Source organism: Streptomyces sp. NPDC058145 (genome assembly GCF_042884245.1).
GTDB lineage: Bacteria > Actinomycetota > Actinomycetes > Streptomycetales > Streptomycetaceae > Streptomyces.
On record NZ_JBHVUH010000010.1, the window covers coordinates 170121 to 226469 of the forward strand.

At 72.8% G+C, this 56349-nt stretch carries 52 protein-coding genes and 2 pseudogenes (2 of these 54 running past the window's edge); 31 read left to right on the forward strand and 23 right to left on the reverse strand.

Going from position 1 to position 56349, the window contains the following annotated elements; all coding sequences use genetic code 11:
• Both ACFVVO_RS23530 and ACFVVO_RS23535 read left to right on the forward strand, forming a co-directional pair.
• Positions 1–1307 carry the 3' portion of a PA14 domain-containing protein gene (locus ACFVVO_RS23530; RefSeq protein ID WP_390057550.1) on the forward strand. Its footprint begins 1297 nt before the window's first position, so the window shows 1307 of its 2604 coding nt (coding positions 1298–2604); the start codon falls outside the window, past its left edge; it ends in the stop codon at positions 1305–1307.
• Positions 1308–1525: 218 nt separating this feature from the next.
• Positions 1526–1693 (forward strand): hypothetical protein, encoded by a 168-nt coding sequence (locus tag ACFVVO_RS23535; RefSeq protein ID WP_390057551.1) that lies wholly within the window; start codon positions 1526–1528, stop codon positions 1691–1693.
• A gap of 54 nt (positions 1694–1747) precedes the next feature.
• On the opposite strand, the gene ACFVVO_RS23540 is transcribed toward ACFVVO_RS23535, so the two are convergent.
• Positions 1748–2563, reverse strand: coding sequence for a class I SAM-dependent methyltransferase (locus ACFVVO_RS23540; protein WP_390057552.1), 816 nt, complete (start codon positions 2561–2563; stop codon positions 1748–1750).
• A gap of 455 nt (positions 2564–3018) precedes the next feature.
• Between ACFVVO_RS23540 and msrA the strand changes: the two genes are divergently transcribed.
• A complete protein-coding gene (gene msrA / locus ACFVVO_RS23545) occupies positions 3019–3540 on the forward strand; it encodes a peptide-methionine (S)-S-oxide reductase MsrA (RefSeq protein WP_390057553.1) in 522 nt (173 codons plus the stop codon).
• A gap of 84 nt (positions 3541–3624) precedes the next feature.
• Here the strand turns inward: msrA and ACFVVO_RS23550 are convergent, their stop codons facing one another.
• Both ACFVVO_RS23550 and ACFVVO_RS23555 read right to left on the reverse strand, forming a co-directional pair.
• Complete coding sequence (locus tag ACFVVO_RS23550) at positions 3625–4626, reverse strand: asparaginase (protein WP_390057554.1); 1002 nt, start codon at positions 4624–4626, stop codon at positions 3625–3627.
• Between the two features lie 218 nt (positions 4627–4844).
• A complete protein-coding gene (locus tag ACFVVO_RS23555; protein WP_390057555.1) occupies positions 4845–5432 on the reverse strand; it encodes a TetR/AcrR family transcriptional regulator in 588 nt (195 codons plus the stop codon).
• A 276-nt stretch (positions 5433–5708) separates the two neighbouring features.
• Here ACFVVO_RS23555 and ACFVVO_RS23560 point away from each other — a divergent pair, with 276 nt between their 5' ends.
• Genes ACFVVO_RS23560 through ACFVVO_RS23575 form a run of 4 tightly spaced genes read left to right on the forward strand, consistent with a single transcriptional unit; the run spans position 5709 to position 10564 of the window.
• Positions 5709–6305 carry a (2Fe-2S)-binding protein gene (locus tag ACFVVO_RS23560; protein WP_390057746.1) on the forward strand — a complete coding sequence of 199 codons (597 nt, stop codon included), beginning with the start codon at positions 5709–5711 and terminating at the stop codon, positions 6303–6305.
• Positions 6302–7294, forward strand: a complete 993-nt coding sequence (locus tag ACFVVO_RS23565; RefSeq protein ID WP_390057556.1) for an FAD binding domain-containing protein — start codon at positions 6302–6304, stop codon at positions 7292–7294. The genes ACFVVO_RS23560 and ACFVVO_RS23565 overlap by 4 nt, the downstream gene beginning before the upstream one ends.
• Positions 7291–9429 carry a xanthine dehydrogenase family protein molybdopterin-binding subunit gene (locus ACFVVO_RS23570; protein ID WP_390057557.1) on the forward strand — a complete coding sequence of 713 codons (2139 nt, stop codon included), beginning with the start codon at positions 7291–7293 and terminating at the stop codon, positions 9427–9429. Before ACFVVO_RS23565 ends, ACFVVO_RS23570 begins: the two co-directional genes overlap by 4 nt.
• Positions 9422–10564, forward strand: a complete 1143-nt coding sequence (locus ACFVVO_RS23575) for an XdhC family protein (protein ID WP_390057558.1) — start codon at positions 9422–9424, stop codon at positions 10562–10564. The genes ACFVVO_RS23570 and ACFVVO_RS23575 overlap by 8 nt, the downstream gene beginning before the upstream one ends.
• Positions 10565–10582: 18 nt before the next feature.
• On the opposite strand, the gene ACFVVO_RS23580 is transcribed toward ACFVVO_RS23575, so the two are convergent.
• Together ACFVVO_RS23580 and ACFVVO_RS23585 are read right to left on the reverse strand one after the other, a co-directional pair.
• The gene (locus ACFVVO_RS23580; RefSeq protein ID WP_390057559.1) at positions 10583–11269 is read right to left on the reverse strand and encodes an HAD family hydrolase; all 687 of its coding nucleotides are present in this window, start codon (positions 11267–11269) and stop codon (positions 10583–10585) included.
• Between the two features lie 67 nt (positions 11270–11336).
• Entirely contained in the window at positions 11337–12209 is an 873-nt protein-coding gene (locus tag ACFVVO_RS23585; protein ID WP_390057560.1) for a trypsin-like serine protease, read from the reverse strand.
• A 253-nt stretch (positions 12210–12462) separates the two neighbouring features.
• On the opposite strand from ACFVVO_RS23585, the gene ACFVVO_RS23590 reads away from it, so the two are divergent.
• Entirely contained in the window at positions 12463–13278 is an 816-nt protein-coding gene (locus tag ACFVVO_RS23590; protein WP_390057561.1) for a hypothetical protein, read from the forward strand.
• 19 nt (positions 13279–13297) lie between these two features.
• Here ACFVVO_RS23590 and ACFVVO_RS23595 read toward each other — a convergent pair whose 3' ends face one another.
• Positions 13298–15364, reverse strand: coding sequence for a discoidin domain-containing protein (locus ACFVVO_RS23595; RefSeq protein WP_390057562.1), 2067 nt, complete (start codon positions 15362–15364; stop codon positions 13298–13300).
• A gap of 171 nt (positions 15365–15535) precedes the next feature.
• On the opposite strand from ACFVVO_RS23595, the gene ACFVVO_RS23600 reads away from it, so the two are divergent.
• Positions 15536–16666 carry a sulfite oxidase gene (locus ACFVVO_RS23600; protein ID WP_390057563.1) on the forward strand — a complete coding sequence of 377 codons (1131 nt, stop codon included), beginning with the start codon at positions 15536–15538 and terminating at the stop codon, positions 16664–16666.
• A 50-nt stretch (positions 16667–16716) separates the two neighbouring features.
• On the opposite strand, the gene ACFVVO_RS23605 is transcribed toward ACFVVO_RS23600, so the two are convergent.
• A complete protein-coding gene (locus ACFVVO_RS23605) occupies positions 16717–17496 on the reverse strand; it encodes an alpha/beta hydrolase (protein ID WP_390057564.1) in 780 nt (259 codons plus the stop codon).
• A gap of 308 nt (positions 17497–17804) precedes the next feature.
• Here ACFVVO_RS23605 and ACFVVO_RS23610 point away from each other — a divergent pair.
• Positions 17805–17942: pseudogene (locus ACFVVO_RS23610) on the forward strand (trehalase-like domain-containing protein); the annotation flags it as partial.
• Between the two features lie 92 nt (positions 17943–18034).
• Here the strand turns inward: ACFVVO_RS23610 and ACFVVO_RS23615 are convergent.
• Positions 18035–18925: a DMT family transporter gene (locus ACFVVO_RS23615; protein ID WP_390057565.1), complete on the reverse strand. Its 891-nt coding sequence runs from the start codon at positions 18923–18925 to the stop codon at positions 18035–18037.
• Between the two features lie 392 nt (positions 18926–19317).
• Here ACFVVO_RS23615 and ACFVVO_RS23620 point away from each other — a divergent pair, with 392 nt between their 5' ends.
• Together ACFVVO_RS23620 and ACFVVO_RS23625 are read left to right on the forward strand one after the other, a co-directional pair.
• A complete protein-coding gene (locus ACFVVO_RS23620) occupies positions 19318–20124 on the forward strand; it encodes an SDR family NAD(P)-dependent oxidoreductase (protein WP_390057566.1) in 807 nt (268 codons plus the stop codon).
• Between the two features lie 66 nt (positions 20125–20190).
• Positions 20191–20964, forward strand: a complete 774-nt coding sequence (locus ACFVVO_RS23625) for a polysaccharide deacetylase family protein (RefSeq protein WP_390057567.1) — start codon at positions 20191–20193, stop codon at positions 20962–20964.
• A gap of 119 nt (positions 20965–21083) precedes the next feature.
• Here ACFVVO_RS23625 and ACFVVO_RS23630 read toward each other — a convergent pair whose 3' ends face one another.
• A complete protein-coding gene (locus tag ACFVVO_RS23630) occupies positions 21084–22133 on the reverse strand; it encodes a galactosyldiacylglycerol synthase (RefSeq protein WP_390057747.1) in 1050 nt (349 codons plus the stop codon).
• A 358-nt stretch (positions 22134–22491) separates the two neighbouring features.
• Between ACFVVO_RS23630 and ACFVVO_RS23635 the strand changes: the two genes are divergently transcribed.
• From ACFVVO_RS23635 to ACFVVO_RS23645, 3 genes are all read left to right on the forward strand, one after another.
• A complete protein-coding gene (locus tag ACFVVO_RS23635; protein WP_390057568.1) occupies positions 22492–23403 on the forward strand; it encodes a DMT family transporter in 912 nt (303 codons plus the stop codon).
• 311 nt (positions 23404–23714) lie between these two features.
• Entirely contained in the window at positions 23715–24062 is a 348-nt protein-coding gene (locus ACFVVO_RS23640) for a hypothetical protein (protein ID WP_390057569.1), read from the forward strand.
• Positions 24063–24225: 163 nt separating this feature from the next.
• On the forward strand, positions 24226–25593 hold the full coding sequence (locus ACFVVO_RS23645; protein WP_390057570.1) for an alkaline phosphatase PhoX: 1368 nt from the start codon (positions 24226–24228) through the stop codon (positions 25591–25593).
• Positions 25594–25674: 81 nt separating this feature from the next.
• Here ACFVVO_RS23645 and ACFVVO_RS23650 read toward each other — a convergent pair whose 3' ends face one another.
• Together ACFVVO_RS23650 and ACFVVO_RS23655 are read right to left on the reverse strand one after the other, a co-directional pair.
• Positions 25675–25848 carry a hypothetical protein gene (locus tag ACFVVO_RS23650; RefSeq protein ID WP_390057571.1) on the reverse strand — a complete coding sequence of 58 codons (174 nt, stop codon included), beginning with the start codon at positions 25846–25848 and terminating at the stop codon, positions 25675–25677.
• A gap of 68 nt (positions 25849–25916) precedes the next feature.
• Positions 25917–26273 carry a PRC-barrel domain-containing protein gene (locus ACFVVO_RS23655; protein ID WP_390057748.1) on the reverse strand — a complete coding sequence of 119 codons (357 nt, stop codon included), beginning with the start codon at positions 26271–26273 and terminating at the stop codon, positions 25917–25919.
• A 107-nt stretch (positions 26274–26380) separates the two neighbouring features.
• Here ACFVVO_RS23655 and ACFVVO_RS23660 point away from each other — a divergent pair, with 107 nt between their 5' ends.
• Entirely contained in the window at positions 26381–26782 is a 402-nt protein-coding gene (locus ACFVVO_RS23660; RefSeq protein ID WP_390057572.1) for a PPOX class F420-dependent oxidoreductase, read from the forward strand.
• 95 nt (positions 26783–26877) lie between these two features.
• Positions 26878–27201, forward strand: coding sequence for a hypothetical protein (locus tag ACFVVO_RS23665; protein WP_390057573.1), 324 nt, complete (start codon positions 26878–26880; stop codon positions 27199–27201).
• Between the two features lie 5 nt (positions 27202–27206).
• Here ACFVVO_RS23665 and ACFVVO_RS23670 read toward each other — a convergent pair whose 3' ends face one another.
• Positions 27207–27749, reverse strand: coding sequence for a L,D-transpeptidase family protein (locus tag ACFVVO_RS23670; RefSeq protein ID WP_390057574.1), 543 nt, complete (start codon positions 27747–27749; stop codon positions 27207–27209).
• 508 nt (positions 27750–28257) lie between these two features.
• On the opposite strand from ACFVVO_RS23670, the gene ACFVVO_RS23675 reads away from it, so the two are divergent.
• The 3 genes from ACFVVO_RS23675 (at position 28258) to ACFVVO_RS23685 (ending at position 33775) form a co-directional block, all read left to right on the forward strand.
• Positions 28258–29451: a YbdK family carboxylate-amine ligase gene (locus ACFVVO_RS23675; RefSeq protein ID WP_390057575.1), complete on the forward strand. Its 1194-nt coding sequence runs from the start codon at positions 28258–28260 to the stop codon at positions 29449–29451.
• Positions 29452–29702: 251 nt separating this feature from the next.
• Positions 29703–31487, forward strand: coding sequence for an N-acetylglutaminylglutamine amidotransferase (locus ACFVVO_RS23680; RefSeq protein WP_390057576.1), 1785 nt, complete (start codon positions 29703–29705; stop codon positions 31485–31487).
• Positions 31460–33775: a S9 family peptidase gene (locus ACFVVO_RS23685; protein WP_390057577.1), complete on the forward strand. Its 2316-nt coding sequence runs from the start codon at positions 31460–31462 to the stop codon at positions 33773–33775. The genes ACFVVO_RS23680 and ACFVVO_RS23685 overlap by 28 nt, the downstream gene beginning before the upstream one ends.
• 40 nt (positions 33776–33815) lie before the next feature.
• Here the strand turns inward: ACFVVO_RS23685 and ACFVVO_RS23690 are convergent, their stop codons facing one another.
• The 5 genes from ACFVVO_RS23690 to ACFVVO_RS23710 form a co-directional block, all read right to left on the reverse strand.
• Positions 33816–34904 carry a hypothetical protein gene (locus ACFVVO_RS23690; protein ID WP_390057578.1) on the reverse strand — a complete coding sequence of 363 codons (1089 nt, stop codon included), beginning with the start codon at positions 34902–34904 and terminating at the stop codon, positions 33816–33818.
• Positions 34905–35058: 154 nt separating this feature from the next.
• On the reverse strand, positions 35059–36405 hold the full coding sequence (locus ACFVVO_RS23695) for an MFS transporter (protein WP_390057579.1): 1347 nt from the start codon (positions 36403–36405) through the stop codon (positions 35059–35061).
• Between the two features lie 8 nt (positions 36406–36413).
• On the reverse strand, positions 36414–38426 hold the full coding sequence (locus ACFVVO_RS23700; protein ID WP_390057580.1) for a PEP/pyruvate-binding domain-containing protein: 2013 nt from the start codon (positions 38424–38426) through the stop codon (positions 36414–36416).
• Positions 38423–39796 (reverse strand): acetyl-CoA carboxylase biotin carboxylase subunit family protein, encoded by a 1374-nt coding sequence (locus ACFVVO_RS23705; protein WP_390057581.1) that lies wholly within the window; start codon positions 39794–39796, stop codon positions 38423–38425. The genes ACFVVO_RS23700 and ACFVVO_RS23705 overlap by 4 nt, the downstream gene beginning before the upstream one ends.
• Before the next feature lie 219 nt (positions 39797–40015).
• Positions 40016–40615: a transposase gene (locus ACFVVO_RS23710; protein ID WP_390057582.1), complete on the reverse strand. Its 600-nt coding sequence runs from the start codon at positions 40613–40615 to the stop codon at positions 40016–40018.
• A gap of 250 nt (positions 40616–40865) precedes the next feature.
• Here ACFVVO_RS23710 and ACFVVO_RS23715 point away from each other — a divergent pair, with 250 nt between their 5' ends.
• Positions 40866–41978, forward strand: a complete 1113-nt coding sequence (locus ACFVVO_RS23715; RefSeq protein ID WP_390057583.1) for a catalase family protein — start codon at positions 40866–40868, stop codon at positions 41976–41978.
• 703 nt (positions 41979–42681) lie between these two features.
• On the opposite strand, the gene ACFVVO_RS23720 is transcribed toward ACFVVO_RS23715, so the two are convergent.
• Both ACFVVO_RS23720 and ACFVVO_RS23725 read right to left on the reverse strand, forming a co-directional pair.
• Entirely contained in the window at positions 42682–43734 is a 1053-nt protein-coding gene (locus tag ACFVVO_RS23720; RefSeq protein ID WP_190016516.1) for an alcohol dehydrogenase catalytic domain-containing protein, read from the reverse strand.
• Positions 43735–43748: 14 nt separating this feature from the next.
• Positions 43749–43907 (reverse strand): hypothetical protein, encoded by a 159-nt coding sequence (locus tag ACFVVO_RS23725; protein ID WP_390057584.1) that lies wholly within the window; start codon positions 43905–43907, stop codon positions 43749–43751.
• 237 nt (positions 43908–44144) lie between these two features.
• Here ACFVVO_RS23725 and ACFVVO_RS23730 point away from each other — a divergent pair.
• A pseudogene (locus ACFVVO_RS23730) lies at positions 44145–45026 on the forward strand (IS5 family transposase).
• 64 nt (positions 45027–45090) lie between these two features.
• On the opposite strand, the gene ACFVVO_RS23735 reads toward ACFVVO_RS23730, so the two are convergent.
• A complete protein-coding gene (locus tag ACFVVO_RS23735) occupies positions 45091–45831 on the reverse strand; it encodes a class I SAM-dependent methyltransferase (protein WP_390057585.1) in 741 nt (246 codons plus the stop codon).
• 225 nt (positions 45832–46056) lie between these two features.
• Here ACFVVO_RS23735 and ACFVVO_RS23740 point away from each other — a divergent pair, with 225 nt between their 5' ends.
• Both ACFVVO_RS23740 and ACFVVO_RS23745 read left to right on the forward strand, forming a co-directional pair.
• Positions 46057–47343, forward strand: coding sequence for a helix-turn-helix transcriptional regulator (locus tag ACFVVO_RS23740; protein WP_390057586.1), 1287 nt, complete (start codon positions 46057–46059; stop codon positions 47341–47343).
• A gap of 124 nt (positions 47344–47467) precedes the next feature.
• Entirely contained in the window at positions 47468–48109 is a 642-nt protein-coding gene (locus tag ACFVVO_RS23745) for an NADPH-dependent F420 reductase (RefSeq protein WP_390057587.1), read from the forward strand.
• Positions 48110–48207: 98 nt separating this feature from the next.
• Here ACFVVO_RS23745 and ACFVVO_RS23750 read toward each other — a convergent pair whose 3' ends face one another.
• Positions 48208–49167 carry a GlxA family transcriptional regulator gene (locus ACFVVO_RS23750; protein WP_390057588.1) on the reverse strand — a complete coding sequence of 320 codons (960 nt, stop codon included), beginning with the start codon at positions 49165–49167 and terminating at the stop codon, positions 48208–48210.
• A gap of 529 nt (positions 49168–49696) precedes the next feature.
• On the opposite strand from ACFVVO_RS23750, the gene ACFVVO_RS23755 reads away from it, so the two are divergent.
• The 4 genes from ACFVVO_RS23755 to ACFVVO_RS23770 all read left to right on the forward strand — a co-directional run bounded on the left by ACFVVO_RS23755 (position 49697) and on the right by ACFVVO_RS23770 (position 52110).
• Positions 49697–49996, forward strand: coding sequence for a putative quinol monooxygenase (locus ACFVVO_RS23755; RefSeq protein WP_390057589.1), 300 nt, complete (start codon positions 49697–49699; stop codon positions 49994–49996).
• 56 nt (positions 49997–50052) lie between these two features.
• On the forward strand, positions 50053–50610 hold the full coding sequence (locus ACFVVO_RS23760; RefSeq protein WP_390057590.1) for a PaaI family thioesterase: 558 nt from the start codon (positions 50053–50055) through the stop codon (positions 50608–50610).
• A gap of 95 nt (positions 50611–50705) precedes the next feature.
• Entirely contained in the window at positions 50706–51506 is an 801-nt protein-coding gene (locus tag ACFVVO_RS23765) for a thioesterase family protein (RefSeq protein WP_390057591.1), read from the forward strand.
• A 199-nt stretch (positions 51507–51705) separates the two neighbouring features.
• Positions 51706–52110: a hypothetical protein gene (locus ACFVVO_RS23770; RefSeq protein WP_390057592.1), complete on the forward strand. Its 405-nt coding sequence runs from the start codon at positions 51706–51708 to the stop codon at positions 52108–52110.
• A gap of 82 nt (positions 52111–52192) precedes the next feature.
• Here the strand turns inward: ACFVVO_RS23770 and ACFVVO_RS23775 are convergent, their stop codons facing one another.
• Complete coding sequence (locus tag ACFVVO_RS23775; protein ID WP_390057593.1) at positions 52193–52669, reverse strand: glutaredoxin domain-containing protein; 477 nt, start codon at positions 52667–52669, stop codon at positions 52193–52195.
• A gap of 169 nt (positions 52670–52838) precedes the next feature.
• Between ACFVVO_RS23775 and ACFVVO_RS23780 the strand changes: the two genes are divergently transcribed.
• Positions 52839–54119: an ATP-binding protein gene (locus tag ACFVVO_RS23780; protein ID WP_390057594.1), complete on the forward strand. Its 1281-nt coding sequence runs from the start codon at positions 52839–52841 to the stop codon at positions 54117–54119.
• Positions 54120–54182: 63 nt separating this feature from the next.
• On the opposite strand, the gene ACFVVO_RS23785 is transcribed toward ACFVVO_RS23780, so the two are convergent.
• On the reverse strand, positions 54183–55022 hold the full coding sequence (locus ACFVVO_RS23785) for an SDR family NAD(P)-dependent oxidoreductase (RefSeq protein ID WP_390057595.1): 840 nt from the start codon (positions 55020–55022) through the stop codon (positions 54183–54185).
• A gap of 232 nt (positions 55023–55254) precedes the next feature.
• On the opposite strand from ACFVVO_RS23785, the gene ACFVVO_RS23790 reads away from it, so the two are divergent.
• Both ACFVVO_RS23790 and ACFVVO_RS23795 read left to right on the forward strand, forming a co-directional pair.
• Complete coding sequence (locus ACFVVO_RS23790; RefSeq protein ID WP_390057596.1) at positions 55255–55860, forward strand: TetR/AcrR family transcriptional regulator; 606 nt, start codon at positions 55255–55257, stop codon at positions 55858–55860.
• Positions 55857–56349, forward strand: partial view of a DMT family transporter gene (locus tag ACFVVO_RS23795; protein ID WP_390057597.1) — the beginning only. 500 nt of this gene lie beyond the right edge of the window; only the first 493 of its 993 coding nucleotides appear in the window; its start codon is at positions 55857–55859; the stop codon falls past the right edge of the window. The genes ACFVVO_RS23790 and ACFVVO_RS23795 overlap by 4 nt, the downstream gene beginning before the upstream one ends.

Consider the following 56349-nt stretch of genomic DNA (forward strand, 5'->3'; position numbering starts at 1 on the left):
TCAAGCCCGGCCGCACCCAGGAACTGATCGTCGGCGTCTACGACCCGACGGACGCCTCGGGCGGCGAGAACCCGCCGATGGGCAAGCAGCGCCTGGACCCGAGCGGCATCTGGTACACCCCGTCCTCCGGTATCTGGCAGACCGTGTGGCTGGAACCCGTCGCCGCCGACCACGTCGACCAGCTGAAGCTGACCCCGCACGTCGACACCGGCACGCTCACCGTGGAGCCGCAGGGTGTGCGCGACGGCGTACCGGTCACCGCGACCGCCTACGACGGCAAGCGCCGGGTGGCCACGGTCACCGGCAGCACCGGCGGGCCCCTCACCCTGAAGATCCCGAAGGCCCGTCTGTGGTCGCCGGACGATCCGTTCCTCTACGACCTCAAGGTGAAGGCCGGCGACGACCGCGTGGGCAGCTACTTCGGGATGCGCTCCATCGCCGTGGAGAAGGTCAACGGCGTGCCGCGCACGGTCCTCAACGGCAAGCCGGTCTTCATGATGGCCACCCTCGACCAGGGCTTCTGGCCCGACGGCCTGCACACGGCGCCCAGCGACGAGGCACTGGCCTACGACCTGAAGATGCACAAGCGGATGGGCTTCAACTCCGTCCGCAAGCACATCAAGGTCGAACCCGACCGCTGGTTCTACTGGGCCGACCGGCTCGGCCTGCTGGTGTGGCAGGACATGCCGGCCATGACGGCCGGGGTGAACCCGTCGACCGCTGCCCGCGCCGAGTACGAGCGGGAGATGAAGCAGATGATCGACGAGCACATCAGCAGCCCGTCGGTCGTCATGTGGGTGGTCTTCAACGAGGGCTGGGGCCAGTACGACATCGGCCGCGTCGCCTCCCAGGCCAAGGCCTGGGACCCCACCCGCCTGGTGAACAACATGTCCGGCCTCAACCTGGGCGCGGACGGCGGAGCCGGCGACATCATGGACGAGCACGGCTATCCGAGCCCGGCCCTGCCACCGCATCCGGACGGCGAACGCGCCCTCGTCGCGGGCGAGTACGGCGGTCTCGGCCTCGCGGTGCCGGGCCACGCCTGGTCGGTGCAGCAGTCGTACGTCGACGTCGATCCCAGCACCTACACCGACGACTACCTGAAGAAGCTCGGCGAGGTGCACGCGCTGGCCTGCAAGGGCGGCAACGGCGCCGTGTACACGCAGATCTCGGACGTCGAGGGCGAGCTCAACGGCCTGATGACGTACGACCGCAAGGTGACCAAGCCCGACGTGCGGCGACTGAAGGCGGCCCAGGACGCGCTGATCGACGACGCGTCACGGGCGGTCGTGGCGGGCTGCGCCTGACCTCGGGGCAGCAGCGGCCGTCGCCTCCCCGCGAACCGCCGTACCGCTGCCCGGGGTCGCTGCTGTGACCGTCACCGGCCCGGTCCATCCACCGCATCGACGGCGGGTGGCCCGGGCCGGGCCCGCACGGACGAGGAATGGGCGGATCCGTGAGCCTGCCCCGGCGTACAGGGGGCAGACGGGGCTGGGAAGGAACTTCTCAGGAAAGGAATCCACCCATGCTCGGCATAGGCGCGGCAGTACTGTTCTTCATCGCATTCCTGATCAACGCGGCGGACCTCGGCACCAACGACACGTTCTCCTCGGTCAACGTCATGCTGCTGGGCCTGACCCTGCTGGCGCTGCACGTGGCGGGCATCGGCTCCACGTGGTCCCGCAGACGCTGAGCCCCCCGACATGCGAACGGCCGATGACGTTCCGTCATCGGCCGTTCTCCGTTCTCAGGGCCGCCGCCCCCAGGCCATCACCATGCCCGGGCCCAACTCGGCGAACCGGGGCGAGGCCAGGTAGGCCAGTGCCTCGTCGATGACGGCGCCGTCCACCCGCCCGGTCTCCTCCAGTTCGGGCCGCATCCGGTTCCACGTCTCGGACCAGAAGAGGGCGAGCGGGCTGCCCGCGACCATCGGCGGGCAGAAGAGCTCCGCGGCGACGTCGCAGAGGCCCTCCTCCCGCAGGAAGCGCGGGTACGCCGGGACGGAGGAGGTGTCGGTGCCGATCGTCGACTTCAGCGCCTGCCACATGGCGTCCATGACCCGCCGGTAGGCCGACGAGGTGTCCAGCGGATCCGCCACTTCGACGGCATCGGCGAGCACCAGCCGGCCGCCGGGTTTCAGCCATCCCGCGAGCCGCGCGATGATCGCGCGCCGCTCGGGCAGGTGCATGAGGACGAACCGGGCATGGATCAGGTCGAAGGTGCCGGGCCGAAGACTCTCGTCCGCGAGGTCGGCGGTGAGCACCCGCAGCCGCGGGTCCGTCAGGGCGCTCAGGCCGCTGGTGTCCCGGTCCAGCGCGACGACCTCCGCCGCTCCGGCCTCCTCCAGCAGCCAGCGGGTCACCGTGCCGGTCCCGGCCCCGACCTCCAGGCAGCGGCTGCCGGGCCCCACGCCCAGCGTCCGGAGCCTCCCGGTGGTGACGGGGTCGTACGCCAGGGCGGCGGCGTCGATGCGCTCGGTCTCCTGGGGGTGCCCCGGCTCGAAGAGGACTTCTCCGTAGTGGCCGTCGCCGGCCGCCCCGCCCGGCGGCGACGCGCCGGTCATGACCGGGCCTCCCGCCGCTCGGCGGCGGCTTTGCGCGGGGTGCCGAACGCCGGGGGCGGGGGTGCCGGCCGTCCGGCGGGTGCGGTCTCACTCGGCATGCGGCGAGCGTCCGCCACGGTCCCGCGGCTGTCAATCGACACACCTGCTGGGAGGCCGGACGTACCGCCGAATGGGTGTGGCGGTGCCGGCGCCTGGGCACGTACGGCGAAGGACGGTCTTGGCGCACGCGGCCGACGGCGTCCCGCACGTACGGCGAAGGACGGTCTAGGCACACGCGGCGGACGCCGGCCTGGGCACACGCGGTCGACGGCGCCCGGGGCGCGCACGCCGGTCGTCGGCCGCCCTCGCCCTCTTGATCGTCGCGGACCCGGCATCGCCACGGGCCGGGGAATATCCCGGCCGGGCGTGACCTTAGGCTGGACGAACGTAGAAGCAGCAGGGCGAGGGAGCGACCGATGACAGTGGGAACCCAGCGAGCCGTACTGGCCGGCGGTTGTTTCTGGGGCATGCAGGACCTGATCCGCAAGCAGCCCGGCGTCGTGTCCACGCGCGTCGGCTACTCCGGCGGTGACACGCCGAACGCCACCTACCGCGATCACGGCGACCACGCCGAGGCCATCGAGATCGTCTTCGATCCCGCGGCCACGAGCTACCGCGACATCCTGGAGTTCTTCTTCCAGATCCACGACCCGACCACGAGGGGCCGCCAGGGCAACGACATCGGGCGCAGCTACCGGTCCGCGATCTACTACGCGGACGAGGAGCAGCACCGCGTCGCCGTGGACACGATCGCCGACGTCGAGGCGAGCGGACTGTGGCCCGGGAAGGTGGTCACCGAGGTCGAGCCCGTCGGCGACTTCTGGGAGGCCGAGCCCGAGCACCAGGACTACCTGGAGCGCTATCCGAACGGCTACACCTGCCACTTCCCGCGCCCCGACTGGAAGCTGCCGCGCCGGGCTTCCTCCACGGCGAACTGAGCGCGGGACCCCGGCGGCGCCCGGCGCCCCCCGGCCGGTGGGGCGGGCGCCGAGGAACGGCAGCCGCGCCCCCGGCGACTGGCCTCAGAAAACCGGCCGTACCTCTCCCACCTCCCGGCCGCCGCCCAGCAAGGGCATGCGGCCCACACGGTCGATCACCGGTGCCGTGGCACCGGCAAGGTGAAGCGCGCGGGCCAGGACCGGTCCCAGGGCCCGGCCGCCGCCATCCTCGATCTTGAGGGCCAGGGCGCGTCCGTCGGACAGGGCGAGCCCCTGGACGGCTTCCGCGCCCACCTTCGCCAGGGTGCCCGGCAGCTCCCGCATGAGCCAGGTGTCGTGACGGCGAGTGCCGGCGACGTACTCGGGATGGGCGCGCATGGCGTCGGCGACCCGTCGCTCGGGCGTGCCGGGCTCGGCGAGGACGTAGGAACGGAAGGCGCGGGCGAGGCCGGTCAGGCTGATCGCCATGAGCGGTGCCCCGCAGCCGTCCGTGCCGACCGCCGCCACCGGCTCCCCGGCCGCATCCTCCACCGCCGTCCGGATGAGTCGCTGGAGCGGGTGCCCGGGGTCGAGGTAGGACTCCAGCGGCCACTCGCGCAACGAGGACGCCGCGAGCATCGCCGTGTGCTTGCCGGAGCAGTTCATGGCCACCGGATCACGATGGGCGCCCGCCGCCAGGTACCTCTCCTGCTCCTCCTGGTCCAGGGGGAGGGCGGGCGGGCACCGCAGGTCCTCGGGGCTCAGCCCGTGCTCGTCGAGCATCGTGCGCACCAGGTCGCGGTGGAAGGCCTCGCCCGAGTGGCTGCCGGCCGCCAGGGCCAGCCGTTCGCCCGCGAGCCGCAGTCCCGCCCGCAGCATGCCCGCCGCCTGCATCGGCTTGTTGGCGGACCGTGGGAAGACGGGGGACGTCACGTCACCGAGCGCCAGCTCCACCGAGCCGTCCGGCGCGAGCAGTACCAGGCTGCCCCGGTGCCGCCCCTCGACGAACCCGGAACGGACGACCTCGGCGAGGACCGGGACGGTGCGGGGGTCGGCTACGGCTGTAGTGGCGGTGGCGGTGGCGGTGGCGGTGGCGGACTCGGACATGGGCGGTGACCTTCCGGGACGCGGATGGGGGCGGCCCGCCCGCCCGGCCGCCCGGGATCGCCGGAGCCGCCGGCCGGCCGAGCGGGTCGTCCATCTGGGCTTCCGCGACACGGTACCGGCGGGTGATCTCCGCGCCGCGGCCGGAGGTGCGGTGCACTCCGGCCGTGATCGCGTAACGCATACCGCGTCCCTGCGCCCCGGTCGGGGTCGCGCAGCGCCTACCGTCCCTGCGCTCCGGGCGCTCCCGTGCGCAGGCCGTCCATGACGAGGTCGAGGAGCCGGGCGGCGCGTGACCGCCAGTCGTCGTGCGGGTCGAGCTGCCAGAGTCCCGCGATGGCCAGAACGAAGTCGTCCGCCGTGATGCCGGGGCGGATCGTGCCGGCATCCTCGTTGGCGCGCAGCAGCAGCTCCGCCGCGGAGGTCACCGGAGTGTGCGTCGGCTTCGCCGGGCTGCCCGGCGTGCCCGTGACCTGTCGGATCGCGTCGGCCAGGCCGGCCTTGGCCATGGCGAACTCGGCGAGCCGGTCCATCCAGGCGCGCAGGGCCTCCTCGGGTGGCCGCGTCCGCAGCAGTTGGGCCGCGCTGTCGGCGACCTGCTGTATCTCGTGCCGGTAGATCTCCAGGACGAGCGCCTCACGATTGGGGAAGTTCCGGTAGAACGTGCCCTGCCCGACACCCGCCTTCTTGGCGATCGCGCTGAGCGGGGCGTCCGCGCAGCGTGTCAGCTCCACGAGGGCGACCTCCAGGATGCGCTCACGGTTGCGCTGCGCGTCCGAGCGCCGGGATGAGTCGTCTTTGAGTGGCACTCGTCCTCCTCGCAGGTCCGTGGCCGAACCTCGCCCTTGCTAACCGGACAGCTGTCCGTTACGTTTTCCAGGTAGCGGACAGCTGTCCGGTTGTTGCGTCCACGATAGCCGGGGCCGCGAACCCGCGGCAGTCCGCGTCCGTCCTTTCGGTCCAAGCGCCCCGCATCTCGCTTCGCCCCCTGCGGCAACGGCCCGCACCACGCACTCTCCGCACCGCCCGGCACTCCGTTGCCGGGCCACCCCCCCATCTTCCTGGAAATGCGAAAGAAGCTGCTCATGGCCTCATCGACGTCCAGTGTCATCACCTTGAAGATCAACGGCGAGAAGTACACACTGCCCGTCGACCACCGCACCACCCTGCTCGACGCCCTGCGCGAGCGCCTCGATCTCACCGGCACCAAGAAGGGCTGCGACCAGGGCCAGTGCGGTGCCTGCACCGTCCTGGTGGACGGGCGCCGGACCGTGGCCTGCCTGCAACTGGCCGTGGCGGCCGAGGGCCGCGAGATCACCACCGTCGAGGGCCTGGCCGACGGCGATCAGCTCCATCCCGTCCAGCAGGCCTTCCTCGACCTGGACGGCTTCCAGTGCGGCTACTGCACACCGGGCCAGATCTGTTCGGCGATCGGGGTGATCCAGGAACACGCGGCGGGCTGGCCCAGCGCCGTCACCGGCGACATCAGTCCCGAAGCGGGACCACCACCCCTGACCGCCGACGAGATCCGGGAGCGGATGAGCGGCAACCTGTGCCGCTGCGGCGCCTACGTCTCGATCGTCCAGGCGGTGGCCCGTGCGGCCGGGACCGACGCGGACCCCGGCACGGACACCGCCGCTTCCACCGCCCCGGCGGCGCAGACCAAGGGGGTTGTGGCATGAAGGAGTTCGGCTATCAGCGGGCGTCCGATGTCGTCGGTGCCGTCGCGGTACTCGGTGCCGATCCGGACGCGCGATTCCTCGGCGGCGGAACCAACCTCGTCGACCTGATGAAGACCGGTGTGGAGCGGCCGACACGGCTCGTCGACATCCGTGAACTGCCGCTGGACGAGATCGAGTCGACCGACGACGGTGGCCTGCGGATCGGCGCGACCGTCACCAACGGCGACCTGGCCGCCCACCCCGCGATCCGGCGCCGCTACCCGGTGCTGGCCCAGGCGGTGCTGGCCGGGGCGTCCGGGCAACTGCGCAACATGGCCACCGTCGGCGGGAACCTGCTGCAGCGCACCCGCTGCGGCTACTTCACCGACATCACCAAACCCTGCAACAAGCGTGTTCCCGGCAGTGGTTGCCCCGCCGTCCAGGGCGAGCACCACAACCACGCCATCCTCGGGACGTCCGAGCACTGCGTGGCCGTACACCCCTCGGACATGGGCGTCGCGCTCACCGCGCTCGACGCCGTCGTCCACTTCGAAACCGCGGACGGACCGGGCGAGTTGCCGCTCGCCGAGTTCTACCTGCCCGTCGGTGACACCCCGCACCACGAGACCGCTCTGCCGCCGGGCGCCCTGATCACCGGTGTCTCGCTGCCGCCCGCGCCGGTCGCCGCCCACTCCCGCTACCGCAAGGTGCGCGAGCGGGCCTCGTACGCCTTCGCCATCGGCTCGGTCGCCGCCGCGCTCGACATCCAGGACGGAGTCGTCCGGGACGCACGCCTGGCCCTCGGCGCGGTCGCCTCCCACCCCTGGCGGGCCCACGCGGCCGAACGCGTCCTGACCGGTGCCCCCGCCGGCGCCGAGACCTTCGCCGCCGCCGCGGACGCCGAACTGACGGCGGCCCGGCCGCTGCCCCACAACGGATACAAGGTGACCCTGATGCGCAACCTCATGGTGGCCGTCCTGACCGAACTCGCCGAGGAGGCCGCCCGATGACCACCGTCACGACCGGCACCCCCACGCAGGCAACCTCCGTCGGCACCGCGCACACCCGCGTCGAGGGCAGGGACAAGGTCACCGGAGCCGCCCGCTACTCGGGAGAGATCCCCTTCGCGGGCCTGGCGCACGGCTGGCTGGTGCTCTCCACGGTCGCCCGCGGCCGCATCCGCGCCCTGGACACCGACGCCGTCCTGGACATGCCGGGCGTCGTCGCCGTCCTGGACCACCGCAACGCCCCGCGCGTCAACACCGACTACGTCGGCATGCTGGGCACGCCCCCTGACCCCACCTGCGCCGTCTTCCAGCACGACCGGGTGCCGCACCTGGGGTGGCCGGTGGCGCTGGTCGTCGCCGAGACGTCGGAACAGGCCAGGGAGGCCGCCGAGTCGCTCGTCGTGCATTACGAACAAGAACCCCACGACATCGACTTCGACGGTGAGCACCCGGACGCCTACCCGGTGGACGGCTTCATGCCGGCGGTGACGGAGAAGGGCGACCTCGACGCCGAACTGGCCGCGTCCGCCCATGTCGTGGACGTCGAATACACCACCCCCGAAGAGCACCACAACATGATGGAGCCGCACGCGGCGACCGCCCGCTGGGACGGCGGCCGGCTCGAGGTGGTCGACTCCAACCAGGGCGCCACCTGGGTCGTCGGTGAACTCGCCAACCTCTTCTCGCTCGACCCGGCCTCGGTGCGGGTGCGCTCCGAGCACGTCGGCGGCGGTTTCGGCAGCAAGGGCGTCCGCGCCCACCAGGTGGCCGCCGTGATGGCGGCGACCGCCCTGCGGCGTCCCGTACGCGTCGTGCTGACCCGGCGTCAGATGTTCTCGCTGGCCGGTTACCGCAGCCCCACCACTCAGCACGTCAGGCTGGGCGCCGACGCCACCGGCCGGCTGCGCGCCCTGGAGCACCGCTCGGTGAGCGTCACCTCCACCGTGCACGAGTTCGTCGAACCCAGCGCCGGCGTGGCCCGGGTGATGTACGACGCCGACGCCCACCACACCGCCAACCGCGTGGTACGGCTCGATATGCCGACCCCGACCTGGATGCGGGCCCCGGGTGAGGCACCGGGGTCGTTCGCGCTGGAGGCGGCGCTGGACGAACTCGCCGAGAAGTGCGGCGTCGACCCGATCGAACTGCGCCTGCGCAACGAACCGGAGAGGGGACCGGTCTCCGGGCTGCCCTTCGCCGGCCGCAACCTGCCCGCCTGCTTCCAGGAGGGCGCCCGCAGGTTCGGCTGGGCGGACCGCGACCCGCGCCCCGGACGACGCCGTGACGGCCGCTGGCTGCTCGGCACCGGCACCGCCGCGGCATCCTTCGGCGCCGGAGCCGCACCGTCCACCGCCACCGCGACCGCCCACCCGGACGGCACCTTCACCGTCCGCATCGCCGCGGCCGACATCGGCACCGGAGCCCGCACCGCCCTCACCCTCGTCGCCGCGGACGCCCTGGGCGTCGCCCCCGATCGCGTCCGGGTCCGCATCGGCGACAGCGACTTCGGCCCGGCGATGATCGCCGGCGGCTCCATGGGCACCCGCTCCTGGTCCTGGGCGGTCACGACAGCCGCCGCCGAACTGTGCGAACGACTCGCCCTGAGCACCGACATCCCGGCGGAGGGCATCACCGTACGGTCGGACACCACCGCGGCCATCGGCGCCCTCACCCCCGCAGAACGGCACTCCTTCGGCGCCCAGTTCGCGGAAGTCGCCGTGGACGTCGCCACCGGCGAGGTACGCGTGCGCCGCATGCTCGGCATCTTCGCGGCCGGCCGGATCGTCAACCCGCTCACCGCACGCGGCCAGTTCCTGGGCGGCATGATCTGGGGCATCTCCATGGCCCTGCACGAGGAGGCCGTCCGGGACCGCGCCAGCGGCGGCCACGTCGGCCCCGACCTCGCCGGCTACCACGTGGCCACGCACGCCGACGTACCGCACATCGAGGCCGACTGGATCGAGGACACCGATCCCGACGACCCGGTAGGGATCAAGGGCATCGGAGAGATCGGCATCGTGGGCGCCGCGGCCGCCATCGCCAACGCGGTCTGGCACGCGACCGGCGTACGCCACCGCAGCCTGCCCATCCGGCCCGACCGGGTCCTCACGGCCGCCGGAGGAGCGCCGGATGCTTGACCTGGCCGAGGAGCTGAACCACTGGATCGAGGAGGGCCGGGAGTTCGCCGTCGCCACCGTGGTGGCCGTCGCCGGCAGCGCGCCCCGCGAGCCCGGCGCGGCCCTCGCCGTCGACCGTGAGGGCACCGTCATCGGCTCGGTCTCCGGCGGGTGCGTGGAGGGCGCCGTGTACGACCTGTGCCAGGAGGCGCTGGAGACCGGCGAGAGCGTCCTGCAGCGGTTCGGCTACAGCGACGAGGACGCCTTCGCCGTCGGTCTGACCTGCGGCGGCACCATCGACGTGCTGATCACGCCGGTGGGCGCCCCGGCGCCCGCCCGCACGGCCCTGGCGTCGGCCCTTTCGGCGGCCGCCCACGGCGAGCCGGCCGCCCTCGCCCGGGTCGTCCGGGGCCCGGCCGAACTCCTCGGCCACGCCCTGCTGGTGCGGCCCGACGGCACGCACGAGGGCGGTCTGGGCGGCCACCGGGAACTGGACCGGACGGCGGCGGCGGAGGCCGGTGCGCTGCTGGAGGCGGGGCGCACCGGCACGGTGGACATCGCCGAGGACGGCTCGCACTGCCCCGGCGGCATCACCCTGCTGGTGGAGTCGAACGTGCCGCCCCCGCGCATGATCGTCTTCGGCGCGGTGGACTTCGCGTCCGCCCTGGCCCGGGCCGGCAAGTTCCTCGGCTACCACGTGACCGTCTGCGACGCCCGGCCCGTATTCGCCACCCCGGCCCGCTTCCCGGACGCCGACGAGGTGGTCATCGACTGGCCCCACCGCTACCTGCGGCGGACGGAGATCGACGCCCGTACGGTGCTGTGCGTCCTCACCCACGACGCGAAGTTCGACGTACCGCTGCTGAAGGTGGCGCTCGCGCTGCCGGTGGCGTTCGTGGGCGCGCTCGGCTCGCGCCGCACCCACGAGGACCGTGAGCGGCGGCTGCGGGAAGAGGGCGTGAGCGCGCGGGAACTGGCGCGTCTGCGGTCCCCGATCGGACTCGACCTCGGCGCCCGCACCCCCGAGGAGACGGCTCTGTCGATCGTGGCGGAGATCGTCTCCGCCCGGCGGGGCGGCACAGGCCTTCCCCTGACCGGCACGGACGCACCGATCCACCGCGACCGCGCGGACCACGCAGGCGCCACGGCGGCCTGAACCGGAGCCCCGGTCCGCTCAGGCCGCCGGTTCCGGCTCCGCCGCGCGCGTCCCGTGCGCCCCGGCCGTGAAGGCGAGGATCTCGGGGATCGCCTCGCGCAGGGTGCGGAAGTGGCGGTGTACACCGGCCACCGGGGCGGGAGCGTTGACGCCCCACACGGTCATGCCGGCGCGCCGTCCGGATTCCACCCCGGACGGCGCGTCCTCGACGACAAGGCAGTCCCGCGGCTCGGCCCCGAGCCGCCGCGCGGCCAGCAGATAGGGGACCGGCGACGGCTTCCCCTCCTCGACCGAGCCGGCATCCACGAGCACTTCCGGAACCGGCAGCCCGGTCCGGGCGAACCGCCCCCGCACCCGGTGCTCGTAGTTCGAGGTCACCAGCCCCCAGCAGCCGGCGGGCAGGGCAGGCAACAACTCGCTCGCCCCGTCGACGGCGGAGTACTCGCCGTACCGGACGTCGTGGTCCTCCAGTTCGTGCAGCGCCGCCAGGCACGCCCGAGGGTCCTCGTCCGGCACCACGACGGCGAAGGTCTCCATCGGCCGTGTCCGCAGCGCGACTTGGTGGACCTCGGCGGGATCCAGTCCGTAGCGTCCGGCCCAGGTGGCCCAGACCTGGCGCTGGTTCGCCACGGCGTCGATCAACGTGCCGTCGACGTCGAAGAGGACGTACTTCCGGGCCCCGGGGCTGCTGAGTTCGCTGGTCACACGGTGATCATCCCATCAGCCCGGCGGACGGGGCCCCGGTGAGCACACCTGGCGGCGCGGTGCGCTGTCAGGGCAGGTTCACGAAGGGGGACAGGAACGCCCGGGCTCCAGGGGTGTCGAGGCGGTAGGTGACGTTCGTGGCGTAACACGGGGTGTCGCCGGTGATGGTCGTGGAGGTGAGGACCCTCTTGCCGCCGAGCAGTGCGAAGTTGGGGCCGCCGGAGTCGCCGTAGCAGGCACCGCCGTTGCCCTGGGGTGCCGTCATGGCGAGGCGGACCCATGCCTTGTCGAGGGCGTCGAAGCCGACGGGCGCCTTCATGCGGACCCCTCCGCCCGGATGCGTCTGACCGCCCGGACCCCGCGCCGCCTCCTGTGTGCCGTACCCGGCGACGAGCCAGTCGGTCGAGTTCAGCTCCTTCGACGTGAGGGTGTCCAGCTGGTTCGCGGCCGGCAGGGTGGCCGGGGTGAACGACCAGCGGGACGCGACCTTCGCGGCGGGCAGTTCGACCACCGCGATGTCGTGCGGGTCGGAGGACGGACCCGGGTAGTCGGGGTGCGTGTGCGCGACGCCTTCGACCGCGACGGCGTTCGCCTGGGCGGCCGGGTCACCCGGGTACCGCTTCGCGGCGGCGTCGAGCCCGGCCTGCACGTCCTGGTCGAGGGAGACGTAGAACCTGACGCCGGCCGGCCAGTCGCTGGTGCAGTGCGCGGCGGTCAGGAAGGTGTTCGCGTCGACCATGGTGCCGGAGCACACCCAGTCGGCGCGGTCCGCGGTCGCCGGATCGCCGTCGTCGTCCCAGGTGGCCACGAGGGCGCCGACCTCGGTGCGTTCGGGCGCGGGAGTGGCGTTGTACGAGTTGATCGCGGAGGACGGCAGGGCGGCGGCGAGGACGACGGCGCAGGTGGCCGCGGTGACGGCGGTGGCGCGTATGGCGGTCAAGAAGAACCCCTTCACTGGGTCTGTGGGACAGGTGTTCTCCTGTGGGGAGGTAGGGAGCATTGAAGTGGCTGGGGCGGCTCGCCACAAGATGGCGCCGCGTCGGGTGAGCGCCGGCGAGCGGCCCGCCCTCCGCTCGTTGCCGGGACCCGGCAGGTCCGTCGGCGTGTGCGCTGCCGGTGACGGGCCTGCGCGGGCCCGGGTCGGCGTGCTCGAATAGGCGTACGGAACGTCATGGGGAAGGCCAGGAGGCAGAGTGGGGCCGGGGGAGCATAACGGGCCGCGGGGCGTGATGTGGCTGCTGATCGCCGTGGTGGCACTCGTCGGCGGGGTGGCGACGGCCTCCGAGATACGCGGGGCGCTGGAGCGGGAGCGCGCGTACCGGGCCGCGCCGGTGTGCGCCTCCGTGCCGGTGAAGCCGTCGCCCTGCGTGTGGCGGCAGAGGTTCACCGTCCGCACGGCCGACCTGCACCGCGGGAAGCGGAACGAGTCGCCGGAGGCCCGGTTGTCGCTGCCCTCCGGCAAGCCGTGGCGAGTGACGTTCCGGCAGACGGACCCCGTGGCGTCCGAGCTGGGGCCGGGTGACAAGGTCGTCGGCCTGATCTGGCACGGTCAGGTCGTCGAGGTGCGGGACGCCGAGGGGCGGCGGCAGCAGACGTCCGACGGACCCATGGGGTGGCCCGAGGACCGGCTCGGCGGCACCCTCGCCTGCGGCTCGTTCGGTCTGACGGGGCTCGTCGGAGCGGTGTGGTCCCTGTTCGCCAGGAGCAACCGGCGGCACGCCCGAGCGGCGGCCGTGGTCCGGTGGCACGGTGTCGGCATGGCCGTCACCGCCCTCCTGACGCTCTGGGCGCAGTCTGCCAACGACTGGCCGATGTGGGCGATCCCGGCGATCTGGGTGCCGCTCGCCCTGCTCGGCCTGGCCTCCATGGTGGCCTTCGCCATCGCGGCCCTGCGCGGCGACCTGGACGACGAGACCCCGGCCGCCCCGTCGTCCGCCGGTCCGGTTTCCCCGCCTCCGCCGGCGGGCGTACCGGGCGGGGCGGCGGGGTCCGGGAGCGGCCACTCCTGAGAGGCCGGGTCGGACGGTGTCAGCCGCTGTGGACGCCGACCTCGTACAGCGAATAGCCCCACTGGGTTCCGCGCCCGGTGCCCGTGACGCGGACGTAGCGGGCCGGCGCGGCGGTGAAGCGGGCGGTGTCCAGGCCGCCGTCGCCGGCGGTGGTCGACCAGGCGGTCCGCCAGTTCACCCCGTCCGTCGAGAGCTCGATCCGGTACGACCCGCCGTACGCGCGCTCCCAGTCGAGCGTGACCCGTCCGACCAGATGGGTCGAGCCCAGGTCGATCCGCAGCCACTGGTCGTCGCTCCAGTCACTGGCCCACCGGGTGTCCCGCCGGCCGTCCACCGCCCGGCCCGGCGCGTAGCTGGTGAACGGGTTCCACTCGGACGAACTGGCCGTGGCCGCAGCTCCGTCGGCGAGGTCGACCGAGGCCTGGTGCCGCTGGGCCGCTCCCCAGGTGTCGAGGTAGGACTCGGCCCCGCGGAAGAGGTCGTTCACCGTGTCCTGGCCGCCCACCCGCCGGATGTCCTCGATCCAGTCCGGCACCAGGCCGTAGTGCGCGGCCCCGTCGGTGTTCAGGTCCCAGGTGCGCTCGCCCGTGGTCTGCCGGTCGATGAGGGAGCCGCCGTCGACGCTGCGGAAGGGGTAGACGACCTTGTTGGGCGCGTCCGCGCCACGGGGCCCCGGCCAGCCGCCGACGCCGTTCATGTCCGTGCCGTAGCCGTAGCCGACGCCGTACTTCTCCCGCAGCGCCTTCGTGCGGTTCGCCTCGGCGACGAACCCTTCCGAGCCGTTCATGTACTGGGCGACGAAACCGCCGAGGCCGTACACCCGCTCGGTCCAGTTCATGTCCATCCAGCTGTGCGAGGAGATCACCCCGGGGTACGAGTCGGCCTCCAGGATGTCGAGCGCGCGGCCTACGGCCTTGACGCTCATGTGGTCGATCTCCAGCATCATCTTGCGCTTCATCATGCCGCGCACGGCGTACTCACCGAGGTCGGTGAGCCCGCGGGCATTGCACCGCGCGTCCGTGTCGTACGAGGGGACGCTCACGCCCGCCGGCAGCTTCGCCTCGGCCCCGGGCGCCGCCGCCGAGCCGATGGGGTTGTCGTGCTGCGGCCCCGTGCACTTCTCGGTCCTCCAGAACGTGCCGGTCGACAGGAACTGCCCCACGTTGATGGCCGTTCCGAGCCCGCCGGAGTCGAAGCGCACCCCGCACAGCGCGTTGTCGAACTTGTGGCAGAGGAACATGCTGCGCACCCCGAGCGCGTACAGCTCGTCCAGGCCCGCGTCGATGTCGTGCCGGTCGCACTGCGGGACGTCCAGGATCTGTTTGCAGCCGAACGGCTCGGAGGTCTCCACGCCCAGGACGACCGCGAGTTTGCCCTGCTCGATGACCTCGCGGGCCTGCGCGCTGTCGGTGACGATCCGGAACCAGCCCTTGCCGGGGCCGCCGTACATCCTGTCGATGTAGGACTGGAGGTCGTACGTCAGCTTCGCCTGCAGCCGGATCGACGTCATCTCGTCGCAGCTTCGGTCCTTGAAGAAGTAGACCGAGCAGATCACGCCGTTGGTGACGAGGTCGTTGACGAGCACCCGCTGACCGCCGCGCCAGGCGCGCTCCACCCACGCGTAGTAGTTCTGCTGGTGGGTCAGCGAGTCATGGGCGGGCCAGTCCTTGAACGTCGGCCAGCCGACCGGGTCGTGCCTGCCGTCGCCGCCCTTGGTGATGAAGTCGAAGACGGCGAGCGAGCCGTCGGGGTAGTGCTCGGGGCAGTCCCTGAGCGCGTCGGCGATCCCGGCCTCGGAGAACACCTTGCCGCAGATGAGCCGGCCGCCGAAGGCCTCGTTGGCGAACAGGTGGTCGTGGGCGTCGGCGAATCCCCGCACCTCGCCCTCGGCGTCGGTGCCCTTGAACGGCTCGCCGGTGACATCGATCTGCGAGTCCGGAGCGGGCCGTGACACGGGCGTCCACCAGTCGTCACCGGCCGCCGCCGAACTCGGTGTCGGGCTCAGGACGACGGCCAGCACGAGGAGCAGCGCCGACAGGACGCCGGCCTCCTTGCGGTGGCGGTACGGGCTTCTGCGTACGGTCACGGCCCACGTCCTCGGTCGGCGGGATGGCGCAGGATTGTCATGTACGACACAATCTGCCCCGAGGATCGCCACTGCCGCGCGGGACGTCAAGACGCCGGCCGCACCCGGCGAGCGCGGCCCGCGCCCATCCAGCCGGTGCGCGAGCGCGGGCCGAGGCGAATAATCGACCGCATGGGGCGTCGACTCACCGACGTGAGCGCTCCTGCCCGGCTGGCCGCGACGGGTGAGGGCCTGGGGCAGGACGAGCTGGCGCTGGCCGCCCGCAACCACGGCCTGCCGCTGGAGGCCCTGCGCTACGACCTGACCCCGCCGGGCCTGCACTACGTCCTCACCCACTACGACATCCCGCACGTGCCGGACGACGCCGCCTGGCTGCTGACGCTCGGTGGACACGTGCGGCGCGCCCTCACCCTCCCGGCCGCGGAGCTGCGCGCCTTTCCCGCGGTCACCACGCGCGTGACCCTGGAGTGCGCCGGAAACGGCAGAGCCCTGCTGTCGCCGAGGCCGGTGAGCCAGCCCTGGCTGCTGGAAGCGGTGGGCACGGCGGAGTGGACAGGGGTCCCGCTGCGCCTCCTCCTCGCCGAGGCCGGTGTCGCCTCCGACGCGGTCGACGTCGTCTTCACCGGCGCCGACCACGGAGTGGAACGCGGTGTCGAACAGGACTACGAGCGCGCTCTCCCGCTCGACGTCGCCACCGGCGAGGAGCCCGAGGTGCTGGTGGCCTACGCCATGAACGGCGCGCCCCTGCCGCCCCAGCACGGCATGCCCCTGCGCCTGGTGGTGCCCGGCTGGTACGGCATGGCGCAGGTGAAGTGGCTGCGCGCGATCACCGTCGTCGACCAGCCCTTCACCGGCTTCCAGCAGTCCGTCGCCTACCGGATCAGACAGGAGTCCGAGGAGGCGGGACGGCCCGTCACGCTTGTCGCTCCCCGGGCGCTGCTGATACCGCCCGGCTTTCCCGACTTCATGTCGCGCACGCGGGTCGTCACGCCGGGCCCGGTCCGCATCGAGGGGCGGGCCTGGTCGGGGCGCGCCCCGGTGACGTCGGTGGAGGTCAGCACGGACGGCGGCGTGAGCCACCACCCGGCCGACCTCGAGCCCGACCACGGACACCGCTGGGCGTGGCGCCGGTGGACCTACACATGGTTGGCCGAGCCCGGCGACCATGTGCTGAGCGTCCGCGCCCACGACGGGGCCGGGAACAGTCAGCCGCTGGAACAGTCCTGGAACCGGGGCGGCTTCGCCAACAACCTCGTCCAGCGGGTACCGGTGTTCTGCCCGGACCCCGGCGACACCGCATGACGGCCCACGCACCCCGCGCCGGTGCCGCAGCCGGCGCAGGGTGCCTGCTGTCAGGCCGGTGGTGTGGTCGCGTGGCCGAGGTGCCGGGCGAAGAACCGGACCGCGCTCTCGGCCTCGAACCGGGGCACCTCCTTGTGCCCGCCCGCGTTGACGTGCAGCGTCTTCTCCGCCGAGGCGAAGGCGTCGAACAGCGCGAGCCCGGACCGGCGCGGGATGTGCTCGTCGTCCCACTGGAGCACGAACTCGACGGGGACGGTGATCCGCTTCGCGGTCTCGGCCAAGGGGTCGTGCCAGAACATGCCGAGGACCGCGGCGGTGATCCTCGGTTCGACCGCCGTCAGCGGCACCCCGATCGCGGTGCCCATGTTCAGGCCGAAGTAGCCGACCGGCCCGTCGGCGCCGATCTCCGGCAGCTCCTGGAGGGCGTCCAGGGCCGCCCGCCACTCCGGCACGGCACGCTCCGCCAGGTGGGCGTTGTAGCGGACGACGATCGGGCCGACCGGCTCGCCGGCCGCCATCGTCCGCCGCATCACGGCGATCTCCCGCTCGTCGTGCGCCGTGCGCGGCCGGTCGCCGTGCCCGGGCGCGTCGATGACGGCGACGTGGAAGCCGCAGCCGGTCACCAAGAGCCGGGCGCGGCCCGCCATCGCCGGTGCCTTCTTGTGTGTGCCGCCACCGTGGCCCATCAGCACCAGGGGCGCGCGGCCGGGGCCCGGCAGGCCGGGGCCGGGCGCGGGCGACCAGAGCACGCCGGGGACGTCGCCCACCGTGAAATCGCGTTCGACGACGCCTTCCGACGACGTCTCCGCGGTGAAACGCAAGGAATGCATGAGGTGTTGCCTTTCGAAGTGCCTTGTTTTCCAGGCGCTCCCGGCGACACCTAGCTCGATCGCCCGACCACGGAGAACAGGGGGAGCACCCATACGGATACAGCGTTCATGGGTCTCACCTCCTCGGACGTCGTCGCGGTCGCCCGCAACCTACCAGCCTCCGCGTCGCCCGCCCCACCGATTTTTCCCGCCGGGCTCCCCTGCGGAAGGCCGGGAGGGGTACCCGGACGCGGCCCGAGCGCAGGAGGAGACAGCGCCGATGAGCATCACCTCGTTCCCGCCGCACGCGCTGCACGACTACGCGCTGCTTGGCGGACGGGGAACGCGGCGCCCTGATCGGACCGGACGGCGCCGTCAACTGGCTGTGCGCGCCCACCCGGCACGACGACGCCGTCTCCGCCTCCCTCATCGGCGGCGCGGGCGTCTGTGCCGTGACCCCGCGCGGCCGCTGGGTGCCCGGCGGCCACCACGAGGAGGGGGCCCTGATCTGGCGCAGCCGCTGGGTCACCACCGACGCACCCCAGCCGCGCAAGCCCCGTCAGTGCCGGTGGATGAGGTGGTGCGGTGGCGGCTCGGGGCGGCGCTCGCCGCTGGGCATGACGGGGTGCCGGCCGAGCACGAAGACCCCGGTGAGCGCCGCCACCACCCCGGCCGCCTGCCAGGCCAGCGCGTCCGGCGTCGTACGCAGTTCGTCGTTGAGGAAGCCGATGCCGCAGGCGATGCCGCTCAGCGGCTCGGCGGCGCTCAGCGCGGGCAGGGACAGCCGCAGCGGCCCGGCCTCGAAGGCGCTCTGCACCAGCAGCAGCCCCACCACCGCGAGTGCCACCACGCCCCAGGGCTGCCACGAGGCCAGCAGCCCGGTGAGCCCCTCGGCGCCGAAGATGCCGCCGCAGACGCGGGTGAGCGCGTCCTGCAGGCCGTACAGCGTGCCGGCCGCCGCGGCCAGGAGGGGCGGCCGGTGCAGCAGCCGCAGTCGCTGGGAGATGACGACGAGGATCCCGGCCACCGCCAGCACGCAGCCGATCACGACCCAGTGCCGCAACGCGCCGGCCTCGCCCTGACCGCTGTGCGGGCGCCCCGCCACCACGAAGGCCGCGACCCCGCCGCTGAGGGCGAGCGCCCCCAGCCACCCCGACCAGCCCAGCGGCTGGTCGCCCATCCACCGGGCGAGGGCCATCGCGAAGAGCAGGTTCATGGTGAGCAACGGCTCCACCTGGGCCAGGCTGCCCTGCGTCAGCGCCAGCGCGCCGAGAACCTGACCGAGCACCATGCAGCCGATGCCCGCCAGCCACAGCGGCACCCGCACCAGGTCCAGCAGCAGCCGGAACGACAACATCAAGGACAGCGGTTCGCGTTCGGCCGCGTGCTGCTGGAGCACGAAGCCGAAGCCCAGCAGACATGCGGCGGGAAGGCCGAAGAGGTACACCACGGCGTGCCATCCTCCCGCCCGGAGCGGGCGAAGGCTCCGGACGGCGGGACCCCGGCCGGGACCGTCCCGGAAAGAACACCCGCATGGCTCATCGCCGTGCCGCTCGCGCGCCGGCGCCGACACCCCGAAGCACCGAACGGCACGTGGGCGGTCACCTCACCGGCTCGGCGCGGACGGACTTGACCGCCCGGTGCCGGACCGGCTCCCGTGCCCGCGAGCCGGCGCCGCCGCACGTTTGAAAGCCGTGAGCTCCGGCTATCCCTCGATGGTCGTCGGCATCGACGGGCGCACGGCGCACGGACGCACGGGGACGGGCGGGGCGGAGAGTGCGCTCATGAGCGGCCGGCGGACCCCGAGGCCGCGCCGGGGCCCATCACTCGAGGAGGTTCAGCTTGGGACGCGCCACGGCGGATCCGTACCCCGCCCCGTCCACCCTCCTGCCGGGCACCGTGCCCACGACGGGCGTGGCGCTCGTGACGGGCGCGTCCTCCGGCATCGGCGCGGCGGTCGCGCGTGCCCTGGCGGCGGAGCGGTGGACGCTGCTGCTCTCCGGACGCGACCGGACCCGGCTGGACGCGGTGGCGCGCGAGACGTCCGGCGTCGCGATCCCCTGCGACCTGGCCGGCGCCGACGGCGCCCGCCAACTGGCCGAACGGGCCCTGCGCCGGGCACCGGGCGTCGACCTCCTCGTCGCCGCCGCCGGGGTGGGCTGGGCCGGACCGTTCACCTCGATGCCCAGCAGCGAGGTGGACCGGGTGCTCACCGTCGACCTGGCCTCGGTGGTGCACCTGGTCCGTCAGGTGCTGCCGCACATGGTGACGCGGGGGCGGGGCCGGCTGGTGCTGATCGGCTCCGTCGCGGGGTGCGTCGGGGTGCGCGAGGAAGCGGTGTACTCCGCGGCGAAGGCGGGCCTCGGCACCTTCGCCGACGCGCTGCGGTACGAGCTGAACGGCACCGGCGTCGGAGTGACCCATGTCGTGCCGGGCGTGGTGAACACCCCGTTCTTCGCCCGGAGAGGGGTGCCCTACTCCCGCCGCCGGCCCCGTCCGGTCCCGCCCGAGCGGGTGGCCGCCGCGGTGGTCGAGGCGGTGCGCCGCGGACGCCACGAGGTGTTCGTGCCCGGCTGGCTCCGCCTCCCGGTCGCCGTGCGGAGCCTGGCACCGACGCCGTACCGGCGCCTGGCGGCCCGGTTCGGCTGACGACCGGACGGCGACCCATCCGGACCCGGTGACCGCGGGACCTGACGGACTTGAAGGGAGACGCGCATGCGGGGCGGTGCCGAGCGTGACCGGCTGTTCACCGCGGCCATCGCCGCCGTGCCCGTGCTGGCCGCCGCCGCCCACATCGTCCCGGCCGTCACCTGGCTCCCGGGACCGCGCCGCGCCTGGCTGCCCGCCCTCGCCGGCGTCGGCCGTACCGACCACGTGGCGCTCACCTTCGACGACGGCCCCGATCCCCGCTCCACCCCCGCCTTCCTCGCCGCGCTGGACGAGCTGGCGGTCCGCGCCACGTTCTTCGTGCTGGGCGAGCAGGTGCTGGCCCACCGGCGGCTGAGCCACGAGATCGTCCGGCGCGGTCATGAACTCGCGGTGCACGGCTGGACGCACGACCGCCCCTGGCGGCCCGCGCCGGTCAGGGAGACCCGGCGGCTGGCCCGGGCGGCGCACGCCGTCGCGGAGGTGTCCGGCGCGAACCCCGTCTGGTACCGGCCCCCGTACGGCATCCTGACCGGCGACCGGCTGCTGGCCGCGCGCCGCACCGGGCTGCGCCCGGTGCTGTGGACCGCCTGGGGCCGCGACTGGGCGGCCGATGCCACCGCCGGGTCCGTGACGGCGACCGTCCTGCCGGACCTGCGGGGCGGCGGCACGGTGCTGCTGCACGACACCGACCGCCACGCGGCACCGGACTGCTGGCGGGCGGCGCTGGCCGCGCTGCCCCGGCTGGTGGGCGCCTGCCGCGAGACGGGCCTGACCGTCGGACCGTTGGGCGAACACGGTGTCGCGCACTCGGCACGCACGGCCCGCGTCGGCGCCGGCTGACCCGGTCACGGGGATCTCAGGCGCGGAGGCGTTCCAGCGCGGACCGTTGGGCGAACACGGTGTCGCGCACCCGGCACGCACGGCCCGCGTCGGCGCCGGCTGACCCGGTCACGGGGATCTCAGGCGCAGAGGCGTTCCAGCGGGCTCACGACGTCACCCCGGACCAGGGTGGGGGCGGCCGTGGCGCGGCGGCCGGGTCCCGGGCCGCCGGAGGTGAGACGGCCCAGGGACCGCAAGAGCTGCCACGGGTCGGCGGCGTGCTCGGTCAGGCCGAGCGTCGCCATGCGGTGCACCCCTTCGGCGCCGTGGCCGGGGATCGGACGGTACCCGACGACCGGTACGCCGACGGCCAGCGCTTCCAGCGCCGTCTGCCCCGCCGCGTTGTCGACCACCGCCGCGCACGCCGCGAGCAGGCCCGGCATGTCGTCCACCCAGGACAGCGCGAGCGTTCCCGGCACCTTCGACAGCAGGCGGCGCAGGCGCTCGTTGCGCCCGCACAGGACGACCGGCAGATAGCCGGCGCCGGCCAGCAGCCGGGCCGTCGCGCCGAGTCTGCTGCCCGCCCCCCACGCGCCCGCGGACAGCAGCACGGGCGGGCGGCCGTCGTCGGTCGTGAGCCGCCGACGCCAGGACGCCTCACCTGCCGGGTGCGGGCGGAAGCGGTCGGCCAGCAGCGGGCCGCAGGCGGTGGCGGGGCGCCCCAGACGGTGCCGTACCTCCCGGGCGATCTGCGGGGTAAGGCACAGGTGCAGGTCGTTGCCCCGGTGCAGCCACTGCCGGTGGACGGCGAAGTCGGTGATGACCACCGCGCTGGGCACCGCCAGCCGCCCCCGCGCCCGCAGCCCGCCGGTCAACTGGGCGGCGAGGTGGAAGACCGCCACGACCGCGTCGGCCCGTTCGCTCGCGACCTCCGCCCGCAGTCGGTCGCCGGCGAGCGCGGCGAGCGGGGCGCTGCCCGGCCGCGGCCCCGCGCCGCCGCGGAAGAATGCTGCGTAGACGCCCCCGTAGAGGGCGGGAACATGCCGGATCGTCGCGCGGTAGAAGCCGCGCAGCCCGGCCCCGACACGGGCGGGCAGCAGCTCCAGCACGTCCCGGTGCACGGCCTCGTGCCCGCCCGCGCGCAGCCGCCGGGCCAGCTCGCGGGCCACCGCGTCGTGGCCGGAGCCCATGCTCGCGCTGACCACCAGCAGCCGGCTCACGGCAGACGCCGCACCGGTGCGGCCGCGGACGTCCGCCCGGCCGGGCGGACGCGCGGAGCGGTGCGGCGGGCCGGAGGGCACGGGCACGGCCAGGGGCACGTATGCGGCATGGTCACCTCGTGGGAACAGTGAGTGACGTACGACGGGTATCCGTGACACCGGCCGTTGACGGGCGCCGACCGGTCTCCACCCTTCACGCACGGGCGGTGTGAACAGGTTTATCACCGTGCACGGCGGATACGTCTTTGTTCGCTTTGGGTATCTTTGTCCGCCCGCCGAGCGTGCGGTGGCCGCCCGCCGGGTCCTCCCGCGAACGACAGGCAGTCGCATGAACGTGCTCACCGTCATCACAGCGCTGCTGTCCGCGCTGTCCAACGGGGCGGCGTCGGTCCTGCAGCGGCGGGCCGCGGTCGAGCCCGACGAGGTCTCCGGTCACGGCGCCCGGGCGGCGGCGGGCCGCCTGGCGGGACTGCTGCGCCGCCCCTACTGGTGGGCGGGAGCCCTGGCCATGTCGGCATCCGCGGTCTTCCAGGTGATCGCCCTCGACTCGGGGCAGCTCTCGCTGGTGCAGCCCCTGCTGGCCAGCGAACTGTTGTTCACCCTGCTCATCGGCGCGGTCGTGTTCCGCCGCCGCCCCACGGCAGGCACCTGGCGCTCCTTCGTGATGCTGGCCGGCGGACTGGCGCTCTTCCTGCTCAGCGCCTCCCCGGCCCCCGGCGGAGACCGGGCCTCCGACTGGCTCTGGCTCGCCGTCGGAGGCGGGCTGACGTGCTGCGTCGCCGTCCTCCTGGTAGCCGCCCGGCGCATGCGCGGCCCCCTGCAGGCCGCCACCCTCGGCACCGCGACCGCCGCCTGCTTCGCGGTCACGGCAGCGCTGATCAAGGAGGTGACCGGCCGGTTCCCGGCGGGGGTCACCGCGGTCCTGACCACCTGGCACACTTACGCCGTCGCCGTCACCGGCCTGCTGAGCGTCCTGCTCCTGCAGTGGGCGCTGCGGGCCGGCACACTGGCCGCCTCCCAGCCGGCCCTGACTCTCGGCGACGCCCTGATCAGCGTCATCCTCGGCGGCCTGCTCTTCGGGGAGAGCATCGCCCTGGGCTGGCGGGTGCTGCCCGAGATCGCCGGCGTCCTCCTCATGGCGCTGGGCATCATCGGTCTGACCCGGTCGCCCGTGATGTCCGCCGGACGGAGCTGGGACGCGGCGGAGCCGGAGCCCACGCGGGCCCGGCGGGACGCCTGATCCGCCGGGCGGGACGCCTGTCCCGCGCAGCCGCACCCGCCCGCGCACGGGAGCGGTGACCCGGCCGGACCGGGGGGAGTGGACGCTGTGCCGGCCCGGGTGATCGGTGTCCCGGGTCCAGGCCGATCCGTGCTCCCGGGACCCGACGCCGACGCGCGTCCCGGACGGCGATCGGAGGGCCGGGCCGGTGCGAGGCGCCGTCGGCGCACGGCCGATTGTCAGTGCCGTCTGATTAATTCACGTGCAGCGAGATCGACATGGCCCGAAGTGGGTAATCGGTCGTCAGTTCCTGCGGTAGGAGGCCGTTCTTGATGCAGATGATGCTCCCGCGTCACCAGAGGTCCCAAGGTGCCCGACTCGGTCGCGGCGCCGCCGATCTCCTGCGCATCATCGCCGACCCGGGCACCTCGGTCTTCCTGACGGTGCACGAGGGTGGACGCCGCAGGTACGCCTACTGGCAGCCGTTCGATCCGTCCACGGGCAGGGGCGGCGGATACGTGGCCCTGCCCGTGGCCGAGTGCGACGCGCTGCACGCCGCCGGGCGCATCGTCCTCGGCGACCCGCTCGTCGACCCCGGCAAGGTCACCTACCGCGTCAGATCCGTCCCGGCGCGGTCCGCTCGCGGGAGTGCCGTGCGGCAGGTGGCCCGGGCGGCCTGAGCGCCGGGCGGGCGCACGGCGGGTCCACCGGGCCGCCGTCGCGCTGATCGCGTCCCGCTCGGCGGTGTGACACGTGCGACGGGCGTGGTTCCCGAGGCCCGCGCCAGGTGATAGACACAGCGGCGTCACAGTTCCTGTCCGCCAGCAGGAAGGTTGCTGTCGCATGTCTGCAACACGCCGTCAGGTCCTGGCCCAGGCAAGTGCGGTGGGGGCGGGTATCGCCTTCACCGGGGCCCTGTCCGAGCTCTTCGCGGGCACCGCTGCCGCGCGGAACCTGGGCGACACCGGCTATGGCCCGCTCGTGCCCGACCCCGACGGGCTGCTCGACCTGCCGAAAGGTTTCCGCTACACCGTGCTCTCCCGCGAAGGGGACCAACTCCGTTCGGGAGAGGGCTTGGTGCCCTCCAATCACGACGGCATGGCCGCCTTCGCCGGCCGAGGGAGCCGTACGCACCTCGTCCGCAACCACGAGAACCGGGTCACCGCGAAGATCCCCGTCCCGACGGTCGGCGGCCTCACCTACGACCCGGCGGGCAAGGGCGGCTGTACGGCCCTGACGCTCGACGCCGGGCAGCGCGTGCTGTCCGAGCGGGTCGCCATCGCCGGCACGGCCGTCAACTGCGCCGGTGGCCGCACTCCCTGGGGTACCTGGCTGACCTGCGAGGAGACCGAGGACAGGGCCGGCACCAACGGGTACACCAAGGACCACGGCTTCATCTTCGAGGTCCACCCCACCGAACCGCACCGCACCGGCGCCGTCCCACTGACCGCGATGGGCCGCTTCCAGCACGAGGCGATCGCCATCGACCCGCGCCACGGCGTCGTCTACGAGACCGAGGACGCCTTCGACAAACCCTTCGGTCTCTTCTACCGATTCCTGCCCGAGAAGCCGCTCGGCGGCGTCGGTTCACTGCGGGCGGGTGGCCGGCTTCAGGCGATGCGCGTGCCCGGCGTACCCGATCTGTCGACGATCCAGGAGACCGGCGCACGGTTCGACGGCATCGAATGGGCCGACGTACCCGACCCGCTGGCCGCCGCCACCCCCACCCGGCTGCAGGACTACGGCCCGGGGGGCATCACCCACGCGCAGAAGCTGGAGGGCTGCTACTGGGGCGGCAGTTGCGTGTACTTCGTGTCGTCCTTCGCCCGCAGCGCGGCCGGTTCGGCGGCCGACCACTACGGGCAGATCTGGCGCTACGACCCGGCGCGCCGCCGACTGACCCTGGTCGTCGTGTTCGGCCCGGACACCGATGTGCAACTGCCCGGCGAGTCCCCGGACAACATCTGCCTCGCCCCCAGCGGCGGCCTGATGGTCTGCGAGGACGGCAACGGCGCGCAGCACGTCTTCGGCGTGACCCGCGGGGGCGAGGTGTACGCGTTGGCGCGGGGCCGCCAGAACATCGGGACGGCCCAGGAGCCCGAGTGGGGCGAGTTCGCCGGAGTCACCTTCGCCCCCGACGGCCGCACGATGTACGTCAACTGCTACACGCCCGGCACCACCTTCGCGGTGACCGGGCCGTGGCCCAGGTAGGACCCGAACGACCGCCGTCATGGCGGGCGGGGTACTCGCCCCGCCATGACGCGGCGGCCGGGCAGCCGGTCGCGGGCGCCGCTACCGCACGATGCGGTGCCTCCGGCCGCCTCGGCGCAGGCGCACGGCGCCGTACACGAGGTCGGCGAGCAGTACGGCGGCTCCGATGATCAGCAGATAGAACAGGCCGTGGGCGGCGAACCCGATGATGCCCAGGACGAGGGCCACGAGGATCAGGAGCAGAAACAGACTCATCGGCTCTCCAGGTGGCTTCGGCCGCTCGGCGGCGGTCGGTTCGACGGCGGCGGTTCGGAGGCGGGCGTTCAGCGGCGCCCGAGGCGGCGTTCGCCGCCGGCGCCCGGCGCGTAGTCGAGTTCGTAGTGCGCGAAGACCGCCGGCTCGTCCGACGCCGGCAGCTCTCCGTCGGTGTCGATGGCGGGAGCCTTCTTCACGGCGTCCCTCGCGAAGGCGACCCGCAGATACCCCGGACCGACGGTCGCGCCGGCGAGCGGCACGAACGCCAGCCGGCGGCGGGTGGGCAGCCCCACGGTCACCGTGGCGAAGAACGGCTTGTCGGTGGCGGTGTCGACGTAGACCGACTCCAGGGCGCCGATCTTGCGCCCGCCGGGGTCGACCACGTCGTGCCCACGCCACTCACGGATGTCGCCCGCCTCGAACATCATGAACCTCCACCGACCTGGTACCCGCGTTCGGACGCCTGATGTCCTTCAGGCGCGGGCCGACGTTACGTTTGTCCCAGCAGCCGCCGAACGACCCTGGAGCACCGGTGCCCGTACCCCTCGGCGAGGACGTGGTGGCGCTGCTGCGCCGCCCCAGTACCTGCTACATCGCCACGACGATGCCCGACGGCTCGCCCCAGCTCACCCAGACCTGGGTCGACACGGACGGCGAGCACGTCCTGATCAACAGTGTGGAGTCGCACCAGAAGACCCGGAACATCGCCCGTGACCCGCGAGTGGCCGTCGCGGTGTCCGATCCTTCGGAGCCGGCCTCCTACGTCCAGATCCGCGGCCGTGTGGTGCGGGTGACCACGGAAGGCGCGGTCGACCACATCGAGGCGCTCTCGCGGAAGTACCTCGGTGGCCCCTACCCGTGGTTCGGCGGCCGGGACCAGGTTCGGGTGATCTACGTGATCCAGCCCGAACGCATCAGCGGCCCCCGCGGCTGACCAGGGTGCCCGGGCTCCGGGCGCGGACCGGGTCCGTGCCCTGGTCAACGGCTGTCCACGGGCCGACGGAGCCGAGTGCGGGCAGAATCGACGGTGTGGACGTGCACCAGCCACCGGAGAAGACGCCCGACGGACACTTCGTCGTCATCGGCGGGCGGCGCTGGCGGGCGACGGATCCGTCCCTTCCCGAGGAGACAGCCGCCCGCCTTCGACGCCATCTCATGGCGGCTCGCCGCGCGGTACGGTCCGCGACCTCCGCGGACGACCCGGGGGCCGAACGGTCGGCACGCGCACGCGTGCACCGCGCGAAGGTCGCGCTGGGCGAACGCGGCACACCCTGGTGGGAACAGTCCGGGGCCGAGCGCCGCCGGCGCTGGCGGGACGGGCTCGCCCGGCTCGAAGAGGACGGCCCGCGGTGACCCGCTCAGGACATGAGGCGCTCCCGGTCCCCCATCACCACGACGGGATGGTCGCCGGGATCGAGGGTGCGCAGCAGGGTCCGCATGCCGGACTCCGGGACCGTGACGCAGGCCGACGTGCCGTCACCGTGGTCCAGGTGCAGCCAGATGCCGCCGCCCCTCTCCACCCCTTCGGGCCGGGACCAGTCGTAGGGCGGGGCGCCCACGAGGCGGTTGTAGTTGATGGCGATGACGTAGTCGAAGTCGTGGGCGTGGGCCTCATCATCAGTGATCGAGGACGCGAAGGCGTGGTCGTCGTGCCAGTACGGCAGCCGGCTGCCCGGATTCCCGAGCGTGCCGCCCGCCTCGGTCAGGCCGAACACGCCGACGGGAGTGCGCTCGTCGTCCATACGGTGGTCCGTGGCCCAGCCCAGCCTGCCGTTGTGCGCGGGCCAGGCTGCCGTCCGCTCCCAGCCCGTGGCCCGCCTCTCGTAGAGCACCAGGAGGCTGTCGGGCGAGTCCCGGCGATCACCGTAGACGACCACGACCTGGCGGGAATTGGCCGGCACCTGCTGCCACATCCGGTCCCCGACCCCCGGGAGGCGAGAGCCCACGGACGCCGGGGGAGAGGCCGGCAACGCCGGGTTGTTCGTTCCCGGCGCGCCACCCGGGCTCGTCGGCTCACCGGCGCCGCACGCGTCCGTCGCCACCAGCAGGAGGCCGCAGGCCAGGGCCGCGCATATGGCATGCCGCACACCACCGTGCCGCAGCCGCCGAGAAGTTGCCCCCGGGACGGACCCGGTAACAGTGGATTTCCGCATGATCAGGATCCTGGGGCGCGCGCCCCGGGCACGCATCCACACAGGGCATCCGGCCTAACCCGGCACGGCCACCGGCAGGGCCGGACCGATGGGCACGTCGCGCATCCTCATGCTCGCATGAGTGGAGTGTGGTTCAGATGTGCAAGACGAGTTGATTGACACCGACTGATCAGGGAACCCGGACCACGTCAACCGGCCGGTGCGGACTGCCACGTCAGCGCGCCGGCGGCTGTGGTCCACTCGCAGGGGAGAAGTCGTGACACCACGCCTCGGAGCGGAAGAAGAGTTCCATGTACTGGACGTGGAGAGCGGCCGACTCGTACCACGCGCCGCAGAGCTGATAGGGCGCCTCGGCAGACCTGGCTTCACCACCGAGCTGCAGCGGTCGGTGGTGGAGAGCAACAGCGGCGTCCACGGCACGCTCGAGGAGCTGTACACCGACCTCTCCTCGACCCGGCTCCGCCTGGACTCGGCGGCCGCCGGACTCGGCCTCGCCGTCGTCGCCGCGGGTACCGTGCCGCTGGCCCGCGTGCGCCCCCTGGACGTCACCGACGACGCCCGCTACCAGCGCATGGCCGACGAATACCGCATGGTCGCCGACGAACAGCTCATCTGCAGCGCGCAGATCCACGTCGACGTCCCCGACCGGGACACCGCCGTCCGCGCCATGTGCCTGGTCTCGCCGTGGCTGCCGCCGCTGCTCGCCCTGTCGGGCAGCTCCCCGTTCTGGCTGGGGTCCGACACCGGGTACGCCAGCTGGCGGACCATGCTGTGGCAGCGGTGGCCGACCGCCGGACCGGCCGGCTGCCACCCGGACGCCGCCGACTACGACAGGTCGCTCGAGGAACTGATCCGCTCGGGCGTCATCAGCGACGCCGGCATGGTCTACCACGACGTCAGGCCGTCGGCCCACCAGCGCACGCTCGAACTGCGCATCTGCGACGCCTGCCCGCGGGTGGAGACCGTGGTGCTCGTCGCGGGCCTCTTCCGGGCCCTGGTCCGCGACGCCTGCGAGCGCCTGGCACAGGCGGACGGTCCCTTGTGCGACGGCCGCCACGACTGGCTGCGGGCCGCCTCCTGGCGGGCCGCGCGATCGGGCCTGGAGGGCCACCTCGTCGATCCCGTCAGCCGGTGCGCGGCGCCGGCCGGCACGGTGCTGACCGGCATGCTGGCCCGGTTGCGCCCGGCGCTCGAGGCGTCCGGCGACTGGGACACCGTGCACGCGCTCCTGGAGGAGGCACTCGCCCTCGGAAGCGCCGCGCAGCGGCTGCGCCGCGCCGCCCGGGCCGGCGGCCTGCTCGCCGGCGTCGACATGCTGACCGCCGAGACCCGCGGCGAGCGGCCGGCGGGCCGGCCGTCGGCGCGGCCGGCCCGGCCCACCGCGTGGTGGGACCCCGTCGGAGCGCACGTCCCCGGCCACGGCACCGCCGCGCCGGCCCGGAGCGCCTGAGTCGCCCGTCCTCCGGCGGCCGCGGACGCACGGTCTCCGTGAGCCGAACCGGAGCCCCGGCCGATCAGGACGCCCCATCCGTCGATCAAGGAGAGTCACGTCCCCATGCACACCTCGCAGCATCCCCCGGCCCCCGAACACCACCGCCCCGGGCGTGCCGCACGCACGCGCGCGCCCGGGGCCCGGCACAGGCGCGGCACACGCACGCCGGAGCCCGCTCGGCTCACGGTCAGGGGACGGAGGAGCAGCTGATGTGCGGACTCAGCGGAGAGATACGTCTCGACGGTGAGCGGCCGGACGTCGCGGCGGTGGAGCGGATGACCGACCGGCTCGCGTCCCGCGGCCCGGACGGCCGCGGTGTGTGGTCCCAGGGGGCGGTCGCGCTCGGTCACCGCCGGTTGAAGATCATCGACCTCTCCGACGACGGCGCCCAGCCCATGACGGACCCGCGCGCCAGGATCGCGGGCGTCTTCAACGGGTGCGTCTACAACTACCGCGAGCTGCGCGACGAACTGCGGGCGCTCGGCCATCAGTTCTTCTCCGACTCCGACACCGAGGTCGTACTCAAGGCCTACCGGCAGTGGGGCCCCGACTGCGTCCGGCACTTCCACGGCATGTTCGCCTTCGTGCTCGTCGAGCTGGACAGTGGACGGGTCGTACTGGGCCGTGACCGGCTCGGCGTCAAACCCCTGTATCTCACGCAGACCGCCGACCGGCTGCGGTTCGCCTCCTCGCTGCCGGCCCTCCTGGCGGCCGGCGACGTCGACACCTCCCTCGACCCGGTGGCCCTGCACCAGTACTTCAGCTGGCACGCCACCGTGACCGCGCCCCACACCGTCCTCAACGGCGTACGCAAGCTGCCCCCGGCCACGGTGCGCGTCATCGAGGCCGACGGCACTCAGCACGACCACCGCTACTGGCAGCCGTCCCACACCCGCCGGCCCGAGTTCGCCGCCCTCGCCGCCGAGGACTGGACGGACGCCGTGCTGGACGTGCTGCGCACCGCCGTGCGCCGCCGGATGGTGGCCGACGTCCCGGTCGGCGTGCTGTTGTCCGGCGGACTGGACTCCAGCCTCATCGTCGCCCTGCTGGCCGAGCAGGGGCAGCACGATCTCGCGACCTTCAGCGTCGGGTTCGAGGCCGAGGGCGGCGAGGAGGGGGACGAGTTCCACTACTCCGACCTGGTCGCGCGCCACTTCGACACCGCCCACCGCCAGCTCCTGGTGGCATCGGACCGCATTCCGGGGGCGCTGGAGTCGGCGGTGCTCGCGATGAGCGAACCGATGATGAGCCATGACGTGGTGGCCTTCCACCTGCTGTCCGAGCAGGTCGCCAAGGAGGTGAAGGTCGTCCAGAGCGGCCAGGGCGCCGACGAGGTGTTCGCGGGCTACCACTGGTACCCGGCGATGTCCCGCGTGCCCCGGCGGCAGGCCGCCGAGGCGTACATCGACGCCTACTTCGACCGGTCCCACGCCGAGCTCGCCCGCATCCTGGAGCCCGGACTGCTGGCCGGGCGGGACGCCTCCGCCGACTTCGTGCGCGCCCACATGGCGGCCGAGGGCGCGGAGACGGCGCTGGACGCCGACCTCCGGCTGGACACCCAGGTGATGATGGTCGACGATCCCGTCAAACGCGTGGACAACATGACGATGGACTGGGGTCTCGAGGCCCGCGTTCCGTTCCTCGACCACGAGCTGGTCGAACTGGCCGCCGCCTGCCCGCCCGAGCTGAAGCTCGCCGACGGCGGGAAGGGGATCCTCAAGGCGGCCGGACGCAGGGTCCTCCCGGCGGAGGTCGTCGACCGGCCCAAGGGCTACTTCCCGGTCCCGGCGATCAAGCACATGGCGGGTCCGGTGCTGCAACGGGTCCGCGAGGCCCTCACCGCCCCGGAGGCGACGGAACGCGGCGTCTTCCGCCAGGAGTACGTCGCGGAACTGCTCGAGGCACCCAACGCGCACCGCACCAGGCGAGGAGCGAACACACTGTGGCAGGTAGCGCTGCTGGAGATATGGCTGCAGACGCACGGAATCCGCTGACCGCGACCGACCCGGACACCTGGGTGCCGGCGCCGCCGGACGCGGGCACCGCCACGGCGACGGAGTCCAACGGCGGTGATCAGCGGCCCGCGGGGGCACGTCCGGCGGGCTCCTCGAACACGTTCTCGGGCGCCGAGACCGACCCGGCCGGGGGCATCGCGGCGACGGCGGCCCGTCCGGCGCCGGAGCCGGTGCTCCTCACCGACGCCGCCGCCGCGCACGACGTACCGCAGCGGCTGACCGCGCACGGCTGCTGGTACCCCTCCGTGGACCCCGGTGGCCGCAATGTCGCCTTCATCTGCGACCGGACCGGGGTGCCGCAACTGTGGACCGGTCCGGTCGACGGCGAGGAGGCGCGACTGCTGGACGCCGACCCCGACCCGGTCACGGAGGTCTCCTGGTCGCCGGACGGCCGCTGGATCGCCTACACCACGGCCCCCGGCGGCGGTGAACTCACCCGGGTCCTGGGCGTACGCCCCGACGGCACCGGGCGCCGTCTGCTGGCCGGCGGCGAGCCCGGCGCCTCCGCCTACCTGGGCTGCTGGACGCACGACGGTTCGGCGATCGCCGTGACGCTCACCGAACCCGCGCCCGCCGACCAGATCCGGCCCGGCCCGGAGGGGCCGGTGGCGGACCTCCCCGAACCCGCCCACACCGGCGGCTGGGCGGGCCGCGACGGCCGCGCGGTGCTGCTGGGCGGACCGCCGCTCGGTGCCGTGCGGGGAGGGGACGTGACCGTGATCCAAGGGCCCCCCGGCACGACGCCGTCGCGGGAACCCGGCCACAGGGCGCTGGCGGCCTATCTCGTGGACCCCGAAGGCGCGACCGCGCCGGTGCTGGTGGCGAGCGAGGCGGGCGCACCGACCCTGCGCGTCTGCGGGCTCAGCCGGGACGGCAGGCTCGCCCTGCTGCGCCGGGGCCCACGCGGCCGGCGTGAGGCGCTCGTGGTCCGCCGCCGGGACCGGGCCGTCACCTGCGCCGTCCGGGTCGCCGACGGCGATCCGTGGATCGGGGGCTTCGCCCCGGACGGCCGCACCCTGTGGCTGCGCAGCGACAGCGACCGCGAGTTCGCGGCGCTCCTCGCGGTGCGGCTGGGCCCGCGGGGGCAGCGGCTGGCGCAGTGGCCGGTCGCCGCCCGCCCGGACTGCGACCTGGAACTGCTGAGCCTGCACCGGGACGGGCGGCACGCCGTCCTGTCCTGGAACGTGCGCGGGGTCAGCGAGCTGGAGATCACCAAGCTGCCCGCGACCGCCCCCGAGGGGGACGGCCCGGCCGCCCTGCGAAGCGCCGCCGCGCCATCGGCCGGGACCTCCCGCGGTATCCCGCTGCCCCACGAGGTGGTCACCCGGCTCGCGCCCGCCCCCGACCCCGACGGCCCCGTCGTGGCCCTGTCGGGATCGCGGCGGCGCCCCGGCGTGTGGTGGCTGCCGCACGCCTCGGCCCTGCGCACCCCCTGGTCCTCGCGCGACGAGGACGCGGTCCCCGACGCCGGCCACGCACCGGTGCAGCCCTTTCCTGTCCGCCCCGTCGCCCGGGACGGGCTGGCCCTAGGCGGCTGGTACTACAGGGCGCCCGGCCGCTCTCCGGGGGAGGCGGCCCCCTGCGTCCTGCATCTGCACGGCGGCCCGGAGGAACAGGAGCGCCCCGTCCTGCAGACCCTCTACCACGAGCTTCTCGGCCGTGGACTGGACGTCTTCGCCCCCGACGTACGCGGCTCGTCCGGCTACGGCCGTTCGTTCGTGGACGCGGATCTCGGCACCAGCCGGTTCGCCGCGATCGAGGACGTCGCCGCCTGCGCGGCCCATGTCGTCGTGGCGGGCCTGGCCGACCCCCGGCGTCTGGCGGTGATGGGCCGCTCCTACGGCGGCTACCTGACGATGGCGTCCCTCGTCTGGCATCCGGAGCTCTTCCGCACCGGCGTGGCGGTCTGCGGGATGTCCGACCTCACCACGTTCTTCGCCGGCACCGAACCGTGGATCGCCGAGTCGGCCGCCCACAAGTACGGGCACCCCGAACGCGACCACGAACTGCTGCGGTCCCTGTCGCCGATGAACCGTGTCGACGCCCTGCGCGTACCGGTGCTCGCCGTACACGGGGAACACGACACCAACGTTCCGGTGGGGGAGTCGCGGCAGTTCGTGCGAGCGGCGAGGGAACGCGGCCTGGAGGCCGAGCTGCTGATGCTCCGTCAGGAGGGCCATGACTTCCGCCGTGCCGACAACCGGCGCCTCTTCCGCAGGGCCGCCGCCGACTGGATCCAACGGCACCTGACGAGCCGGCCCGCCTGACCCGCCCCGCCGGAACGGCCGTCGCGTCGAGCCGTCCGGCTCACGCGATCGACGGGTCGGACTCCTCCCGCACGGTCCAGTAGACACCCTCGGGCAGGGCCTGGGACGCCTCCCCGGCTCCGCGCAGCGGGAACACGACGACCGAGACCGCCGCCAGCGCGCACAGGAGCCAGTCGAGCGCCCAGGGCATGCCGTCGGGGCCGAAGTACAGGACGGGCGTGGTGATCAGCGCCGCGAGCAGGGCTCCGCCGAGGATGGGGCCGTGCACGGCCGCGGCGAACCTCGTGGTGCGCGGCAGGCGCCGGACCGGGCGCCCGGAAACGGCGGGACGGTTGGAGCCGTCGAGGTACGCGCGAGCCTCGTCCGGGTCCGCGAGACCCATGAGCACCTCGCCGGTGTCGGCGACGAACGCGGCCGGCAGCTCGTCCTCGATCAGCTTCCACCGCTCCGGCCAGCACAGCCAGCCTTCCTGCCCGCCGAGACACAGGGCCGCCCGGCCCACCTCCCGGGGAGGGGCGGCGAGTTTCAGCTCGCGGTCGCCGGCCCGGAGGACGAGCCAGTGGAACTGCGTGACGTTCAACTCACCGGGCTTGGAGCCGCGTTCGCTGTACCGCATTCTCACCGGCTCCCCGGCCCGGGCCCGGACAGCGTGCAGCTCTCCCCGGGCGGCGTCGGCCACCAGCACCCGCAATTTGCCCCGGACGGCGGCCTCGCTGACCTGACGGCGCGCGAAGAGGAGTGTCTTCACCGTCAGGACGAGAACGAGGATGATCACCACTCCGGAGAGCACCCCGCCCGAACCGGCGGCCAGCCGGCTGAGCACCAGCGGAGTCAGCAGGAGAAGAACGGCGCCCGTCGTACGGCCCGCATGACGAGCGGGAAGGGGCAGCCGGCGGGGCAACGGCGGCGCCTGCTCAGGCACCGACGGCGAATCCGGGCTCAGCCTCGGCGCCGCACGGCCGGCGATCGCCCATCCGCCGGCGGCGACCGCGGCCGCCCCGAGGGCCGACAGTACGTCCCAGCGCGGCGCGGGGGCGTCGTAGCGTAGGAAGACCAGGGACAGTGCCACGGCCGCGCAGGCCAGGGCGGCGCCACCGAGGGCGCGGCTGATCAGGGTGGAGCGTCGCATGGGCGTCCTTCACCGGGGACTTGGAGCCGGGGTGGGGGCACCGTCTCGCGAGGCCGAACAGGCACGGGGCGCACCAGTTTCTTACATGATCGGCAACGAAGTAAAGGCATGGCCGGCCGGGGGAGTCCGGCCGGCTTCCGGTGCCGGGCCCGGCTCAGGGGCGGGGCGCAGCGCCCTCGTCGACGGGCAGCGGGACAGGCTCCTCCGCCAGGGGTACCGGTCCGGCGCCGGCGACATGTTCCTTGTCCCGGCGGCCACTTCGCGAGCGTGTGCGGCGCAGCGCCAGCAGGAGCACCGGCATCAGCACGCAGGTGAGCGCGGCGCTGTGCCAGAGCAGCGCGTCGAGTCGCCCGGCCGCCAGATAGGCGCCCGCCGCGACCGCGGCGAGCGCGCACACGCCGCGGTCCACGATGCTCTCCACCGACAGCAGCGTGGCCCGCGGCGCGTCCGCCGGGATGGCGTCGTTGACGAGCTTGCGCTGCACCGGATACACGAACCCGGTGATCGCGGCGAACGCGCACAACAGCACCACCACGGCCCAGGGCCCGCCGACGGCGGTGCCCGCCAGTGTCACGGCGAGCGCCACGCTCAGCAGGGACACCCACACCACCGGCGGCAGCCGACGGCCCAGCCACTGAGGCCGGGCCGAGGTCACCGCCTCCGCGACCGTCATCGCCGCGAGCACCCCACCGTGCGCGCTCTCCTTTATGCCGTGCTCCATGAGCACCGGCTGGAACAGGTTCACCTGGCAGATCCGGGACAGCGTGAAGACGGCCACGCCCTGCACCATGAGCAGGGCCAGCCACGGTGACGACCGCAGGGCGCGCAGGGCGGCCCGCGTGTCGCGCAGGAGGCTGCCGTCGCGCCGCGCCCGGGCGCCCGGGCGGCCATGCCCGCCACCGGGTGCGGCGAGCCGTGGCAGGGCGAGCGCACAGCCGAGGGAACCGGCCGCGCTCGCGGCACTGAGCACGTACGGGGTCTGCGGGGCCAGCGTCATCAGGGGCCCGACCAGCGGCCAGCACACCACCTTGGCGGCGAGCCCGAGGGCCCGGGCCGTGCCCTCGGCCCGCAGATAGTGGGCCTGCGCCCCCTCGGCCCGCAGGCCGTCGTACAGATAGGCGCTCGCCGCCCCGGACGTCAGCGAACGCCCGGCGGCGATGGCGAGGAAGTGCACCAGGAAGCCCGTGTACGAAGGGGACAGGACCGGCGCCAGGTGGGCCGCCGTCATGACCACCGCGCCGGCACTCAGACAGTTGCGGGCGCCGATGCGGTCGGCGACGGCTCCGGTCGGTATCTCGAAGAGGCAGAAGGCGATGTAGTAGATGCTCTGGATGCCGAAGATCTGGTCGTCGGACAGGCCCGCGTCACGCTGGTAGGCGTAGAAGACGGGCATCCACCACAACAGGTTGAACAGCAGCTGGAACCCGTTGTTCAGGCGGATGACGCGCCGCGCGGCCGGACTCGGGACCGGTGCCGGTGAGGTGGACCGCGGGGATGGCATACGGGGCCTCACCGGGAGTAGGGGCGGACCTGGACCAGGCGGAACGCCCCCTCGGCGGTCATGAGCCACTCGATGTCCAGGGCGCCGTCGGGGTCGTCCACGCCGAAATGCGACTGCAACAGCCGCCCGGCCAGGGCCAGTCGGGCCAGCGCGGCGCGTGTCGCGGCCGGCAGGTCCTCGCCCGACGACCCGACGTCGACCGTGCGCCCGCCGCCCTCCACGGTGTTGTAGAGGTACTGCTGCGGCAGGATCGTGCCGTCGACCACCCGCTCGGGCGAGCCCGGCGCGCAGTTGAGGTACACGTTGCGGAAGTCCTCCCGGCGGGTCGGATTGCAGGTCACCAGCACACCCCCGAGATCGGCCGGCACGTACTCCTGGACGATCACCCCCATGTAGGTGTCGTCCAGCGGGATACCGGCCTGGTGCCGCAGGCGCACACTGCGCGGCGACACCAGCGACGCCCACACCTGCCGTACCGCGTCCATGAGTTGGTCCGGGCCGCGCACCGTGGTGACCGAGTCGTAGATCCCGGCGGCGGAGAAGCCCGGCAGGTCCTCGGCGTTGGAGGAGGAGCGCACCACCAGACGGTGCCCGTCGGCCGACAGCGGCGCCACCGACGCGGTGATCGCGCGTTCCACCTCGACGGGCATCGGTGTGGTGCGCGTCAGCTGCTGGAGGCTGAGCGCGAGGGAGTCGATCACCTCGAACGCCTCCAGCTCGAGCGCCATCTTCAGCTTGCCGATGCCCTGTTGCAGCGCGGGCGAGGAGATGAGGAAGAGATGGTGGAGCCGGAACGGCAGCGCCACGCCCTCGGGTGCGCGGACCGTCTCCGCCACCCGTGCCGCCGCGGCGGCCCGCAGCCGCTCCGGTGACGCCCCGGGCTCGCCGAGCCGGGCCGCGAGATGGCCGAGCAGATCGGGCCGCGGCGGACGCGGACGCGCGTAGAACGCGGTCAGGTCCGCGGTGCGGCTGTCCAGGACGTGATGCAGCTCCCCGAGACTGGCCGCCTTGGTGCCGTAACTGTCCCGGTCGGCGCTCCGCAGCCGGTGCAGCGCGAGGACCGGAGCGTCCTCCAGGAACGGCGCCTCGAGACGGATCCGCTGCTGGTGCCAGGCGGGCCTGGTCAAGGCCGGTGCGCGGGACAGCCGTTCCAGGGTGACGGTGTCCTCCTGGGCGCGGTAGCGCACCCACGCGCCGTCGAGCCCGTGGCGCCGCACGACATCGTCGAGGTCGCGGACGATCGCGTTCGGGATGCCCCAGCCCGAGGCGAGGACGTTGGTGTGGGAGAGCGGCGTGATGGGAGCCGTGTTGATGATCCCGGCGACGCGGGGCACGTCGTCGGGCGGACAGGGCATCGCGACGATGTCCGACCAGCCCAGCTCCCCGGCCGCGCTCTCGTACTCCGCCAGGGTCCGGAAGTAGCGCAGCCGGCCCCGTGCCTCGCCCGGGTTGAGGCAGGTGCGGGTCCGGTTGCCGAACAGCTCGTGGCTGAGGATGCGCGGCACCCGCGTCTCGCTGACGTGGGACAGCTCGTGCTCCTGCCCGTGGTTCGCGGGCTTCAGCAGCAGTGGCAGGCGTCCGTCCACCCGTCCGCGCACATAGCCGTAGAACTCCTCCAGCAGCGCGCCGTGCATGGTGTCCGCCTCGGTCGTCTCCAGCACCAGGAAGGGCCGCTCGGCGCCGTCCGCCTCCTCGTCGGTGTGCAGGGACAACACGCCGAGCAGGAAGCGGCGTTCGGGGTCCGTGTAGACGGAGGCGTTGAACGCGTCCAGCTCCGCGTCGAGTTCGTCCAGCGTCAGACCGAGGACACGGGTCGCGATGTAGTTGACGTGGAAGGGGTGCACCCGGGTGTCGAGCAGGTGCCAGGTGTCCTCCGCCCGGTCCACCACGACCTTCAGATAGGGGTGTCCGGCCAGCACCCCGGACAGGGTGCGGAACAGCGGCAGCGAGAGGTTGGCCCCGACGACCGTTCGGTCGCCGGCCGCTTCGGGCACACCCGTTCCGTCCAGTGCGAGAGTCATGCCCGCACCCCCTCGCCGGCGTGCGCGGGCAGGATGCGCGGCAGGGCGTCCACCAGCGCGGTGAGGTCGCGGACCACGGACTGCGGCCGGTCGGCCGACAACAGGCACAGCCCCGCCATGGTGTTGGCCCCGGCGGCCGGGTCGTAGACCGGTACGGGGGTGCCCTGCGGCAGGGAGTTCTCGTGGACGACGGACAGCGAACTGCCCGCGCCGATCGGAGCGCCGCGCAGGACCGCCGCCGGGTCCCACAGATGACGGCGGGCCCACGGAGCGCCGTCGCCGTCCACCGCGAGAACCACCAGGGAACCGGCCGCACCCTCGGCGTCCTCGCCGGTCAGCGCCCGCGCCGGCCACGCGGGGGAGCGGCCGAGCAGCTGATCGGTGAACAGGCCCACCAGATCGAGCCCGAAGACCTCCTCGATCTGCGGCACCGTCATCGCGCCGCCGAACCGTGCGGCCGTCTCGATGACCCACATCCGGCCGTCCGCGCCCAGCTTGATCTCCGTGTGGGTCCCGCAGTTCTCCAGCCCCAGGGCCTCTACGGCCTGCCGGGCCAGTTCCACGATCCGGTCCTGGGCGTCGCCGCCGAGCGCGGCCGGGGTGATGCCGGCGCGTTCGGTGAACGGCGCCACCGTCGGCATCCGCCCACTCACACACACCGGGCGGAACACGCCGTCCACGACCACGCCCTCGACACTGACGTAGTCACCCCAGCCGGAGCCGTCGAACCACTCACCCGCGCAGCCGCTGACGATCTCCTCGACGATGAAATCCTCACCGGCGCCCGCCACATGGAGCTCCGCGAACCCCAGCAGCGCCGACTCCGTCATCACCGCCCGCGACCGCTGCCAGGCCTCCCGCGCCTGTTCGGGCGCCTCGATGATCTGGTGCGCCGTCGAACCGGCGCTCCAGGCGGCCTTCAGCAGCAGGGGATACGACAACTCGGCTGCCGCGGAGTCCAGTTCGGCGGCGTTCGTGACCGAGCGGAACCTCGGCTGGGGTATCCCGCGGCGCTCCCAGGCGGCGCGCATCAGCCGCTTGTCACGGGCCAGCGCCGCGGCGGCCCCCGCGCCACGCAACCCGAGCCGCCGGGACGCCTCGGCGACCGCGACCACCGCGTACTCGGAGAACGTGACGACGGCGTCCGCGCCGACCTCGCGCGCCCGCCCGGCGATCAGCCCGACGAGGTCCGAACCCGGCAGGTCCCCGACCGTGACGACCGACTCGCACAGCCCGCGGGCGTCCGCCGCCACGGCGGCGGGCAGCTCGCTGAGTGCCAGCAGGTGCACCGCGGACCTCGCGGCCACCCGCGACAGGGCGTGCCCCACCGGGGGACCGCCCTTGGCATGCACGTACAGCACCCTGCTCACGAATATTCAACTCCTCTGTTGTCGCTGTCGGTTGAGGCGCGTGACGCGCCCTGTGCGTCCGGCGGGACCGCGGCTGCGCCAGTACGCGCCCGCCGTCTCACCGCCCCCTTCAAGCGAACCAGCCCCGACCCCCGTCCGAGGGCCCGTGATACGCGAACGGCTCAGGCAAATGCCCGACTGCCGAAGGCGCACACCGTGCTGCGCGGGGACGGTGATGCGCTAGTACTGCAACGGTGCTTGTTCTGATTGCTGGGCAGCTTTAGGGGCTGTGTGCACGTACGCCTCCATGATGACGGCGTAGAGAGCCTGGTCGATCCGGCGCCGGCGTTCCAGCAGCGACGGGAAGAAGCTGCCGGTGCGGACCTTGGGGATCTCCAGGTCCAGGTCGCCGGCCAGCGTGGTCAGGGTCTTGTCGCGGTGCCCGTTGCGCAGAGCCGTCCGACTGGCGGCGTGTTCGTTCCACTCTGCGCCGATGTGCGCGCTGGTCTCGGCCTCGATCAGCTCTTGCAGCATCCGCTCGGCCACGCTGCGGACGAGTTCGATTCCGTCGGACGAGCGTAGTGACTCCAGTAGGCGTATCAGGTCAGACCGAGACAGGGCCATCGTGCACTCCCACAGCTTGAACTGGCATTTTGGCAGGGAGAGTTGCACAGTGGCGCGCCTCTTGGTCAGGGAGCGGCCACCCGCATCGGGTGTGCGCCCCGGGCGAACGCCAACGCACTCCCACACCTTGATCGGCTGCACCACGACAAGGGACGCCATCCGGCCCGGCCCCGTGTCCAGCGCGAGCGTTCCCGTGGTGGCGACGGCGAGGGCCACGGTCGTCACTGAAGCTCGGCCAAGTTCGGCGATAGTCACGCAGGGTGGGCGTCCGTCAGCACCCGCTCGGGGTGCAAGGTCGGCGGCCCGGTCCGCCTCCGAGCACCGTATGCATCGACCCTGGGGTGTGGTGTGCCCCCGACGTGGTTGCGCTCACCAACGTGTGATTCACCACAGTCAGTTATGTTGTGCACAATTTAATTGCTGGCTAGCGTCTGGAGTCGACACCACAGCACAGGGAGGCAACACCATGGATCCCGTCCGCTACGAGGATTACCGCCCCGCCGAACGTCGGACTTACCAGGAGGAGTTGGATGCGGTGGTGGCGCAGGTGGCGCAGCGCACCCGCACCTCGGTCGAGCGCGAGGCCGTCGGCCGCGCCGTCCGCACGGCCCACGGGAAGACCTACGGCCTTCTCAAGGCCACGGTCACGGTCGGTGACAACCGCGGCTTCTACGGTCAGGGCATCTTCGCCCGACCCACCGTGTACGACGCCGTCGTCCGCTACTCCAACGGCCTTGGTCATCAGCGCCCCGACCATCAGCTGGGCGCGGCGTGTGGGATGGGCATCAAGCTGTTCGGGGTCCCCGGCCCCTCACTGCTGGACGACGAACCGGACAGCGGTACTTTTGACCTCAACTTGATCAACAACGATGTCTTCTTCGCGAACACCGCCTACGACTACATGGTCATCGAGGACCTGTTCGCGGAGCTGCCGGAGGCCCTGGTGAACCCAGCCCGCCGCAAGACCTGGATGGCGGAGTTCCTGACCCGCCGGGGCACGCTCATCGATCCCGACAGCTGGCTGTGGGACGAACTGTTCGCCATGCTGTCGTTCACCACCGTCCCGCGCAGGAACCTGCTGTCGTACACATACAACAGCATGGGCGCCTTCCGGTACGGCGACCACATCGCCAAGATCCGGACCGTGCCCACGACCGAGTCCTTGGCCTCCCTGACGCACGAGATCGTGGACGTGCGCGCGGACAACGAGGCGTTCCGCTACACACTCGTTGCCGAGGCCGCGGAACGGGACCACTCCTTCGAACTCCAGGTGCAGCTCAACACCGATCTGGCCCACATGCCGGTGGACAACACCTCCGTGAAGTGGCCCCAGGAACTGTCCCCGTGGGTGACCGTCGCCCGTGTGGCCCTCCCGCGCCAGGACATCGGCGGGGACGAGAACGTGGCGGCCGCCGACGCCACGTCGATCACACCGTGGCGCTCACGCGAGGAGCACCGGCCTGTCGGCGAGATCCAGCGGGTGCGGCAGGAGGTGTACCGGCGTTCGTCCATCGAACGGCACCGCATCAATGGACAGCAGCGGCGCGAACCGGTCAGCAGCGCGCAACTACTCGGATGAGCCGGCTCAGCCGCGTCCCGCCGCCTGCGCCGACCGCACTGGGACTGCGAGGGCGACAAGCGACCCGGCAACGGATTCACGACGCCGCTCACGTGCTCTTCCCGGAGCGTGACGACGTGTAGCGGCCGGCCCTCCCAAGTGGCGTGAACCGCCCGCACGGTGGAGCCCTGGGAGCGGCTGTGGGCGGCGTCGGCTCGGCTCGGTCGACGCCTGCCTCCTTCAGGGGCGCGACGGAGTCGTGCCATCGCCGTCGCATGACCGCAGCTGCGCCGGCGCATGCCAGACGGACTACCGCAACCACGCCAGTCGTTCTGGGGGAGTGCGCCCTACCCCCTGCTCGGGAACGGCCATCTCGCCCAGCGGCGACCAGTCGTCCTGCGGAACGTTCGCGCTCATGATGCGGGGTGTTTCGACCGGATGGCGCCGGCAGCGTCTGCTGCACGGTCTTGAAGTGCGCCCAGCGCACGCTCGTAAGCGGGAAGGCCGCGGGTGCCCTGGCCACGTCCACGCCGGAACGGCGCACCCGTGCCAGGTCCTGCCCTCGGCGCGGCGGGCGGAGCCGCTCGGTTTCGGCGGCGGAACCTGTTCCCCCGGAACCGGCTACCCGAGGTCCTGCGGGGCGACGCGGCGGGATTCCCCGGGCCGCGCAAGAGGCGCAGGGCCTGCCGCGGGGGATCGGACGAGGCGGCCCTGCGCAGGAGGGTCAGCGGGTGGGGTCGAGAAGGATCTTGCGGACGCCGTCGGAGCGGCCTGCGAACAGTTCGTACGCCGCCGGGCCTTCGGAGAGGGCGAAGCGGTGGGAGACCACGACCTCTGGCTTGATCCGGCCGGCACGGGTGAGGGCGATCAGAGCAGGGAGTTCGTAGTGCACAGAGCACAGCCCGATGGCGAACTCCAGTTCCTTGATCTGCGCAAGTCCCATATGGAAGGGGAAGGCCTTGCTCTGGCTGACCCCGATGACGCTGACCCGGCCGGCCTGCCGGACGGCCTTGAGGGCGAGCTCGATGGTGGCGTCCGAACCCACGGCCTCCACCACGGCGTCCGGCCCGCGTCCGTCGGTCATGTCCCGTATGGCCGTCCGCGCGTGCTCGCCCTCGACCGGCTCGACACCCAGGGTGGCGGCGAAGGCGCGGCGCTCCGCGACCAGGTCTGCGCCCAGCACCCGCGCGGCGCCCATCGCGAAGGCGGACTGGGCGGCCATGAGGCCGACCGGGCCGAGGCCGATGACCAGGACGGTCTCGCCGGGCTGGATGCGGGCTCGGCGGCAGCCGTACCAGGCCGTGGGGGCGTTGTCCGTCAGGACGACGGCGGCCTCGTCGGAGATGCCCTCGGGCAAGTGCACCAGATTGACGTCGGCGTATGGCACCGCCAGGGCCTGGGCCTGGCTGCCCGGGAGCTGCGGGCTCACTCCGTAGCAGAGGTCCGTGCTGGACGTGGCGCGCTCGCACCGGGCGGTGAACCCGGCCGCGCACGACCGGCACTGGTCACAGCCGACAGAGGCGGGCACCAGAACCCGGTCGCCGGGCCTGAAGCGGGTCACCTGGCCGCCGGTGTCGACAACTACGCCGACGCACTCGTGCCCCGGCGTGTAGCCCAGTTCCGGGCTGAACGGGTTGCCGCGGTAGATGTGCAGGTCGCTGCCGCAGATGCCGGCCGCTGTCACCTGCACCACCGCGTCGGTAGGGCTGGTGACGGCCGGGTCGGAGACATCCCCGTAGCGGATGTCGTGACGGCCATGGTAGGTCAGTGCTTTCATCGTGTTTCTCCCCCTCAGCCCGGTCGGTCCGCGATCTTCAGCACCAGCTTGCCGTGGTTGTCACCACGGAACAGTCGCATCAGGATCGCCTCCTCGACGGGCTGCCAGCCGGTGGGCCGCGGCTCTCCCACGGGACGTGCGGCCAGGCGCACCTGGCCGTTGATTCTGCTCAACTCCGGCGGCTCCTTCGACGGTCGCGTTGGATCGGCGGCCGGCACGCCGCATCGGCGCGCATTGACGCTTGAACAGAGCATACCGGCCAGTCGGTACGGATGGTGAGCGTATGGGTGCCGTGCCGTCGGAGACAAGAGGGAGCCCGGCGCGACATACGCTTTATGCGCTCGGCCGCCTAGCTGGGGCCTGTCCGGCGGATCTTGTGACCGTTCGTGGGTTGGCTCGTTGGCATGGTCATGGGGCGGGGAGATCTCACGAATGAGGAGTGGGCCCGACTGAAGCCGCATCTGCCCGAGTCCGGGCGGCGTGGGGGTCGTTGGGTCAGTCATCGCAGGATCATCAACGGGATCCTGTATGGACAGTGCACTGGGGTTCCCTGGCAAGGATCTACCTGTGCGTTTCGGTCCGTGGAAGACCGTCTACGAGCGGCACCGGCGGTGGTCGGCGGACGGCACGTGGGACGAGATCTTCGCGGCCGTGCCGGCCGACGCTGATGCCGAGGGCCGTATCGACTGGTCGATGGTGGGGGTGGACTCCACGTCCTGCCGGAGTCATCAGCATGCGGCGGGAGCGCGCAGGAGACCTCCTCGGGTGCCGGGAAGAGAAGCACGCCCCGGCACCACCGCCCAGACGAGGGACTCGGACGCTCCCGGGGCGGCCTGACCTGCAAGATCCACCTGGCCGGTGAGGGCGGACGCCGCCCGCTGGCGCTGCTGATCACGCCGGGCCCGTGGGGCGACGCCCCGCAGCTCATCCCGGTCATGGAACGCATCCGTGTCCACCGCCCGGGTGGCGGGCATCCGCGCACCCGGCCCGACCACCTGGGCGGCGATGAGGCGTACTCCTCCCGGCGCAACCGCCGTTCCTTGCGACGTCGCCAGATCAAGCACACCATTCCCGAGCCCCGAGATCAGCGGGCCCACCGCAAAAGACGCGGCAGCAGGGGCGGACGGCCCGCCGGCTTCGGCAAGACGATCTACAAACGCAGGAACGAAGCGGAGCGGACGATCAACGCGTTGAAGAACTCCCGGGCCGTGGCCACACGCTTCGACAAACGCGCCTACGTCTTCCACGGGACCGTCGCCATCGCCTCGATCCGGCTCTGGCTCCGCCCATGATCAGCTGGACAGGCCCTGGGCCTGCCCGGCGAGGGGATGCCTTCACGTCTCGGCGCGGCGGAACTTACGGTTTGTGGGTTACCCAGAGCAGTTCCGCCGGCCAGCGGTGTGCCCAGTCGGGTGGGTCGGTTTCGTTGTAGCCGTTGGGTGTTCCGAGTTCGGGTCGCGGCTCGATGAGGTCGTCGATGATGAGACCCGCGCCGCGCAGGACCTTGACCCAGTCGCCGTAGGTGAGCTGATAGCTGGTCGCGCCGTCGCCTTCGGCGATGGTGTTCAGCCCGAAGTAGTCCTGCTGCAGCGTCGTGGTCACGCGGCTGGCGGCTTCGTCGTAGCAAGCTTCGAACCATGGGCTGGCGACGTTGAACACCAGGCGCCCGCCTCGGCGCAAGACGCGGGCGGCCTGCGGGACGGCCAGGTGCGGGGGCGCCCAGCTGAGCCCACCGAAGTCGCAGAACACCAGGTCGAAGCTGTCGGCGGCGAAAGGGAGTTGTTCGGCGGCGCCTTGCACCAGCGGGTAGCGGGCCGCTCCCATCGCGCTGGCTGCTGCGGCGAGTTGGGCTTCGGACAGGTCGAGCCCGATCACGGTGGCGCCCTCGGCGGCGAGCGCCCTGGACCACTGGCCGGCGCCGCAGCCGAGTTCGAGGACGCGCTTGCCGGTGACGTCGCCCAGGGCGTGCAGGTGCGCGTCGGGGATGGAGTACATGCCCCACAGCCGGGGTGTGGCGCCGATTTGCGGGTCGTGCTCGTGCTGGTAGGCGCTGCTGATCTGGTTCCAGAGCCGCCGGTTGGCGGGGATGCTGTCCACGTGCCGACTCCAGCACCGCCTGCCGGGGGCGGTCAACACGATTAGGGCACTGGCCGGCCCTCGCCTCGGTCCGGCCCTGGCTCGGCCGATGTCCGCCGGACGGGCCCCAGGGCCGAGGCACCCCGGAGGTGCCGCGTCCGGCAGCCCCCGCATGTCCGCCGCGCTACGGGATACGCATGATGTGTTACGTAAAGTAACGTAGTAGACGGTTGAAGGAGTTGGGCCGTGGACGAGGCCGATTTCAAGGCACTGCTCGAGACCCTTCCGGTGTCCTGGTGGGAGGCCGACGGCGGACTGACCGTCGTCGACAGCGGGGGCGGTGCGTTCGACGACGAACGCACCGCCCGACGCTTCCTGGAAGGCCTCTGCGCCGACCGCGGCGGCACACCGCTTCCTTCCGACACCGGCCCGTACCAGGCATCCTTCGAGGGCCGGACCTTCGACGTGAACTGGCCGGCCGAGAACACGGGCCCGGACCGGCACGGCAGCAGGGGAGTGGCGGTCGAGGTGGGCGGCCGCACGGAGGGGAACCCGTACGCCTCGTTCGCCGATCTCACCCCGGCCGCGGCCTTCGTGCGCGACGCCACCGGCCGCTACCTGTGGGCCAACCACGCCTACGCCCACCTGTACGGCACCACGCGCGACGCCGTGATCGGCCGTCACCTCGCCGACGTCGACGAACCCGACGACGTCGAACGGTTCCTCGCCCTGGACCGCGAGACCCTGTCCTGCGGCACCCCCGTCCGGCACACCCTCACCTACCGGCGCTCCGACGGATCACGGGGGCACGCGGCCGGGTACCGCTTCCCCGTCCGCTGGGGCGCCGCGCGCTGCGTGGCCGGCATCTATGTCGACGTCACCGAGCACACCCGGGCACTGGACCAACGGCACCGGGCCGAGGAGGACTTACGCGCTCTGCGCGATCACAGCGGCCTGCCCTGCGTCCGCCTTTCCGCGGACGGACTCGTGGAGGAGGCCGGCACGGCGGTCGCCGAACTCCTGCGCGTCCGCCTCTCCGACCTCATCGGCCGGCCCGCGGACACCCTGCTGGCGGACACCCCCGAACGCACCGGCCTGCACCGGATCTGGAACGACCTCGTCGGCGGCCGGCGCCGAAGCGCGCGCACCTGCGCCGTACTCGTCGACGCGGACAGCCGGCAGCGCAGGGCCCTGATCCAGTTGAGCGCCGTGTGCCGCGTCCCGGAGCGGGTGGCCGGCGTGTGGGCCGTCCTGATGCACCTCGGCCTGCCCCACGAGGCGCGACCACCCCTGACCGCCGCCCAGGTCCGCATACTCGCCCTGCTGGCCGCCGGGCGCAGCAACGCGGAGATCGCCCGGACGCTGCACCTCTCCCGGCAGACCGTGGACTACCACCTCAGCCGCCTGCGCGACCTCCTGGACGCCGCCACCCGCCCGGCCCTGGTGGCCCGGGCCTACGTACTCGGCATCCTCTCCCCCCAGGCCTGGCCCCCGAGGTCGGCCACGGCTGCACACCCGCTGAGCCCGGTCTGAGTCCGTCCGTCGGGCCCGGGGTCCGCACAACCAGCGGCCGGCTGCCGGGGGGAAGCCGGTCGGTGGCGGTGACCGCGCGGGGGAGTGAGGCTGGAGGTGTGCGACGTCCATCGAGGAGCCAGTCATGATCGTCACCATCGCTGGTGCCGGAAACATGGCACGCGGCATCGGTACCCGGGCACTCGCGGGTGGTCACTCCGTTCGGCTGCACGATCGCGACCGGGCCAAGGCGGAGGAGCTGGCCGCCGCTCTGAGCCAGGCGAACCCCGGGTCCGACGCCACGGCGGTCGACGCCGACACCATGGCCGAGTCCGACATCGTGGTGCTGGCCCTGCCGTATCCGGCCGGGCGCGACGCTGCCGCCGCGTGGGCCGGCGCTCTGGCCGGGAGGACCGTCGTCGACATCTCCAACCCCGTGGACTTCGCGACCTTCGACTCACTCGTGGTGCCCCCCGGCACCTCGGCCGCCGAGCAGATCGCCGCCGCCGCGCCGGCCGGCCGAGTGGTCAAGGCCTTCAACACCACCTTCGCGGGGTCGCTCCTCACCGGAGAGGTGGCCGGCCGGCCACTGGACGTCTTCATCGCCGGAGACGACGACACGGCGAAACAGACGGTGACGGAGTTGGTCTCCTCCGCGGGGATGCGGCCCCTGGACGTGGGGCCGCTGCGCCGGGCGCGGGAACTGGAGGCCTTCCAGTTCCTGCACATGGCCTCGCAGGAACGGCTCGGCCTGAACTGGTCGAGCGCCATCGCGATCCTGCCGTGACAGCCGACGGGCCGCGGAACCGGCGGCTCGGTCCGGTGATCGACCTGGCGCATCGGCTCGGTTCTCCGGAAACAGCCACGTGCGCTCGCCGGCGCCCCTCAGCGGCCGCGCAGACCCGCCGTGGTGTTACCGGTGCGGTCGCGCAGCAGAGCGCGCAGGGTGGCGGCGTGCTCGTAGCCGACTCTGCGGGCGATGGTCTCCAGGGAGAGGTCCGTCGTGCGCAGCAGATGCGTGGCCTGTTCGACGCGCAGATCCTGCACGAACCGCACCGGCGTCGTGTTGAGCACCCGGCGGACGGTGCGCTGCAGGGTGCGCTCGCTGACACCGAGGTCGCGCGCCGCAGCGGCCAGGCTGTCCGGCGTGTCGAGGTGCCGGCGAGCCCACCGCTCGAAGGCGGCGACGAGCGGGTCGCTCTGGGCCAGGGCGCTGGGGATGGCGTAGGCGGACTGCGAGGGCCGTTCGTCGACGACGAGATAGCGGGCCACGAGGTCGGCCAGGGCCGGGCTGACCGTGCGGACGACGGCGAGGGCGAGGTCGACGTGCCCGAACGCGGCTCCCGCCGTCGTCACCCCCCGGGACGTGATCACCATGCTGCTCGCGTCGAGCGCGACGTCCGGGTAGCGGCGGCGGAAGACGGGCGCCAGCCACCAGGTCGTCGTCGCCCGGCGGCCCGCGAGGACGCCTGACTCGGCGAGCAGGAAGGTGCCCGTACAGGCGGAAGCCAGGGATTCGCCCCGGCCCCGGTGGCCGGCGATCAGTTTCCGGGTGTCGGCCAGGTCCGGCCCCGCCACCCGCTCCAGGAGGGCGTCGGGCCGGCGCTCGGCGAGCGCGGGAACGAGCAGCAGGCCGGCGGTGCCCGCGGTGGACGCCGGCTCGGCCGTGACGAGGTGCCCGGCGCCGGTGCGGACCTGACGGCTGAAGCCGATCGTCGTCACGTTCCATGCGGGTGGCGGCTGGGGAAGTTCACCGCGCATCGCGTTGGCCGCCTCCAGGACGTCCAGTACGGCACTGAGCCCCGAGTCGAACACGCCGTCGTACACCAGCACCGAGACGTCCATGCCGGAAACGCTAACAGGCGCGTCGTTTCCGACACCGAGGTCAGCGGGGTAGGAGGGAGGCCGGCAGCGCGGGCATCGTCGAGGAGGGGGCGCGGTCGCGCCGCCCGACAGCGGCACGCCGCGCGCCCCGGCCGGCCGAAGTGGCTGCCGAGACCAAGTATTTGGCCCCCGCGCGGCCCGCCGTCCCGGGACCGGCGGGCCCGACGCCTCATGGACGCCGACGCGGGGTAGTCGGAACCTACGCGCCGGCCGGTTGAAACGGAAGTCCCAATTCCCCTTGATCTTCGACGTGTGGCGACTCCCGGTCGGCGTGCCGCGGGCGGGCATCGGGACCCGAGTGTCGGAAACGATGTCAGACATGTCGTTTCCGACACTGGGGCCGGAGGGCTCACCGGCCTAGCGTGAATGGTGTCCCCGCAGGGAGGACCCGAGACCGGCCGGCCCCGACACCCGCGTGCCGTGCACGCCGGAACACCCGCCCGGGCGCCCCTCACCCGAGGCACCGGACAGAAACAAGGAGATCGCCATCATGAACAACATCGGTCTGCTCGCCCGTATCGAGGCCAAGCCGGAACACGCCGAGGACGTCGCCCGCATGCTGACCGAGGCCGTGCGCCTCGCCGAGGAGGAGAAGCGGACCCTCACCTGGTTCGCCTTCCGTGAGGACGCCACCACGTTCGGCGTCTTCGACACCTTCGACAACGAGGAGGACCGGACCGAGCATCTGCGCGGCCGGATCGCCGCCGCCCTCATGGGAGCCGCGGACACCATGCTCGCCGCGGCGCCGGACATCCGGCCCGTGGACCTGCTCGCGGTCAAGCTGCCCTGAGCGGTCCCGTCGCCCCGCTACCCCGCAATTCCCCCAGCACAGGAGGCCCACCGCCCATGACACCGATGACGCCCGCCCCGGCCGCAGCGCGCCAGGCGCCGCACGACCCGGCTCCGGCCGCCCGTTCCCGCACCCACACCTGGGAGCCGCCGACCGGCTACGCCGACGGTGCCGGGCGCTCGGGTCTCGAGGTGCTCCGCATGTGCCTCGACGGCCGCCTCCCTCAGGCGCCGATCTGCGGGACGCTCGGCTTCCGCCTGGTGGCGGCGGAGCCGGGCCGGGCCGTCTTCGAGGGCGAGCCCGCCGAACACCTGCTCAACCCCATGGGCACCGTGCACGGCGGCTTCCTCGCCACGCTCCTGGACTCCGCCCTCGGCAGCGCAGTGATGTCCACGCTCCCCGTGGGACGCGCCTACACCACCGTCCAGCTCGGTGTGCACATGGTGCGCCCCGTTCTCGCGGACGCCCCGACGCTGCGCTGCGAGGGCACAGTGGTCCACGCCGGCCGCACCACCGCGACCGCCGAGGCCAGGATCACCGGCACGGCCGACGGAAAGCTCTACGCGCACGGCACCACCACATGCGCGGTCCTCACGCTGCCTGAGGGAGCCTGACCCCGGTCCACCCTCCCAGGGGGGCCGCAGTCCTGCTGAGGTGAGCAAGCGCTTGGTAAGGTGCTGGGAAGTCCGCGGGACAGGAAGGACGCACCATGCCGTCGTCGCAAGCAGAGGCCTTCTACGTGCGGGAGGCCGCCGACCGGTTCCTCCCCACCGCCTACACCCGGGGCCCCTGGGACGCCGGCTCGCAGCACGCCGGCCCGCCGGCCGCGCTGCTCGGCCTCGCCGTCGAGCAACGCGCGGGCGGTCGGCCGGACATGCGGATCACCCGGCTCACCTACGAGATCACCCGGCCCGTCCCCATACAGCCGCTCACCGTGACCACGCGCGTACTCCGCGCCGGGCGCAGCGTCGAACTCGTCGAGGCCGCCCTGACACCCGACGGCGGTACGGAGGTGATGCGGGCGACGGCTCTGCTGATGCGGACGGCGCCCGAGTCGGTACCGGAGGTGTCGCCGGGCCCGCAGGTGCCCGGGCCCGGAGCCGTGGCCCCGCAGGCGTTCTTCCCCGTCCCCTGGGACCAGGGCTACCACACCGCCATGGACGTGCGCTTCGCCGCGGGATCGTTCCTCGAACCCGGCCCGGCCACGGCGTGGATGCGGATGAGGGTGCCCCTGGTCGCGGGCGAGGAGATCGCACCGCTCAGCCGGGTGCTGACCGCCGCCGACTCGGGCAACGGCGTCAGCTCGGCACTCGACTTCCATCGCTACGTCTTCGTCAACGCCGATCTCACCGTGAGCCTGCACCGCCACCCCGAGGGCGAGTGGGTCTGCCTGGACGCGCGGACGATGGTGGACGGCGCGGGCATCGGTCTCGCCGAGTCCGCCCTGCACGACGAGAAGGGCCCGCTGGGCCGCGGCACGCAGAGCCTGTACGTGACCGAGCGCGGCTGACCGGGCGGTCCTGACGGCGGTTGCGCCGCATCACCTGAGAGTTCTCACGATGGTCGGCCTCGACCAGGTCTTCACCCTCCGCCCGGCCCCGTCGGCCGGCTGACCGCGGCGCGATGCCGTGCGGCCGACAACTCCTTTGCGACGCACGTAACTTGCTACCTACACTGACCCACCGAACAACGGGTAAGGAAGGTAAGGAATGCGCCGACTCCTGCAGACCGCGTTCGCCGTCTCCGCGGCCGCGCTGCTGAGCGTGGGTCTGACCACGTCCGCACACGCCGACGGCTCGAACGTGAGCATCTACACCTACAACCGGGCCGGTATGGCGACGTTCAAGCCGTACGGCGAGCACCTCCTCGTCAACGACCTCACGGCGGACGGCTGGTCGGCCGTGGCCCGCCTCGAGGTGGAGGGCTACGGCACCTACTACTACTGGGACCGGCAGGGCGCGGACGCGCCGGCGCGCGACATCGACCTGTCGTTCGCCGAGGGCCACAGCGTCGCCCTGACGGCGTTCCTGGGCAAGTGGCAGGGCAGCCCGGACGCCGGCATCGACTGGTCCAGCTACGACCACATGATCGACTCCGTCCACACCACGACCTGACGGACGACACACGCAACACCGGCCGTCGCCTCCGCCATAGCCGAGGCGACGGCCCTGGCAGTCGTCGACGACTCGCCGCCGACTACCGGCAGCCTCCGGAGTCCTCCGCCGTCCCGCCGTTTCGAACGGCGGCGGAGAGTTGGTCGCGCAGCCAACCAGGGTCGGGATTGACGTACGGGCGGCCCGCGAGGACGACGGTCGGCACGGTCTCATCGCCGCCGGTGACTGCCCGGACCGCTGCCGCTCCCGCCGGGTCGCGCCAGATGTTCACCCAGAGTGCCTGGCCGGCGTCGCGGCCCAACTTGATGCGCAGCCGCAGGCAGTACTTGCAGCCAGGCCGCCAGAACACGACCGGTCGGCCGTCGACCGTGCTGCGACGCCGCGCCTCCTGCGCACTGATCGACCTCGGAAAGATCACAGGCGAGTACACGACTGCGAACAGCATGAACCACAGCAGGACCGGTGCGGCCGCGCCGGAGCCCCTGGCGAGGAACAGTCCGGTAGCGATCACCGCGCCGCAGAGCCCGAGCAGTATCGGCAGAGTCCAACTACGCGTCATGGGCATGCAGGCTATCGGCGCCCAAGTGATCTCGGAACCCGGTCGCTCACGGCTCACCGGGCGCCCGGTGGCCCGGGCCTTGTCGCCCGCGCCGGCGCGGCTTGATTCGTCACCGCGGACCCCCGCGGCGGACAATGGGATCTCCGCGCTCAGCGAGGTGGTGGTGACGATGCCCGTATGGCACCTGCGCGACTATCACGACGACGATCTCGACCAGGCCATCCAGATCTGGGACCAGAGCCGCGGGGCCGCCGAGGACCGGGTCTTCCCGGTCTCCGAGGTGATGGCCGCGGCCAAGTCCGGGCAGACGGCGGTCGTCGCCGTGGTCGGTGAAGAGCTTGTGGGCATGGCCGTGGCGCAGGCGTACGCCAAGCGGGGATGGATTCTCTTGGTGGCACTGGCCTCCCGCTGGCGCGAGCGCGGTATCGGCAGCGCGCTCGTCGCCGAGCTGGAGCGGCGGCTGCGGGCTGCCGGAGTCCGTCACATCAGCGCGCTGCTGCCCGCTCACGCCGCGGGGACGAAGGCCCTGGAGAACTCCGGATACCAGTTCCGCGACGACCTCACCTACTACGAGAAACTCGAGCCGCCGGGAACCGCCGACGCCGACGTCCTCGCGGCCCTGGGCGGCCGCATGCTGCCCGAGGGCCTGTGGGACGCGATGGCGGGCATGGAGCGGGAGAAGCAGGTCATCGAGCGCCGTGTCGTGCTGCCGCTGACCGAACCGGTGCTGGCCGACCGCTACGGCGTCGTCCCGCCGAAGGCGGTCATGCTGTTCGGCCCACCCGGCACCGGAAAGACCAGTTTCGCCAAGGCCGTGGCCTCACGGCTCGGCTGGCCGTTCGTGGAACTCTTCCCCTCCCGCCTCGCGGCCGACACCAGCGAAGGACTGGCCGCGGCACTGCGGGAGGTGTTCGCGGAACTGGCGGAACTGGACTCGGTCGTACTCTTCATCGACGAAGTCGAGGAGATCGCCGCCGTACGGTCCGGGAAGGCGGTCGATCCGGGGCACGGAGTCACCAACGAACTGCTCAAACTCATCCCCGTCTTCCGTGAACACGACGCACGCCTGCTGGCCTGTGCCACCAACTCGGTTCGCTCTCTCGACCCCGCGTTCCTCCGACCGGGCCGGTTCGACTACGTCATCCCCATCGGCCCGCCGGACCCGACCGCCCGTTCGGCGATCTGGGCGCGCTATCTCAGAGCCGCCGCCACCGACTCCGTCGACCTCGCCCGACTGGTGGAGGCCAGCAAGCTGTTCACCCCGGCCGACATCGAATACGCGGCGCGCAAGGGGGCCCAAGCGGCGTTCGAACGAGAGGTCACCCAGCGCCAGGGTGGACCGGCCACCACCGACGACTACCTGACCGCCATCGCCGACACCCGGCCGACGCTCACCGCACGGGCGATCGAGGAGTTCACCGAGGACATCGACAAGTACAGCCGGCTCTGAGGCCGATGCCGAGAGGCATGTTCGTGCCGAAACGCCGAGGGGTACCGAGGGGCGCGCTCCGGCTCACTCGCGCGAGCGCTCCGGGGTGCGGTAGCGGGGGGCCAGGGCGGCGCCCGAGCCGTCGCGCACGGCGAGTTCCTCGTCGGCCAGCCGGGCCAGGGGCCCGGGGTCGGACAGGCCGGGCACGCACACCACCTCCCGGCTCTCCAGGGCGGCGAGGGAGGCCGCGACCACGTCGGCGGGAGGCATGCCGCCCTCGTCGTGGACCCGGGCTTCCCCGGTGACGGGAGCCTCGCCGGTGCCGAGGTGGAACTCGGTGGCGGTCAGCCCGGGGCAGACGACCTGGACCCGCACCGGCGTGGCGGCCAGTTCGGCGGCGAGGGTCCTGGTGAACGTCACCATGTAGCCCTTGGTGCCTCCGTAGACGGCCCGGTGGGGGAGGGGCGCCGGGGGCAGGGCACCGGCGAACGCCAGCAGCGAGGCGACATTGACGACGGCGCCCCGGCCGCGCGCCACCATGCCGGGAAGGGCCGCGCGGGTCAGCACTGTCGGCGCCACGACATTCACGTCGATCACCTTGGCGAGCAGGGCGGGATCGACCTCGGTGAAGGGCCCGTACCCGTTGATTCCGGCGTTGTTGACGAGCAGCGCCACGTCGTCGGCGGCCACCCGCTCCGCGACCCGGGCGAGGTCCGAGGAGCGGGCGAGGTCGGCCACCATCGGCTCCACCGCGGCCCCGGTCTCCTCACGCAGCCGTCCTGCCAACGCGTCGAGCCGGTCGGCGCGCCGGGCGACGAGCACCAGGTCCCAGCCCCGCCGGGCCAGCGTGGCGGCGTACTCGGTGCCGATCCCGGACGACGCCCCGGTCACCACGGCCAGGCCGACCGGGCTGTCGTACGGCATCGCTGCTCCTTCGCTCGGCAGCCCCCGCCCCGCCGCCCGTCACTCGGTGGGAGCCATGGGTTCATCCAGTGCCGGGTACCCAGCCGCCGCGGCGGAACCGGATCTCCCTCCAGTGGTTCTTCTCGCCGCAGGCACCGTCCACCCTCCGATCCTGTCGTCCTGACCGGGCGGCCGAAGCTCAGCGCACCGGCTATTCTAGGTAGACCTACCTACCTACCTAGTCTGGATGGCGATGGGCGAGACCGACATGAGTACGACGGCCCACGGAAGGCGACGCCCGGCCCGGGACCGACTGCTGGAGGCGGCGGCCCGGCGCTTCTACGCCGACGGTGTGGCGGCGACCGGCATCGACACGATCACCGCCGAGGCCGGCGTCGCGAAGATGAGCCTGTACAACAACTTCTCCTCCAAGGCCGAGCTGGTCCGCGCCTATCTCGACGCCCGGCACGAGGAATGGCTCGGTCTCTACCGGGCGCGGCTGGAGTCGGCCCAGGGGCCGCGGGACGGGGTCCTGGCGGTGTACGACGCGTACGCGGACCATGCCGCGTTCGCGTACGAACGGGGCTTCCGCGGCTGCGGTCTGCTGAACGCCGCCGCCGAGTTCCCCACCGGGGACGAGGGCCGGGCCGTGGTCCGCGCCCACAAGGAGGAGGTCGAGCGACTGATCACGGGGCACCTGGACGAGCTGCTGCCAGGCCGCCCCGACGAGGCCCGCGCGACGGCCGAGCACCTGTCCTTCCTCCTGGAGGGCGCGATGGCCCGCGCCGGTCTGGAGGGGGACGACGAGCGCCTGCGACACGCCCGAGCGCTCGCGGCCGGTCTGCTGGACCGGTTGTGAAGGGCGTCGACCGCGGCCGGTCCGCGGGGACGGGGGCGCTGTGCGTGCTGGCGGCCTCCGTGCTGTGGGGCACGACGGGAACGGCCGCCACCTTCGCTCCGGAGGTCGGCCCACTGGCCATCGGAGCCGTCGCCATGGGGCTCGGCGGGCTCCTCCAGGCGCTCGCCGCCGCGCGGCCGACCGTCCGCGACGTCCCACGCCTGCTCGCCCGGCGCGGGACGGTACTGCTCGGCGCCGTCTCGGTGGCCGTGTACCCCCTGGCCTTCTACAGCTCCATGCGGCTGGCCGGTGTCGCCGTGGGCACCGTGGTGTCGATCGGCACCGCCCCACTGGCCTCGGCGGTGATCGAGCGGGTCGTGGACCGGCGCCGTCTCACGCGCCGCTGGATACTCGCCGCCTTCCTGGGCCTGCTCGGCACGGTCCTGCTGTGCGTCGCGGAAGCCGCACACGCCTCCGACGGCGCGGGACGGCGGTCGGTGGCCGGCATGC

Excerpts from the sequence above, each read along its gene's own strand:
- ACFVVO_RS23535 (WP_390057551.1), top strand. The coding sequence starts at position 1,526 with ATGCTCGGCATAGGCGCGGCAGTACTGTTCTTCATCGCATTCCTGATC.
- ACFVVO_RS23540 (WP_390057552.1), bottom strand. The coding sequence starts at position 2,563 with ATGACCGGCGCGTCGCCGCCGGGCGGGGCGGCCGGCGACGGCCACTAC.
- msrA (WP_390057553.1), top strand. The coding sequence starts at position 3,019 with ATGACAGTGGGAACCCAGCGAGCCGTACTGGCCGGCGGTTGTTTCTGG.
- ACFVVO_RS23550 (WP_390057554.1), bottom strand. The coding sequence starts at position 4,626 with ATGTCCGAGTCCGCCACCGCCACCGCCACCGCCACCGCCACTACAGCC.
- ACFVVO_RS23560 (WP_390057746.1), top strand. The coding sequence starts at position 5,709 with ATGGCCTCATCGACGTCCAGTGTCATCACCTTGAAGATCAACGGCGAG.
- ACFVVO_RS23565 (WP_390057556.1), top strand. The coding sequence starts at position 6,302 with ATGAAGGAGTTCGGCTATCAGCGGGCGTCCGATGTCGTCGGTGCCGTC.
- ACFVVO_RS23570 (WP_390057557.1), top strand. The coding sequence starts at position 7,291 with ATGACCACCGTCACGACCGGCACCCCCACGCAGGCAACCTCCGTCGGC.
- ACFVVO_RS23575 (WP_390057558.1), top strand. The coding sequence starts at position 9,422 with ATGCTTGACCTGGCCGAGGAGCTGAACCACTGGATCGAGGAGGGCCGG.
- ACFVVO_RS23600 (WP_390057563.1), top strand. The coding sequence starts at position 15,536 with ATGGGGCGTCGACTCACCGACGTGAGCGCTCCTGCCCGGCTGGCCGCG.
- ACFVVO_RS23605 (WP_390057564.1), bottom strand. The coding sequence starts at position 17,496 with ATGCATTCCTTGCGTTTCACCGCGGAGACGTCGTCGGAAGGCGTCGTC.
- ACFVVO_RS23625 (WP_390057567.1), top strand. The coding sequence starts at position 20,191 with ATGCGGGGCGGTGCCGAGCGTGACCGGCTGTTCACCGCGGCCATCGCC.
- ACFVVO_RS23630 (WP_390057747.1), bottom strand. The coding sequence starts at position 22,133 with ATGGGCTCCGGCCACGACGCGGTGGCCCGCGAGCTGGCCCGGCGGCTG.
- ACFVVO_RS23635 (WP_390057568.1), top strand. The coding sequence starts at position 22,492 with ATGAACGTGCTCACCGTCATCACAGCGCTGCTGTCCGCGCTGTCCAAC.
- ACFVVO_RS23640 (WP_390057569.1), top strand. The coding sequence starts at position 23,715 with ATGCAGATGATGCTCCCGCGTCACCAGAGGTCCCAAGGTGCCCGACTC.
- ACFVVO_RS23645 (WP_390057570.1), top strand. The coding sequence starts at position 24,226 with ATGTCTGCAACACGCCGTCAGGTCCTGGCCCAGGCAAGTGCGGTGGGG.
- ACFVVO_RS23650 (WP_390057571.1), bottom strand. The coding sequence starts at position 25,848 with ATGAGTCTGTTTCTGCTCCTGATCCTCGTGGCCCTCGTCCTGGGCATC.
- ACFVVO_RS23655 (WP_390057748.1), bottom strand. The coding sequence starts at position 26,273 with ATGTTCGAGGCGGGCGACATCCGTGAGTGGCGTGGGCACGACGTGGTC.
- ACFVVO_RS23680 (WP_390057576.1), top strand. The coding sequence starts at position 29,703 with ATGTGCGGACTCAGCGGAGAGATACGTCTCGACGGTGAGCGGCCGGAC.
- ACFVVO_RS23685 (WP_390057577.1), top strand. The coding sequence starts at position 31,460 with ATGGCTGCAGACGCACGGAATCCGCTGACCGCGACCGACCCGGACACC.
- ACFVVO_RS23690 (WP_390057578.1), bottom strand. The coding sequence starts at position 34,904 with ATGCGACGCTCCACCCTGATCAGCCGCGCCCTCGGTGGCGCCGCCCTG.
- ACFVVO_RS23695 (WP_390057579.1), bottom strand. The coding sequence starts at position 36,405 with ATGCCATCCCCGCGGTCCACCTCACCGGCACCGGTCCCGAGTCCGGCC.
- ACFVVO_RS23700 (WP_390057580.1), bottom strand. The coding sequence starts at position 38,426 with ATGACTCTCGCACTGGACGGAACGGGTGTGCCCGAAGCGGCCGGCGAC.
- ACFVVO_RS23715 (WP_390057583.1), top strand. The coding sequence starts at position 40,866 with ATGGATCCCGTCCGCTACGAGGATTACCGCCCCGCCGAACGTCGGACT.
- ACFVVO_RS23720 (WP_190016516.1), bottom strand. The coding sequence starts at position 43,734 with ATGAAAGCACTGACCTACCATGGCCGTCACGACATCCGCTACGGGGAT.
- ACFVVO_RS23745 (WP_390057587.1), top strand. The coding sequence starts at position 47,468 with ATGATCGTCACCATCGCTGGTGCCGGAAACATGGCACGCGGCATCGGT.
- ACFVVO_RS23750 (WP_390057588.1), bottom strand. The coding sequence starts at position 49,167 with ATGGACGTCTCGGTGCTGGTGTACGACGGCGTGTTCGACTCGGGGCTC.
- ACFVVO_RS23755 (WP_390057589.1), top strand. The coding sequence starts at position 49,697 with ATGAACAACATCGGTCTGCTCGCCCGTATCGAGGCCAAGCCGGAACAC.
- ACFVVO_RS23760 (WP_390057590.1), top strand. The coding sequence starts at position 50,053 with ATGACACCGATGACGCCCGCCCCGGCCGCAGCGCGCCAGGCGCCGCAC.
- ACFVVO_RS23765 (WP_390057591.1), top strand. The coding sequence starts at position 50,706 with ATGCCGTCGTCGCAAGCAGAGGCCTTCTACGTGCGGGAGGCCGCCGAC.
- ACFVVO_RS23770 (WP_390057592.1), top strand. The coding sequence starts at position 51,706 with ATGCGCCGACTCCTGCAGACCGCGTTCGCCGTCTCCGCGGCCGCGCTG.
- ACFVVO_RS23775 (WP_390057593.1), bottom strand. The coding sequence starts at position 52,669 with ATGACGCGTAGTTGGACTCTGCCGATACTGCTCGGGCTCTGCGGCGCG.
- ACFVVO_RS23780 (WP_390057594.1), top strand. The coding sequence starts at position 52,839 with ATGCCCGTATGGCACCTGCGCGACTATCACGACGACGATCTCGACCAG.
- ACFVVO_RS23785 (WP_390057595.1), bottom strand. The coding sequence starts at position 55,022 with ATGCCGTACGACAGCCCGGTCGGCCTGGCCGTGGTGACCGGGGCGTCG.
- ACFVVO_RS23790 (WP_390057596.1), top strand. The coding sequence starts at position 55,255 with ATGGGCGAGACCGACATGAGTACGACGGCCCACGGAAGGCGACGCCCG.